Annotated in this window: 37 protein-coding genes (1 of these 37 only partly in view); 17 read left to right on the forward strand and 20 right to left on the reverse strand. The window is 68.0% G+C overall.

The annotated features are described in order from the left end of the window. Positions 1-184: the 5' end (the start) of a LysR substrate-binding domain-containing protein gene (locus JL37_RS25030; RefSeq protein WP_043547688.1), read on the reverse strand. 794 nt of this gene lie to the left of the window's left edge; only the first 184 of its 978 coding nucleotides appear in the window; it begins with the start codon at positions 182-184; the stop codon falls past the left edge of the window. Positions 185-327: 143 nt separating this feature from the next. On the opposite strand from JL37_RS25030, the gene JL37_RS25035 reads away from it, so the two are divergent. From JL37_RS25035 to JL37_RS25050, 4 genes are read left to right on the forward strand one after another with little or no spacing between them, the layout of a single operon-like run. Further along, positions 328-1,017, forward strand: a complete 690-nt coding sequence (locus JL37_RS25035; RefSeq protein WP_043547689.1) for a glutathione S-transferase family protein — start codon at positions 328-330, stop codon at positions 1,015-1,017. Between the two features lie 43 nt (positions 1,018-1,060). After that, on the forward strand, positions 1,061-2,332 hold the full coding sequence (locus tag JL37_RS25040) for a CaiB/BaiF CoA-transferase family protein (protein WP_052097588.1): 1,272 nt from the start codon (positions 1,061-1,063) through the stop codon (positions 2,330-2,332). A 21-nt stretch (positions 2,333-2,353) separates the two neighbouring features. Further along, positions 2,354-3,319, forward strand: a complete 966-nt coding sequence (locus JL37_RS25045) for a tripartite tricarboxylate transporter substrate-binding protein (RefSeq protein ID WP_043547690.1) — start codon at positions 2,354-2,356, stop codon at positions 3,317-3,319. A gap of 24 nt (positions 3,320-3,343) precedes the next feature. After that, positions 3,344-3,961 (forward strand): 2-hydroxychromene-2-carboxylate isomerase, encoded by a 618-nt coding sequence (locus JL37_RS25050; protein WP_043547691.1) that lies wholly within the window; start codon positions 3,344-3,346, stop codon positions 3,959-3,961. Between the two features lie 73 nt (positions 3,962-4,034). Here JL37_RS25050 and JL37_RS25055 read toward each other — a convergent pair whose 3' ends face one another. The 5 genes from JL37_RS25055 to JL37_RS25075 all read right to left on the reverse strand — a co-directional run bounded on the left by JL37_RS25055 (position 4,035) and on the right by JL37_RS25075 (position 9,983). Beyond that, positions 4,035-5,018, reverse strand: a complete 984-nt coding sequence (locus tag JL37_RS25055; protein WP_052097589.1) for a tripartite tricarboxylate transporter substrate binding protein — start codon at positions 5,016-5,018, stop codon at positions 4,035-4,037. A 50-nt stretch (positions 5,019-5,068) separates the two neighbouring features. Next, positions 5,069-6,157, reverse strand: a complete 1,089-nt coding sequence (locus JL37_RS25060; RefSeq protein WP_043547692.1) for an isocitrate/isopropylmalate dehydrogenase family protein — start codon at positions 6,155-6,157, stop codon at positions 5,069-5,071. A 75-nt stretch (positions 6,158-6,232) separates the two neighbouring features. Beyond that, the gene (locus tag JL37_RS25065; RefSeq protein ID WP_043547693.1) at positions 6,233-7,681 is read right to left on the reverse strand and encodes an NAD-dependent succinate-semialdehyde dehydrogenase; all 1,449 of its coding nucleotides are present in this window, start codon (positions 7,679-7,681) and stop codon (positions 6,233-6,235) included. 30 nt (positions 7,682-7,711) lie between these two features. After that, entirely contained in the window at positions 7,712-8,938 is a 1,227-nt protein-coding gene (locus JL37_RS25070; protein WP_043547694.1) for an iron-containing alcohol dehydrogenase, read from the reverse strand. 31 nt (positions 8,939-8,969) lie between these two features. Then, positions 8,970-9,983, reverse strand: coding sequence for an Ldh family oxidoreductase (locus tag JL37_RS25075; protein WP_052097590.1), 1,014 nt, complete (start codon positions 9,981-9,983; stop codon positions 8,970-8,972). 111 nt (positions 9,984-10,094) lie between these two features. Here JL37_RS25075 and JL37_RS25080 point away from each other — a divergent pair, with 111 nt between their 5' ends. The 4 genes from JL37_RS25080 (at position 10,095) to JL37_RS25095 (ending at position 14,285) form a co-directional block, all read left to right on the forward strand. Next, on the forward strand, positions 10,095-10,814 hold the full coding sequence (locus JL37_RS25080; protein ID WP_043547696.1) for a GntR family transcriptional regulator: 720 nt from the start codon (positions 10,095-10,097) through the stop codon (positions 10,812-10,814). A gap of 58 nt (positions 10,815-10,872) precedes the next feature. Next, on the forward strand, positions 10,873-11,793 hold the full coding sequence (locus tag JL37_RS25085) for a LysR substrate-binding domain-containing protein (RefSeq protein ID WP_043547697.1): 921 nt from the start codon (positions 10,873-10,875) through the stop codon (positions 11,791-11,793). Positions 11,794-11,920: 127 nt separating this feature from the next. Continuing rightward, positions 11,921-12,910 (forward strand): tripartite tricarboxylate transporter substrate binding protein, encoded by a 990-nt coding sequence (locus JL37_RS25090; RefSeq protein ID WP_043547698.1) that lies wholly within the window; start codon positions 11,921-11,923, stop codon positions 12,908-12,910. Between the two features lie 97 nt (positions 12,911-13,007). Next, complete coding sequence (locus tag JL37_RS25095) at positions 13,008-14,285, forward strand: M28 family peptidase (protein ID WP_043547699.1); 1,278 nt, start codon at positions 13,008-13,010, stop codon at positions 14,283-14,285. Positions 14,286-14,297: 12 nt separating this feature from the next. On the opposite strand, the gene JL37_RS29830 is transcribed toward JL37_RS25095, so the two are convergent. The 6 genes from JL37_RS29830 to JL37_RS25125 all read right to left on the reverse strand — a co-directional run bounded on the left by JL37_RS29830 (position 14,298) and on the right by JL37_RS25125 (position 21,455). Further along, the gene (locus JL37_RS29830) at positions 14,298-15,197 is read right to left on the reverse strand and encodes an energy transducer TonB (protein ID WP_052097591.1); all 900 of its coding nucleotides are present in this window, start codon (positions 15,195-15,197) and stop codon (positions 14,298-14,300) included. A gap of 83 nt (positions 15,198-15,280) precedes the next feature. Next, a complete protein-coding gene (locus JL37_RS25105; RefSeq protein WP_043547700.1) occupies positions 15,281-16,630 on the reverse strand; it encodes a four-carbon acid sugar kinase family protein in 1,350 nt (449 codons plus the stop codon). After that, the gene (locus JL37_RS25110; RefSeq protein WP_043547701.1) at positions 16,627-17,904 is read right to left on the reverse strand and encodes a ribulose-bisphosphate carboxylase large subunit family protein; all 1,278 of its coding nucleotides are present in this window, start codon (positions 17,902-17,904) and stop codon (positions 16,627-16,629) included. Before JL37_RS25110 ends, JL37_RS25105 begins: the two co-directional genes overlap by 4 nt. A gap of 34 nt (positions 17,905-17,938) precedes the next feature. Next, on the reverse strand, positions 17,939-18,478 hold the full coding sequence (locus JL37_RS25115; protein ID WP_043547702.1) for a VOC family protein: 540 nt from the start codon (positions 18,476-18,478) through the stop codon (positions 17,939-17,941). Between the two features lie 67 nt (positions 18,479-18,545). Then, positions 18,546-20,426, reverse strand: coding sequence for a TRAP transporter large permease subunit (locus JL37_RS25120; protein ID WP_043547703.1), 1,881 nt, complete (start codon positions 20,424-20,426; stop codon positions 18,546-18,548). 9 nt (positions 20,427-20,435) lie between these two features. Further along, positions 20,436-21,455, reverse strand: coding sequence for a TRAP transporter substrate-binding protein (locus JL37_RS25125; RefSeq protein ID WP_043547704.1), 1,020 nt, complete (start codon positions 21,453-21,455; stop codon positions 20,436-20,438). A gap of 112 nt (positions 21,456-21,567) precedes the next feature. Between JL37_RS25125 and JL37_RS25130 the strand changes: the two genes are divergently transcribed. After that, a complete protein-coding gene (locus tag JL37_RS25130) occupies positions 21,568-22,629 on the forward strand; it encodes a LacI family DNA-binding transcriptional regulator (protein WP_043547705.1) in 1,062 nt (353 codons plus the stop codon). Positions 22,630-22,836: 207 nt separating this feature from the next. Here JL37_RS25130 and JL37_RS25135 read toward each other — a convergent pair whose 3' ends face one another. Beyond that, complete coding sequence (locus JL37_RS25135) at positions 22,837-23,688, reverse strand: class I SAM-dependent methyltransferase (protein ID WP_081955202.1); 852 nt, start codon at positions 23,686-23,688, stop codon at positions 22,837-22,839. A gap of 122 nt (positions 23,689-23,810) precedes the next feature. Here JL37_RS25135 and JL37_RS25140 point away from each other — a divergent pair, with 122 nt between their 5' ends. Continuing rightward, positions 23,811-25,886 (forward strand): tetratricopeptide repeat protein, encoded by a 2,076-nt coding sequence (locus JL37_RS25140; RefSeq protein ID WP_043547706.1) that lies wholly within the window; start codon positions 23,811-23,813, stop codon positions 25,884-25,886. A gap of 16 nt (positions 25,887-25,902) precedes the next feature. On the opposite strand, the gene JL37_RS25145 is transcribed toward JL37_RS25140, so the two are convergent. The 7 genes from JL37_RS25145 to JL37_RS25175 form a co-directional block, all read right to left on the reverse strand. After that, positions 25,903-27,165 (reverse strand): nitrate regulatory protein, encoded by a 1,263-nt coding sequence (locus JL37_RS25145; RefSeq protein ID WP_043547707.1) that lies wholly within the window; start codon positions 27,163-27,165, stop codon positions 25,903-25,905. Between the two features lie 21 nt (positions 27,166-27,186). Further along, positions 27,187-27,954: a uroporphyrinogen-III C-methyltransferase gene (gene cobA / locus JL37_RS25150; RefSeq protein ID WP_043547708.1), complete on the reverse strand. Its 768-nt coding sequence runs from the start codon at positions 27,952-27,954 to the stop codon at positions 27,187-27,189. 17 nt (positions 27,955-27,971) lie between these two features. Then, positions 27,972-29,723 (reverse strand): bifunctional protein-serine/threonine kinase/phosphatase, encoded by a 1,752-nt coding sequence (locus tag JL37_RS25155; protein ID WP_043547709.1) that lies wholly within the window; start codon positions 29,721-29,723, stop codon positions 27,972-27,974. Positions 29,724-29,735: 12 nt separating this feature from the next. Then, complete coding sequence (locus JL37_RS25160) at positions 29,736-30,548, reverse strand: formate/nitrite transporter family protein (protein ID WP_043547710.1); 813 nt, start codon at positions 30,546-30,548, stop codon at positions 29,736-29,738. Positions 30,549-30,615: 67 nt separating this feature from the next. Further along, positions 30,616-30,966: a nitrite reductase small subunit NirD gene (nirD, locus tag JL37_RS25165; RefSeq protein WP_043547711.1), complete on the reverse strand. Its 351-nt coding sequence runs from the start codon at positions 30,964-30,966 to the stop codon at positions 30,616-30,618. After that, positions 30,966-33,515, reverse strand: a complete 2,550-nt coding sequence (nirB, locus tag JL37_RS25170) for a nitrite reductase large subunit NirB (protein ID WP_043547712.1) — start codon at positions 33,513-33,515, stop codon at positions 30,966-30,968. The genes nirD and nirB overlap by 1 nt, the downstream gene beginning before the upstream one ends. A gap of 332 nt (positions 33,516-33,847) precedes the next feature. Next, positions 33,848-34,735, reverse strand: a complete 888-nt coding sequence (locus tag JL37_RS25175; protein WP_043547713.1) for a LysR family transcriptional regulator — start codon at positions 34,733-34,735, stop codon at positions 33,848-33,850. Between the two features lie 317 nt (positions 34,736-35,052). On the opposite strand from JL37_RS25175, the gene JL37_RS25180 reads away from it, so the two are divergent. The 7 genes from JL37_RS25180 (at position 35,053) to JL37_RS25210 (ending at position 42,433) form a co-directional block, all read left to right on the forward strand. Then, positions 35,053-36,033 carry a tripartite tricarboxylate transporter substrate binding protein gene (locus tag JL37_RS25180; protein WP_231570429.1) on the forward strand — a complete coding sequence of 327 codons (981 nt, stop codon included), beginning with the start codon at positions 35,053-35,055 and terminating at the stop codon, positions 36,031-36,033. Between the two features lie 13 nt (positions 36,034-36,046). Continuing rightward, positions 36,047-37,627, forward strand: a complete 1,581-nt coding sequence (locus tag JL37_RS25185) for a class I adenylate-forming enzyme family protein (protein WP_043547715.1) — start codon at positions 36,047-36,049, stop codon at positions 37,625-37,627. A gap of 10 nt (positions 37,628-37,637) precedes the next feature. After that, entirely contained in the window at positions 37,638-38,378 is a 741-nt protein-coding gene (locus JL37_RS25190) for an IclR family transcriptional regulator (protein WP_043547716.1), read from the forward strand. 11 nt (positions 38,379-38,389) lie between these two features. Then, positions 38,390-39,154, forward strand: coding sequence for an enoyl-CoA hydratase/isomerase family protein (locus JL37_RS25195; protein WP_043548199.1), 765 nt, complete (start codon positions 38,390-38,392; stop codon positions 39,152-39,154). Positions 39,155-39,213: 59 nt separating this feature from the next. After that, positions 39,214-39,546: a carboxymuconolactone decarboxylase family protein gene (locus JL37_RS25200; protein WP_043547717.1), complete on the forward strand. Its 333-nt coding sequence runs from the start codon at positions 39,214-39,216 to the stop codon at positions 39,544-39,546. A gap of 37 nt (positions 39,547-39,583) precedes the next feature. Then, entirely contained in the window at positions 39,584-40,564 is a 981-nt protein-coding gene (locus JL37_RS25205) for a tripartite tricarboxylate transporter substrate binding protein (RefSeq protein WP_043547718.1), read from the forward strand. Between the two features lie 219 nt (positions 40,565-40,783). Further along, a complete protein-coding gene (locus tag JL37_RS25210; RefSeq protein WP_043547719.1) occupies positions 40,784-42,433 on the forward strand; it encodes a GMC family oxidoreductase in 1,650 nt (549 codons plus the stop codon). Positions 42,434-42,864: the final 431 nt, after the last annotated feature.

Genomic DNA, 42,864 nt, shown 5'->3' on the forward strand with positions numbered 1-42,864 from the left:
CGCCCGCCCGGGTGGGGCTGACGCCGCGCACGCTGCGGGAAAGCAGGCGCACGCCAAGTTCCGATTCCAGGTTCGTGATCTGGGAGCTGAGGGCGGGCTGCGCGATGTAGAGGTCTTTCGCCGCCTTCGACATGCTGCCCAGTTCCACGATCCTCAAGAAATAGCGTAGCTGTCTGAGTTCCATAGGTCTCTTGCCGATGCGGAAGGCGTAGCCCGGGCGGGCCATAGATTCGTCATATACCGGGATCGCGATGTCCTATTTTCGCCGCCGATTCAATGTCCATACCATGGATCCCAGTCGTTGAGTTTACGTGACGGGGGCCGTTGATGATCCAACTTTTCTTTTGGTCTACACCCAATGCCTACAAGGTGTCGATCCTCCTGGAGGAACTGGCCATGCCCTATGAGGTGGTGCCGGTCCACATCGGCAAGGGCGAGCAGTTCAAGCCGGGCTTCCTGGAGATCAGCCCCAACAACAAGGTTCCCGCGATCGTGGACGAGGACGGGCCGGGCCAGGAGCCCATCCGTATATTCGAGTCGGGCGCGATCATGATCTACCTGGCCGAGAAGGCCGGGAGCGATCTGTTTCCGGCCGAGCCGCGGCGCAGATCCGCCGTCCTGCAATGGCTGATGTTCCAGATGGGCGGGGTGGGGCCGATGCTGGGCCAGGCCCATCACTTCCGCAAGTACTCGCCCGAGCCCATTCCGTACGCCATAGACAGGTACACGCGCGAGGCCCATCGCCTGTACGGCGTCATCGACCGGCGCCTCTCGCAGTGCGAGTACCTGGCCGGAGACCGGTATTCGCTGGCGGACATCGCCACATATCCCTGGCTGCGGCCCTACAAGTGGCAGGGCCAGGATCTGAATGAGTGGCCGAACATCAGCCGGTGGTATTCGGCAGTCAGGGCCCGCGCCGCCGTGCAGCGCGGCCTTGCCGTCCTGGCCGACAAGGTGGACCGCAGCGGAAAGCCTCCAGAAGGCGAGCGCTGGAACAACCTTTTCGGCCAGTCGTAAAAAAACGGCGGCGACGCCCATGCATAGCGCGAGGAATACGGATATGAGTACCGCACTGCCCATGCTCAAGGGATACCGGGTCCTGGATCTGACCCAGATCGTCGCCGGGCCCACATGCACGCGCATCATGGCGGAGCTGGGCGCCGAGGTGGTCAAGGTCGAGCTTGCTCCCTTTGGCGACCGGACGCGCATCGGGGGATTGAAGTCGCGGGATCCCGGCCACAAGGGCTCCAGCCGAAGCACCTACTATTTCCAGCACAACCACTCGAAGAAGAGCATCGCGCTCGACATCAAGCATCCCCGGGGGCTGGCGCTCATCAGGCGCATGATCTCGACGTTCGACGTGCTCGTCGAGAACTTCAGCCCCGGTGTCATGGCGCGCGCCGGGCTGTCATACGAAAAGTTGCGGGAGCTGAACCCGCGCCTGGTGATGTGCTCGATTTCGCTGGCCGGGCAGGACGGTCCGCTCAGCCAGAAGCCCGGCTATGACTATATCGCCCAGGCTTACGCGGGCATAACCGACCTGATCGGCGCGCCGGACGGCGATCCCTCGCTGATCACCATGGCGATAGGCGATACCGCCACGGGGATGACCGCCGCCATGGCGGTCGGCTTCGCGCTGCTGCATCGCGAACGGACCGGCGAGGGGCAGCACGTCGAGGCAACGCTGCTGGACACCTATTTCCAGATGCATGAGGTTGCGGTGCCCCGGGTCGCGCTGCGCAAGGGCTACGTTCCGGCGCGCACGGGTTCGCAGCACCCCGACGGGGGGCCGACCGGCATATTCCGTTGCGGCGACGGAACGTATCTGTCCCTGGCCATCCTGCCCCATCAATGGAACGCCTTCGCGGGCGCGCTGGAGATGCCGGAACTGCTGGAGGATCCGCGATTCGCCACGGCTTCATTGCGCAGGGACAACAACGAGGACATCAAAGCCATTCTCGAGGCATGGCTGGCCCGGATGGGAACTCGCGAGCAGGCGATGGCGGTGCTCGATGCCAAGCGGATCCCCTGCGCGCCCGTGCTGACGCTGAATGAGGCCATGGCGCATCCGCATCTTCGCGGGCGCGGCACCGTGCGCAAGGTGCGGGACGAGGTGATCGGGGAATTCGAGATTCCCGGCTTTCCCGCGAAGTTCTCCGCGTGGAGGCCGCAAGAAGAACTCCGGGCCTCGGCGCTCGGAGAGGACAACGAGGAAATCCTGATGGAGCTTCTCGGCTTGTCGCCCGCGGAGATCCAGGGCCTGTACGAGGATGGCGTCCTGGCCAAGGATCCGTTGCTGAAGAGGATGGGCGCCGAAGTCCGAGTCCCTTGAACAAGACGAAGGAGACAAACGATGATCAAGAAGATTTTCGCCGCGGGGCTGATGGCCTTGCCGGGGCTTGCCGCTGCGCAGGGCTTTCCCAGCCGCCCGGTCACGCTGGTCGTTCCATTTTCGGCGGGCGGGCCCACGGACGTCGTCGCCAGGCAGCTCGCGGCGGCCATGGGCAGGAACCTCGGGCAGACGGTGATCGTGGACAACCGGCCCAGCTCGGGAGGCATCGTGGGGGCGGAGGCGGTGCTGCGTTCGGCGCCGGACGGCTATACGCTCCTGATCCACAACATCGGGATGTCGACGCTCAAATCGCTGTCGCCCGAGATCAAGTTCGATCCCCAGCGCGATTTTTCATACATCGGCGAGGTGGTCGACGTGCCGATGACCCTGGTCGGCCGGAAGGACCTTCCTCCGGACAGCTTCGCCGGGTTGGCGGAGTACCTGCGCGCGAACCAGAAGAAGATCAACCTCAGCAACGCCGGGATCGGCACGGCCTCCCATCTGTGCGGCCTGTTGCTGATGAGCCGCCTGAACCTGGCGCTGACGACCATTCCATACAAGGGCGCGGCGCCTGCGATGACGGATCTGCAAGGCGGGCAGGTCGATCTGCTTTGCGATCAGATCACCACGACGCTGCAGCCGATACTCGGCAGCAAGGTGCGGGCGTACGGCAGCACCACGTCCAGCCGGCTGCGGGCGCTTCCGGCGCTGCCCACCCTGGCCGAACAGGGGCTGAGCAATTTCGAGGTCACGGTCTGGCATGGCGTGTACGCCCCGAAGGGCGTGCCCGGGCCCGTCGTAGAGAGGCTGGATCGAGCGCTACAAGCCGCGCTTGCCGACCCGGCGTTCGTCGAGAGCATGAAAAACATGGGCGCCACGCCCGTCAGCGCCGAGCGGGCGACGCCCGAGGGCCTGCGGACGAAGCTGGACGAGCAGGTTTCGATCTGGACGCCACTGATTCAACAGTCGCAGGCCTTGCTGCGCTAGATCTAGCTATTACGGAGAACCGTCGTGAAGAAGAACCAGATAGAAATGTATTGGGACGTCGGCAGCACCAATACCTATTTCGCCTTGAAGCTCATCAAGCCCTTGCTGGAGCGGTACGACGCCGAGCTGAGGCTGCATCCGTTCAACCTGGGGTACGTATTCCGCAACAACAACTATGAACTGATGAAGGAGTCCAAGGCGAAGTTGCGCAACCGCAAGCGGGACCTGATGCGCTGGGCCGAGAAGTACGGCCTGCCCTTCAGCATCCCGAGGCAGTTCCCCATCAAATCAAGCCGCGCCCTGCGCGGATCGCTCGTGGCGAGGCGCCATGGCGTGGAACTTGCATTCGTGCAGAAGGTCATGGACCGCTATTGGGAGCAGGGGGACGCCACCGTCGAGGAGTACGCCGGCCTGCGCCCGATCGCGCAGGAACTCGGCATCGACCCGGACGCCTTCGAGACCTTGGCCGCGTCGGACGAAATCGCGGCCGAACTGGCGCAGGAAACCGACCGGGGGCTGGAGCGAGACGTGTTCGGCGTGCCGATGATCATCGTGGGCGACGAACTGTTCTGGGGGAAGGACCGCATGGAGTTCGTGGAAGACGAGCTCAAGCGCCGGATCGCGGAGACAAGCGCCGCCTAGCGCGCGCTTTTTGCCGGGGGGCTGGGCCGTCCGTCACCTCGTGGCGCCGGACGGCCCAGCCCGTGCGCACAACCTAGTTGCCGCTCAGCAGGTTCGCGCTCTTGACCAGCGAAGACACGCGTTCCGAATCGCGCTTGAGCAGCTCGGAGAAGGCGACGGGGCCGCGTTCCTGCTCGGTGGGGGATTGCGCCGCCAGTTGTTCGAGGCGGGTCTTGAACTCGGGCGTATCGATCGCCTTGGACAGGGCGGCGGACAGCTTGTCGACCACGGCTTGCGGCGTGCCGGCGGGCGCCACCAGGCCGTTCCAGATCGCCAGGTCGAACTCGGGCAGGCCGCCTTCGGCGAAGGTGGGGATGTCCGGGCTCTGCGCAAGGCGGGCCGGGCCGGTGACGGCGATCGCCTTGACGCGCTTGTCCTGGTGCAGGGGCAGCATGGTCACCGTCTGGTCGATCACCCCGTCGATCATGCCGCTCATCAGGTCGGTCAGCGCCGGGCCCGTGCCGCGATAGGGAATCAGTTCCCCGCGCGCATTGGCGAAGTGCAGGAACATGGCCTCGGCCAGGTGCGCGGTGCTGCCGGGGCCGCTTGAACCCAGGTTCAGCTTGACGGCCTTTTCATCGCGGATGCGCTTGAGCATGGCGGGCAGGTCCTGGATGCCGCTCTTGTTGCTGACCGACAGCACCATGGGCACGGTCGCGACGATGCCGATGGGCGCCAGCTCCTTCTGCGGATCGTAGTTGGCCTTGGGATGCAGGTGCGGCAGGATCGCCAGCGACATGTTGTTGAACGCCAGGGTGTAGCCGTCCGGAGCGCTCTTCTGCAGCCTCTGCATGCCGATGAGGCCGCCCGCGCCGCCCGAGTTCTCCACGACCACCGTCTGGCCCAGCTGCTTGCCCAGCGATGTGGCGACCAGCCGGCCCAGCGTATCGCTGGTGCCGCCGGGGGCGAAGGGCACGATGACGGTAATGGAACGGTTGGGGTAGTCCTGCGCGGCGGCCGGGGCGGCAAGCGATACGGCGGCCAGGGCGGCGCACAGGATGGGGGCGATTCGTAGCATGGGGTGTCTCCTCGTGATGTGGTTCTTTTGTGGATGGATGCGTCCCGCGCTCAGCGGGACAGTGCGCGGCGGACGGCTTGCGTCATGTCCGTGCAGCTTGCGGCGCCGCCCAGGTCGCGCGGCACGTATTCGCCCTTGGCGAGCACCTGTTCGACCGCGAGTTCGATGCGTTGCGCGGCGTCGGTCAGCGCGGCGTCGGCGTGCTTGTCGCCCAGCCAGCGCAGCATGAGCGCGCCGGACAGGATGGTGGCCAGCGGGCTGGCGGCGTTCTGCCCGGCGATGTCGGGCGCCGAGCCGTGCGCGCCCTGGAACAGGCCGTGCGTGTCGCCCAGTTCGGCGGACGGCGACAGGCCCATGCCGCCGATCGTGGCGGCGCCCAGATCGGAAATGATGTCGCCGAACATGTTCTCGGCCACGATCACGTCATAGAAGTCCGGCCGCTTCAGCATGTGCACCGTGATGGCGTCGGCGTAGGCGTAATCGATTTCGACGTCGGCGTAGTTCGCCGCGACGTCGTCGCAGACGCTGCGGAAGAAGGCGTAGGTGCGCAGAATGTTGGCCTTGTCGCAGACGGTGACGCGGCGCTTGCCATCGCGCGGGGCGCCGTTGCGCCGGCGGGCGAGGTCGAAGGAAAAGCGGGCGACGCGTTCGATGCCCTTGCGGGTGACGACGATGGTGTCGGTGGCGACCTCGTCGCGCAGCACGATGCCGCCGCCGCGGCTGGCGTAGAGGCCCTCCGTGTTTTCGCGCACGATGACGTAATCGATCTGCCCCGGCTTGAAGTGCTTGAGCGGCGAATCCACGCCCTGATATAGCCGGATCGGACGCACGTTGGCGTACAGGTCCAGCCGGAACCGCAGGCGCAGGTGCAGGTCGTTGCCGACCTCCGTGCCGTCGGGGTAGGTCACGCCGGGCATGCCCGCCGCGCCGTGCAGGATGGCGTCGGCCGCCTTGCAGGCGGCGTAGGTGTCGTCGGGCAGCACGTGGCCCGACTTGACGTAGTGGTCAGCGCCGCCGTCGTGGCTGCTGAACGCCAGCAGATCGGCGCCGCAGGCTTCCTTCAGCACGGCGATCGCCGATTGGCAGACTTCCGGCCCGATGCCGTCGCCGTCTATGGTCGCGATTTCATACTTAGCCATGTCTGGCTGTCTCCTTGTGTGGGTCTTGAAACAGGGTGGGCCGGCCGCGCCTGGAGGCGCGGCCGCGCGGCTGCATTACCAGTTGGTCGAGATGTACTTGGCTTCCATGAATTCCAGCAGGCCGTGATGCGCGCCTTCGCGGCCCAGCCCGCTTTGCTTGACGCCGCCAAACGGGGCGGCCGGGTCCGACACCAGGCCGCGGTTCAGGGCGATCATGCCGCTCTCGATGCGTTCCGAAACCCGCATGCCGCGCGCGAGGTCGCGGGTGTAGACGTACGCGACCAGGCCATATTCGGTGGCGTTGGCCAGTGCGACGGCTTCGTCTTCGGTGTCGAAGGCGACGATGGGCGCCACGGGGCCGAAGATCTCCTCGCCCAGCAGGTCGGCGTCGGCGGGCACGTCCACCAGCACCGTGGGCGCATAGAAGTAGCCGGGGCGGTCCAGCCGCTTGCCGCCGGTTCTGACGCGCGCGCCCTTGGCGACGGCGTCGTCCACCAGCGCCGCCACCTTGTCCACCGAGCCGGCATTGACCAAGGGGCCGCATTGCGTGTCCGCGCCGACGCCGTCGCCGGTTTTCAGCGCCGCCATGCGGGCGGCGAACCTGGCGCTGAACGCCTCCACCACGCCGCGCTGCACGTAGAAGCGATTGGCGGCCGTGCAGGCCTCGCCGCCGTTGCGCATCTTGGCGATCATCGCGCCTTCCACCGCGGCGTCGATGTCCGCGTCGTCGAAAACCAGGAAGGGCGCGTTGCCGCCCAGCTCCATCGAGCAGCTGATGACCGAGTCGGCCGCCTTGCGCAGCAGCACGCGGCCCACTTCCGTGGAGCCGGTAAAGGAAAGCTTGCGCACGCGCGGGTCGTCCAGCACGGCATTGGCGAACTTGCCGGCCGACGAAGTGGTCAGCACGTTGACCACGCCCGCGGGCACCCCGGCTTCTTCGAGCAGGCGCATGACGGCATACGCGGTCAAGGGCGTTTCCGTGGCGGGCTTGAGGATGCAGGTGCAGCCGGCGGCCAGGGCGGGCGCGATCTTGCGGGTGGCCATGGCGGCCGGGAAATTCCACGGGGTGACCAGCAGCGCGACGCCGATGGGCTGGTACTGCACGATGATGCGGCTTGCGCCGCTGGGCGACACGCTGATGTCGCCATTGATGCGCACGGCCTCCTCGGAGAACCAGCGGAAGAACTCGGCCGCGTAGGCGACTTCGCCGCGGGCGTCCGCCAGCGCCTTGCCGTTCTCCATCGAGATCAGACGGGCCAGGCTCTCGGCGTCGCGCGTCATCAGTTCAAAGCACTTGCGCAGGATTTCCCCGCGCTGGCGGGCGGGGGTGGCCGCCCAGCCTGCGGCGGCGCGCGAGGCGGCGTCCACGGCGGCGGCCGCGTCCTCCAGCGTGGCATCGGCCACGCTGGCGATGACCTGTTCGGTGGACGGGTCGAATACGTCGATGCGGCGGCCCGAGGACGAGGGGCGCCAGGCGCCGTCGATGTAAAGGTCAGTGGATAGCTTGCTGGCCTCGATGGTCATGTGTTTGCTCCGGGTAGGGAAAGAGAGGGGTTATCGGGATGCGCGGAATGAGCCCTGGCCGGCATGGGCGGCGGCCACGATGGATGCGATGCCTGCTTCATCGAGCGGGCGGGGGTTGTTCGTGACCAGCCGGGCGGCCAGCATGGACTGGCCGGCGATCCAGCCGAGCTGGTCGGCGCGCACGCCCAGCCCTTCCAGCGTCGCGGGAATGCCGATGGCCGAGAACAGTTCGTACACGTGGCGCGGCGCGTTGGCGGCGAGGCGGGCCGGATCCGTTTCCGTGTCGCCCATCGCCTGCGAGATGGCGGCGTAGTCCGCCGCGCAGGCCGGGGCGTTGAAGTCCATGACGTAGGGCATCAGCGTCGCCACGCCCGCGCCGTGGGCGGTGTGGGTGAGGGCGCCGATGGGATACTGGATCGCATGGGCCGCGGCGGTGCCGGCCACGCCGAAGGCCAGGCCCGCGGCCAGCGCCGCGGCCATGACCTGGCCCCGGGCGTGCAGGTCCGAGCCGTCTTCCACCGCCCGGGGAAGATAGGAGGCCAGCGCGCGGATGGCGATCAGAGCCTGCTGGTCGCTGAAGGCGTTCTTGCCGACGAACACGCGCGTCTGCGCGATGTCGGCGTCGGGGCTGCGCCTGACGGCGGTCAGCGCCTCGATGGCGTGGGTCAGGGCGTCGGCGCCGGCGATGGCGGTCAGGCCCTTGGGGCAGGTCAGCGTCAGCTCCGGATCGCAGATGGCCGTGTGGGGAATCAGCTGCGGGCTGGATATGCCGACCTTCAGGTCGCGGGCGCCGTCGGCCAGCACGGCCACGGGCGTGACCTCGGAGCCGGTGCCCGAGGTGGTGGGCATGGCGATCACGGGGATCGTGGGGCCGGGCACCTTGTATTCGCCGTAGTAGTCGGAGGCTTCGCCGCCATGCGCCAGGAGCAGGCTGACGACTTTGGCCATGTCCAGGCAGCTGCCGCCGCCCAGCCCGACGATCGCGTCCGGCTGGAAGCCGCGGTGCGCGGCCACGCATTCGTAGACGCCTTCGACGGGCAGGTCCGGCTGGGTGCGGTCGAACACCTGGACGCGCACGCCGGCGCTCTCCAGCGCGGCGAGCAGATCGGACATTTCCTGCGTGGCGGCAAAGCGCTCGTCGGTGCAGATCAGCGCCCGGCTGCCCAGGGCGGCCGCGACGCGGCCGAGCGCGTGGCGCTGGCCGTTGCCGAACAACACGGCGCGCGGCGCGCGCATGATTCCAAACAAATCAGTCATTGCGGATCCTTCAGAGGGAGTCGTATGGAGTTCAGACGGCGCATTGCGCCAGGTCGAGAATGCGGTGCCAGACTTCGTCGGCCAGCTCGATGCCTGCGTCCAGGCGATGGCGGCGTTCGGCGCGCGCCCGGTCTCCGGGTATGGCCACGGGGCGCCCGGAGAGCAGGGCGGGGCAGGCCCGGATCTCGTCCAGGTAGCCGGAAATGCGGGAGGCCACCGCGCCCGGTCCCGCCTCGACCACGATGAAGACGTCGCCCTTGTTGCAGACCTCGCCGGAATCCAGCGTGCCCTTGACCGCCGTGCCCAGCGCGGATGCGGTGAGGCTGGCGACCAGCAATTCGAAGGCCAGGCCCAGCGCATAGCCCTTGGCCTCGCCGAAAGGCGCCAATGCGCCGGCCTTGGCGGCGACGGCGTCCGTCGTGGGATTGCCGGCGCCGTCCAGCGCCCAGCCGGGCTCCAGCGCGCGGCCATGGTTGGCGTAGTCGTGGATCTTGCCCATGGCGACCTGGCTGGTGGCCATGTCCAGCACGAAGGGCTCGGCTTCGGTGGGCACGCCGATCGCGATGGGGTTGGTGCCGATCAATGCGCGGCGGCCGCCCCAGGGGTGGACCAGGGCCTCGCTGGTGGACAGCGCCAACAGGATTTGGCCTTCGCGCGCTACCTGTTCCGCATACAGCGCCAGCATGCCGATGTGGTTGTTGTTGCTGACCGCCGCGACCGCGATGCCGGTTTCGCTGGCGCGGCCGCGGATCTGTTCCAGCGCCGCCAGCGCGATGACGGGGCCGAGTCCGCGTTCCCCATCCATGTCCAGGAAGGCGGGTGAGCGCCATTCGGCCTTGCCGCGGGTCTTCGGATCGGCGACGCCGTTGTGGATGCGCTCGATGATGCGCGGCAGGCGCAGCAGCCCATGCGAAGCGCGGCCGCGCAATTCGGCTTCAAGCAGCAGGTTGGTCTGGGTCGCGGCATGGCCGGTCGGGGTGCCGGCCTGTTCCAGCGCACGGACGCAGACTTCCCATGCCTCCCCCATTTTTATCGTTGTCGTCATAGTCTCAGTCAGTTGTTAAATCCGATCGGATCTGAAATACGATCTGATTTATGCTAACCTTGTAACAAATTGGACGTCAACCGATTGTTGGCAAACCTAGGGGAAACAACCATGACGACTCTCTCCCTCGGCTCCGGTGCCGCGACCCCGGCCGCATCTGGCGGAGCGCGCCTGGGCGAACGCGCGCGTTCGCTGGGCGATGAAGTCTATGAAGCGCTGCTGTCGCAGCTCATTTCCTTGAAGATCGCGCCGGGCATGCGCATCGCGGTGGACGCGCTGGTCCGTGAACTGGGCGTTTCGCAAACGCCGATACGCGCGGCGCTGATCCGCCTGGAAACGGAAGGGCTGGTCGTGAAGACGCACCACGTGGGCTACAGCGCAGCGCCCATGCCTACGCGCCGGCGCTTCGAGCAGATGTATGAATTGCGGTTGCAGCTGGAACCGTTCGGCGCAAGTCTTGCCGCGCAGCGCATGACGGACGCCTCGCGCCAGGAGCTGGCCGCGCTGTCCGCCGCGATGAGCGCCCCGAGCGCGGACGACGCGCGCGTGGCCTACGGCAAGTTCGCCGTGCTGGACGCGCAGTTCCACTCCTGGATCGCGGAGCAGAGCGGCAACGAGCTGCTGGCCGAAGCGTTGGCCCGGCTGTACGCGCACACCCATCTGTTCCGGCTGCGCTTCCATTCGCGCGTCACGGAAGAGGCCGTGACCGAACATGCGCGCATCGTGCAGGCGCTGGATTTGCGCGATGCCGAGGGCGCGGCGGCCGCCATGCGCGACCATATCCTGCGCTCGCGCGAGCGCATGGCGCCGTTCTTCGAAATGCTGGATTGACCATGCAAGCAGCGGCCAAGGGTTCGATCGTGGCCAGCGCCGGGCGGGCGGGGGCGGCATGAAAGGTTCGCGCAATTCACTGGTCACCCTGCGGATCTTCCTGTCCGCGGCGCGCAGCCTCAATTTCAGCCGCAGCGCGGAAGAGCTGCACCTGACGCAGAGCGCGGTCAGCAAGCATATCGGCGCCCTGGAAGACCGCCTGGGCGCGGCGCTGTTCAAGCGCCTGCCCAATGGGCTGCGGCTGACGCATGCCGGCGCGCTGTACCTGGAGCGGATCAGCGCGGCCCTGCGCCTGATCGACGAGGCCGACGCGCTGGTGGCGCATCCCATGTCGCGGGTGGCGCTGAACGTCGCGGTGTCTCCGTCGTTCGCGCAGTTCTGCCTCATACCCGGGCTGGCGGAGTTCTTTGCCCTGCACCCCGAGGTGCGGGTCAACGTAAGGCCGCGCCTGCTGCATGGGCGCGACCAGGCCGAGCGTTTCGACGCCGAGATCCAGCTGCATACCGGGCACGTGGCCGGCATGTCGGCCCAATATCTGTGCGGCCGCGAAATGACTCTGGTGGCCGCGCCGAGCCTGCTCGCGCGCCATCCGGTGCGCACGGTCGAGGATCTGGACGGCGTGCCGCTCCTCAAGCGCGCGCAGCGCGGCTACAGCTGGGACGAATGGCGCGCCGACATCGCGCCGCTATGGGCAGGCGCGCCGGCCACGGCGCCGGAATATGAAGGTTTTTCGGTGTTGCTGCCCGCCGTCCTCCACGGGTTGGGCGCGGCCATCGTGCCCGTGTGCATGGTCCTCGCGCACCTGGAGGCGGGGCAGCTGGTGCGTCCCTTGGGCGAATCGGTCGATGGCCGCTACGGCTATTACCTCATGCAGCCACGCCCGAACGTGGGCGGCGCCTATGCCGACGCCTTCTGCGATTGGGTGGCGAAGCGGGCCGCGGCGTTCAACGAGCAGGTGAGGTCGTACCTGGCCCGGTGAGCGGGCCGGGCGGAGGAGCGGCGGTATTCCGCCATGGAATGCCCCATGCGCATATGTCCTTTGCGCGGGCCGGCCGGGAGCCGCCAGAATGGCCGGACCCTAGTGACCTTCCGGTTCGACCGACACCATGAACATCTCCAAGTTCTTGCCGTTTGCCCGCATCCTGCCCGCATTGTCCGTTGCCGCGCTTGTCGCCGGCGCGCCGGCCCAGGCCGCCTATCCCGATAAGCCGGTCCGCCTGATCGTTCCGTACGCCACGGGCGGCAGTTCGGACGTGATCGCGCGCGGTATCGGCGATCAGTTGAGCGCGGCGCTGGGCCAGCCCGTGGTGGTTGAAAACCGGGCGGGTGCGGGGTCGATGATCGGAACCGCCTACGTGGCGGGCGAGGCCGCCGACGGCTACACGCTGCTGCTCGCCGACGTGCCGTTCACCATCGTGCCGGCGCTGTATGGCGACCGCATCAAATACGACGCCCGCAAGGACTTCGCGCCGATCTCGCTGCTGGGCGTGTCGCCCATGTACCTGTTCGTCAATCCGCGCTTCGAGGGCAAGACCGTGCCGGCGCTGATCGCCGCCGCCAAGGACAAGCCCGGCTCCATTTCCATCGGTTCCGGCGGCAACGGCTCGCTGACGCATTTGATGGCCGAGCTGTTCATGCTGAACACGGGCATCCGGCTGGTGCACATTCCCTACAAGGGCGCCTCGGCGTCCGTCAACGACCTGGCGGGCGGCCAGATCCAGGTGAGCTTCACCACCATGCCCACGGCCGCCGCGCTGTACCAGGGCGGCAAGATCGCGCCGATCGCCGTGTCCTCGCCGGCGCGCGAGGCCGCCACGCCCAACGTCCCGACTTTCGAGGAACTGGGCCTGCCCAAGCTGACGGTGCAGAGCTGGTGGGGGCTGATGGCGCCCGCCGGCACGCCCAAGCCGGTGCTGGACAAGCTGGAAAGCGCCATGAAGACGGTCATGCAATCGGCGCCCGTCAAGCAGCGGCTGAGCAGCGTGGGGGTGGAGGCGCCGGCCGATCCCAGCGCCCAGGCGCTGACCCGCTTGCTGAACGCCGACTTCGAGCGCTGGCAGGACGTGGTCAAGCGCGCCGGCATCAAATTCGAGTGACGCGGTCCGGTCCGGCCGCCAATCCCCACGCCAATTCCCATTAACGCGGCCGCCGCCGTCCTGGTGGACGCCGGCGCCGGAACACGAGACATCCAAGATGGAACCCTGGCTTCGAGCCGCCGCCAACGATGCGGCGCTGATGAGTGATTTCAAGACGGTCTGCGGCTTTGGCGGACGCATGTCCGGCAGCGGGCAGGACGATGCCGCCATGGCGTGGGCCATGGCGCGCGCCGGGGAGGTAGCCGCAGCCGCCCGGACGCTGACCGTGCCCTACGATGCCTGGCGTTGCGGGGCCGCCAACCTGGAATTGCTGGGGGCGGCGCGCCAGCCCTTGGCTTGCCGGCCTTTGCTGCGCTCGGCGTCCACGCCGGAGGGCGGGCTGGAATTGGACGTCGTCGACGCGGGGCGTGGGCGTCCCGAGGATTTCGCCCGGCTCGGCGATCGGGCGCGCGGCCGCGCCGTGCTGGTGCGCCACGAGTACCCGTTCACCGGCGACCACGTGCACCGGCGCCGCAAGTACGACATGGCGGTTGAGGCGGGCGCCGCGGCGTTCCTGATCGCCAACAATGTGCCCGGCCAAGGCGTGCTGTCCGGCTCGTCGGGCAGGCCGCGCGGCGGCGCGGGCATTCCCGCGGCCTACATCGACCATGAAGGGGGCGCGGCGCTGGCGTCCGCCTGCGAGGCGGGGGCGGCGCGCGTGCGCATCGCGGTCAGCGGCGAGGAGGTCGAAGACGCGCGCGCAAGCGTCGGCATCGCGGAGATTCCGGGCGGCCGCGATGGCGTGATCGTCATCAGCGCCCACATGGACGGGCACGATCTGGGCGTCAGCGCGCTGGACAACGGCACGGGCGTGGCGGCCGCGCTGGCCGCGTTCCGAGCGCTGGCGGCGCGGGTCGGGCCGGACACGCCCAGCCTGCGGCTTTGCTTTTTCTGCGCCGAGGAATGGGCGCTGACCGGTTCGGCGCGCTACTTGGCGGAACTCGCGCCCGCCGAGCGGGCGCGCATCAAGTTCGACATCAATCTCGATACGGTGGCCGGCGATGCAAGCCTGACGGCGCTGATCAGCGATTTCCCGGCGCTGGCGGCGGTCGTGAAGGATGCCGGCGACGCCAGCGGCGTGGCGGTGGGGACCTGGCTGCCCTTGATGCCGAATTCCGACCATGCCAACTTTGCGCGCCATGGCATTCCGGCATTGCGCCTGCTGGCCGGATTCGGCAAGCCGGAGTCGCGCGTCAACAACATTCTGTCGGCGGGCGACGTCCCCGCCATCATCGAGGAAGCCGAGTTGCGCCAGGCCGTGGCGGTCACTTGCGCGTTGGCGGACGCCGCCTTGCGGATGAGCGACGCGCAGCTCGCGTCCTTGGCGTCCAGATAGACAGCGGGCGCGCTACTGCCTGCCCAGGCTGATGCCGTCGCGGATGCGCCGGAAGGCGGGCAGGGCGGCCGCCATGCCGTCGCGCGTGGTGGTGCAGTTCATGGAGACCCGCAGCGTGAGGGTATCGACGAGCGCGGTGTATTGCAGCAGCCGCTCGCGATCCGGCCCGCCGGCGGGCGGGGCGACGAAGTCCACGCCCCGGGCCCCGTGCAGCTCGAATGCCTGGCGTTCTTCGAGCCCTACGCCGTGCTCGGCCTGCGCGGCCTTGGCGGCGACCAGCCGGGCCTCCGCCGTAAGGGGCGTGCCCGCGCCGGGACGGGTCTTCAGCGTCTTGCGCGGCGCAGCGAAGCCGATGCCGCACAGCGCGTCGGCGGCCCCCGCCGAGGGTGGAGCGCCGGTGGCGCTGGCAATCTGGACGAGCACGTCGAACTCCGGCGTGCGGCCGGTGCGCAGGATCTGGTAGGGGGCGGGCACCGTTACACCGAAGCCGCGCGCCGGGTCGGCATACTGGCGCCTGGTGCTTGAGGAAGGCTGCGGCGCCTGGCCCTCGGTCTGGAAACGCACCGGCAGCATCACGATTTCCTTTTCGGCCGCCATGTCGGGAGCGAAGGCGGGCAGCGGGCTCGCCCGGCGGACCATGCCGGAGGCGGCGTTGTCCACGGCGACATAGCCAGAGGAACTTGCCAACTCCACCTTATCGATCTTGCCGTCGCGCAGGACGGTCAGGCGCAGGCGCAGGTTGAGCGGACCTTCCAGGTCGCGGGCTTCCTTGGGCATGGAGAGGTGGCGCTGCAACTGGCGCACCACGGCGTTGCTCCATTCTGCGCGGGATGCAGGGACGGCGGCCGCAGCGGCGGCGGACGCGCACAGCACGATCGCGGCCATCGCCGATGCGCGGAGCGGCCAATTCATGTCGGGAGTTCTCCTGGGTGACCGGGGCCCGGCGGGCGGCCGGACGCGTGGCCGCAGCATAACCCGGCCGCGCATCCGGCGCGTCAGGCCTGGCCCAACGCCAGGTCGTCGAACAGCAGGTCGCCGCCCATCTGGCCGCCCTTGAGCATCAGTTCCATGCCATCCATGCGCGGGTCATCGCTGCGCGCGATGCTGACGGTGACGCCCGGCGCGAGCACGCAGCGAAACGCCAAGCCCCACAGGCCCAGCGCCAGCGTAGCCTGGCTGGAGGTGTCGCCGCCTGCGATGCCGATGCGGCCGAGCCGCTGGCCGGCCTGCGCGCAGCCTTGCACGATGGCGGCGGCCAGCCGGGCGGTGGCGCGGGCGGTGGCCGCGGTATGTTCCGCGGCGGGCGCGTGGCCGGGGCTGTCGGTATGCACCAGCACGTTCTTGCCCTGCGCCAGCGCGGCGATGGCCTGCCGGGCCTGTGCGGCGGCGTAGCCCTCATCAGCGAGAAGCTGCTCCACGCGCAGCGGCTGGCGCATGTAGTGGCGGCAGGCGGCGATCTGCCTGGCCGTGACGGGCGACAGGCTGCCCGCCATGACCAGCACCGGCCCGGCGGCGGCCGGCAACGGGGCGGGCGCGAGGCTTGCGCGGGCGCCCGGCATGGCGCGGGCCAGCGCCTGCTGCACGCTGCTGGGGCCGACGGCCAGCAGCGGCAGGCAGGAGGCGGCTCGCCAGATCAGGCGGCCGATGACGGGCAGTTGCTCGTCGTCGACCAGGTCCAGCAACAAGGGGCCGTCGGTCGTTTCGATGATCTGGTCGATCCAATGCTCCAGCGCGGGCGCGTCCGCCGCCTGCCGCAGGCGGGGGTAGGCCGTGTGCGGCACGGAGCGCACGTCGAGCAGGCCTTGCGCCGCAAGATGCCGCCGCAGGTCCGCTTCGTGCATGGGCGTGACAGGGTGCGCGCTCATGACCGGATGGCGGTCGATGCGATGGATCTCGGGGGCGGAGCCCGCGCGGGCGAACAGCTGGGCGAAGCTGCAATAGCGTCCGATGCTGGGTTGGCCGCCCACGATGGGCACCAGCGGGTTGGGCATGTGGCGGCGCAGCTCCTGGACGGCGGCGCCGATGTTGCCGACGTGGGGCGCGCTGTCGAAGGTGGAACAGCATTTGTAGTGCAGCACGCGCGCGCCCGTGCCGGCCATGAAGCGGCCCACGCCGCGCAGCTCCACCTGCATATCCGCGGGAGCCATGCCCCGGGCCGCGCCCGCGATGCCGATGGCGTCCAGCGGGCCGGCCCGCCGCAACTGCTCCGCCGTGGGCACGCCCAGGAACAGCAGGCTGCGCAGGCCGGCGCGGGAAACCTCCGCGAGCGTGTCGGTGGCTCCGGTGAAATCGTCGCCGTACCAGGACACTCGCGGCGGAACGGGGCCGCGCTCGCCGCCGCTCATGCGCGGTTTCCGAAGAAGTCGATCGCGCGCCGCAGCTCGGGCGCCTGGCGCGCATGGTCTTCCAGGCTTTGCCCCTCGCGCATCGCCTGCCAGGCCTGGCGGATGCTCAGCACGCCGGCCGCCGGGCCGTCCGGATGGGCGAGGATGCCGCCGCCCGACATGAACAGCAGGTCGTCGCTGCGCACGGCGGACCAGGTGGCGGGCACGGTGCCCGCCCATTGGCCGGACGAGAAAGCGGGCATGACGGGGTCGTCGATGCCATACGTAAGCGACGCCAGGCAATCGCGCGCGGAGTCCACGACTTCGCGATCGTCCTGCGAGAACTTGCCTTGCAGGCCGTGGACGTGCATATGGTCCACGCCGGCCAGGCGCCACAGCGTCTGGTAGGCCTGGAAGCCCATGCCCAGCAGGGCGTGGCGCGACAGCGCGCCGTAGCCGTTGCGGTGGCCGTGCAGGACCAGGGGCGTGCTGCGGCGCAGGGTCTGGATGGCGGAATAGCCGCAGTGGTTCAGGCTGGCCATGACGCAGGTGCCTCCCTCGCTTTCGATGAGGTCGGCGTGGCGGCGCATGGCGTCGGTCTCGTCGGTGATATTGAACGCCACCATCACCTGGCGGCCGGTGCGTTCGCGGTGGGCGCGCACCACGGCCATGACGGCCGCCACGCGCTGCGCCAGGGGCGCATGGGCCGGGTTGGCGCAGACCTCGTCGTCCTTGATGAAATCGACGCCGGCGGCGCATAGCTGGGCCACCAGGTGCGCGGTCTGCTCGGGCGACAGGCCCACGTTCGGCTTGATGATGGTGCCCACCAGCGGCCCGCTCGCCACGCCCGTCAGTTCGCGCGTGCCCGCGATGCCGGCCCGCGGCAGGTCGAACTGCGCTCGGTAGTTCGCCGGCAGCTCCATGCTTTCCAGGCGCAGGCCGGTCACTTCGCCCAGGTCGTACAGGTTGCCGCCGACCGTGGCCGCCAGCGTCGGCAGGTTGGCGCCGACATTGGCGACCGGAAAGGCGATGCGCACGCGGGCGCGCCGGTACCGGGACGGCATCCCGCCCGGCTGGCGCGCCAGCCAGGCGTTGGGCAGGCTGGGGGCGTCGGCGGAATCCAGCTCCTCGATGGATTCGACCCGCGCGCGGGCGCGGGCGCGAAGTTCATCGGTTTCGCCCTGCACGCGGGTGAACGTGCCGCAGGACTGCTCGCCGGCCATGACCTCCGCGACCCGGGCGGGATCCATGGGCGTTTCGATCAGGTAGGTGGCGGTAAACGATTGGGAATTCATGGTGGCGGTATGCGGCGATGGCGGACGGGGCGCGTCAGAGGCGGCTCAGGTCGGGGAAGGGGCGGACGGGGTCCTTGCCGTCCCAGTCGCGGGCGCTGTCCCGGATCAGGTCGAACATGCGGCCCTTGGGGCCGGCCACTTCGGACAATTCGATCACGGTGCCGGGGTGGTATTCGGTGTCGAAGTAGATGAAGCGGCCTTTTTCGCCCACTTCGCCGCTCATCTTGGGCTTGAAGCCCTGCGCCAGCAGGCGCTCCAGGTCGGCGTCGTAGTTCTCCGTCCAGTAGGCCACGTGTTGCAGGCCGGTGCGGCCGGCTTGCAGGAAATCGCGGTACATGGAGGGCACGTCGTTGCGGGTCTGGATCAGCTCGACCTGCACGAAGCCGGAGTTGGCCAGTGCCACCGAATTGTGCGGTTCATGGCTGGCGCCGTCGTACCGGTAGTTCACGATGGGCACGCGCGGGTTGTAGTACCAGGGGCCCACGCCCAGCGTGGCGCTCCAGTAGTCCATGGCGGCTTCGATATCGTGCACCACATAACCGAGTTGGCGGATTTCGCCCAGGAAACGACTCATGATGGATCTTTGCGGAAGAAGGGTTGGAGAGTGTGGGGAAGGCGCGGCCCGGATCGGGCCGCGGGCCTCACAGGAAACCGATGGAGAACCAGGGGAAGGCGGCCACGATGACCAGGCCCACCAGCAGGGCGGCGATATAGCCCCAGATCGGGCCGATACCCTCGTTCGGATCGACGCGGCTGATGGCGCATGCGCCGTAGTAGCCCACGCCGAAGGGCGGCGCGAACAGGCCGATGCCCATCGCGAAGATCACGACCATCGCGTAGTGGACTTCATGCACGCCCGCCTGCGCCGCGATCGGGAACAGCAGCGGGCCGAACAGCACGATGGCGGGGATGCCTTCCAGCACGCTGCCCAGGATGATGAAGGCCACGATGGACACGGCCAGGAATCCGTAGGCGCCGCCGGGCATGCCGGCCATCAGGCGGGCCAGGTCGCCCGAGAAACCCGATTGCGTCAGCGCCCAGGCCATGGCCGTGGCGCAGCCCACGATCAGCATGATGGCGCCGGAGAGCGAAGCCGTCTCGATCAGCATGGGCTTGAGGCGCGCCCAATCGAAGCGCCGGTAGATCAGCAGTCCGATGATCGCGGAATAAACGATGCCGATGGTGGAGACCTCGGTGGCGGTCGCCACGCCTTCGACCACCGCGGCGCGGATCACGAAGGGCAGCGCCACCGCGGGCAGCGCGATCACGAAATAGCGGCCGATTTCCCTGGGCGTGAAACGCTGGGCCAGGCTCAGGTCTTCCTTGCGGTAGCGCCACCACACCACCGAGCACAGCGCCAGGCCCAGCACCACGGCGGGCAGCAGGCCGCCGGTGAACAGCGCCGCGATGGACACGCCCGTCACCGAGCCGATGGTGATGAGGACGATCGAGGGCGGAATGGTCTCGGTCTGCGCGCCGGTGGCCGACAGCAGCGCGACCAGGTCTCCGGGCTTGGCGCCGCGCTTCTGCATTTCGGGGAACAGCACCGGCGCGATGGCCGCCATGTCGGCGATCTTGGAGCCCGATATGCCCGACACCAGGTACATGGCGCCGATCAGCACATAGGACAGCCCGCCACGCACATGGCCCAGCAGGCTGGCGAGGAACTGGATCATGGCGCGAGCCATGCCGGTCATTTCGATCAGCGATCCCAGGAAGATGAACAGCGGCACGGCCAGCAGCATCAGATGGGACATGCCTTCGTCCAGCCGGCCCACCATAACCAACATGGGGGTGTTGGTGGTCAGGACCAGGTAGGAGAAGGTCGCCAGCGCGAACGAGAAGGCGATCGGCACGCCCGCGAAGACGGTGGCGGCGACGATGCCGACGAAGAAGATCAGCAGGTTCAGCTTGCCCAGCGGGGAGAACAGCGGCTGGGCCAGCCAGAACAGCGCCACCACGGCCGCCGCGCCTGCCAGCGCCGCCAGCATCTGGGCCAGGGTCTGCGTGCGCACCAGCCGCAGCAGGGCCACCACGGCCATCAGCCCCATGCCGACCGGGATGGCGGCGGCGCGCCAGGCGTTGCTCAGTTCCAGAGCGGGCGTGATGATGAAGTGTTCCTCATGCGCATACTCGATGGCGGGCGCGAGGATCAGCGCCAGGAAGGCCAGCGATGCGGCCAGGGCGACGGTCTCCAGCTGCGCGCGCCGCGCGGGGCCGACATTGTTGACCAGCGCGGTCATGCGCATGTGCTCGCCGCGCCGCAGCGCGACGACCGCGCCCAGCATGGACAGCCACAGGAACAGGATGGATGCGAGCTCGTCGGACCAGACCAGCGGGCTGTGGAACGCGTAGCGCGCCACTACGCCCGCGAACAGCACGGCGATCTCGACCAGCACGATGGCCGCCGCCACGTGTTCGACCACGCAGCCCAGCAGTCCGTCTAGCGCGCCGGCGGCCCGGCGCAGGGGGTGGGCCGGCAGCAGGGGCGGCGCGGCGTGGGGAGCGGACAGGGAGGACATGGCGCGACCTCAGGCCAGCTTGCCGACGGCCTGCTCCAGTAGGGCCCAGGCCTCGTTGCCGAAGCGGCCCTGCCATTCCTTGTAGAAACCGGCGCTGCGCAACTGCTGGCGGAAACTGTCGGCGGACGGCTGGTTGAACAGCAGGCCCTTGCCTTCCAGGTCCGACTGCACAGAGGCGTTGAGCTTCTTGATGTCCTCGCGCTGCGCCAGGCCGGCTTCGTTGATGCCGCGGGCCACGACCGTCTTCAGGTCTTCCGGCAGGCCTTCCCACATGCGGCCGTTGGCGATGAACCAGTAGCCGTCCCAGATATGGTTGGTGAGCGAGCAGTACTTCTGCACTTCGTACAGCTTGGCGACCTGGATGATGGGCAGCGGGTTCTCCTGGGCGTCCACCACCTTGGTCTGCAGCGACGAATAGACTTCGCTGAATTGCAGGCTGGCCGGGGCGGCGCCCAGGCCCTTGAACATGGAGATCGGCAGCGAGCTCACCGGCACGCGGATCTTCAGGCCCTCCATGTCGGCCGCCGTGTTGACGGGCGCCTTGCTGCTGGTGGTCTGGCGGAAGCCGTTGTCCCACATTTTTTCGAAGGCGTACAGGCGGCGCTGCGCGATGGCGGCGCGCACGTGCGCGCCCAGCGCGCCGTCCATGGCGCTCCAGACCTGGTTGTAGTCCTTGAAGGCGAAGCCGACGGCGTTGATCGCGGCGACCGGCACCAGGGTCGCGATGACCAGCGCCGAAGGCGTAAAGAAGTCGATGCCGCCCGAGCGCACCTGGGCCAGCATGTCGGTGTCTCCGCCCAGCTGGTTGTTCGGGAAGATCTTGATGTCCACGCGGCCGTTGCTTTCCTTGAGGATGCGTTCGGCCGCTTCCTGGGCGCGGATGTTCAGCGGGTGGGTGACGGGCAGGTTGTTGCCGTACTTGAGCGTGTAGTCGGCCGCGCGGGCGATCAGCGGGAAGCCGCTGGTCAGGGCTAGGGCGGGAACCGCGGCAAGGCGGCGCAGGGCACTGCGGCGTGTCAGCAGCTTCATGGTTGTCTCCATAAACATGGTTATGATGTTTTTTGATGTGCCACAAAAGCGCCAATCCCATGCGGCAGACTGGACAATAGTGAATTGGCGCTATCATCGTCAAACTTCTTTCATGATGGTTTTTGATGTGAATCGAATTCCTCCCGAACGCAAGCTTGCGCGGCTGGCGGACGTGGCCGCCCTGGCCGGCGTCTCCACCGCCACGGCCGACCGCGTGCTGAACCGCCGCCCCGGCGTGCGAGCCAGCACCGCGCAAAAGGTTTTCAAGGCCGCGCTCGAACTGGACTACCTGCCCGAGCAGGACATACGCTCGGCCGCCGCGCCCGAACCGATGCGGCTGGTGTTCCTGCTGCCGCGCGGCAGCAACCGTTATCTGCGCATGCTGGGCGACACGGTCAGCTACGCGCACGAGCATTTCGCGCCGCTGAACGCCAAGTGCCAGGTTGAGTACGTGGAAAGCTTCAACCCCGATGCGCTGGCGCTGGCGCTGGCCAAGCACGGCAAGCGGGCGGACGGCATTGCCTTCATGGCGCTGGAGCATCCGGCGGTGCGCGAAGCCGTCGACGCGCTTGCGCAGCAGGGCGTGCCGACGGTGACGCTGATTTCCGACATCGCCAACAGCGCGCGCGCGGCCTACGTGGGCCTGGACAACCGCGCCGCCGGCCGCACCGCGGGGTATCTCATCGCGCGCTTCATCGGCTCGCGGGCGGCGCACGTGGCGTTGATCGCCGGGTCGCGCCACTACCGGGCGCACGAGGAGCGCGAAGGGGGCTTCCTGCAGCTGTACGCGGAACAGTTCCAGGCCATGCAAGTGGTGGACTTGCGGGAGGGCTACGACGATGAGCAAAGAAACTACGAGCAGACGCGCCAGTTGCTGGAGCAATATCCCCAGCTGGCCGGCATCTACAACATCGGCGGCGCGTCGGACGGCGTGGCGCGCGCGCTGAAGGAGGCCGGCCTGCAGCACCGCGTCGTCTTCATCGGCCATGGCCTCACGCCCGACACCCGTTCGCTGCTGATAGACGGCACCATGGATGCCGTCATCACGCAAAGTCCGATGGAAGCGCTGATGAGCTGCGTGCGCATCTTCTGCAATCTGCGCGACAAGCGCAGCGCCATGAACGGCGTGGAACTGGCGCGCAGCCAGGTGGTCTTCCGGGAGAACCTGCCCTGAGCCTGGCAGGGCGCCGCCGGATTAGGGAGCCCGCACCGGTGCAGGGGCACGGGCGTATGATTTCGCGTATGGGTTCTATCAGTTGCGTACCATCGGCCGCCCGGGCCGAGCACCGGGCGGCCGCGAGGGCGTCGCGCCATGGATTACTTCCTGCCTGCCGTCCGCCTGGATGGCCCGGTCTCTCGAAGCGCTTGGATCACGGCCCGGTCACCGGCGGGTGACCACGATTTCGAGATACTCGCCGGGCACCACCATCGCGGCATCGCCAGAGCGATTGAATCGCTCGATCTGCGCCATCAGATCGCCGGTCAGCGCCGTCTGCGCCGCCGGCTCCAGCGCGCCGAAAGCCTTGAGCAGCGGCCCGTAGTAGGTCTTGAACACCTGCAGCCAGTGCTCGGGAGAGCGATAGCGGAACACGAAATCGCGCGCTTCGGTCTTGATCGAGGACGCATGCGCCCCGAACATTTCTTCGAGGCGCGCCCGCGTGCCCCAAAGCGCGGGCGACTTGATCCCGGCGGGCGGCGGCAGGTGCTTGCCGATGGTTTTGAATACCTGGCCGATGAAACCGTCCGGCGTCCAGTTGGCCAGGCCGATCTTGCCGCCCGGCCGGCACACGCGGACCAGCTCGGCGGCCGCCTTGTCCTGGTTGGGCGTGAACATGACCCCGAAGGTCGAGACGACGGCGTCGAATCCTCCATCCGGAAACGGCAGCGCTTCGGCGTCGGCTTCCTGAAACTCGATCTTCAGCCGCTCCGCGGCGGCGCGTTCGCGGGCGCGCCCGAGCAGCGCGGGCACGTAGTCGGTCGAGACGACGTCGCACCAGCGGCGCGCGGCGGCCAGCGAGGCATTGCCATTGCCGGCGGCGACGTCGAGCACCTTCTGCCCGGCTCGGACATCCAGGGATTCGCACAGCTGTTCGCCCACGATCTGCAGCGTCGTGCCGACGACGGCGTAGTCTCCGGAAGACCAGGTGGCCTGTTGGCGGGCCTTCAACGCGGCCAGGTCGGGCTGCTGCGCGGATTCACGCGCCGGGCTGCTGGCGAGGGTGGATATGGACATGGTTTGTCTCCATTGCATCGATGTGCATGCGACGGCGCTTGCCGCCGCCAGGGGGGATCGCAACCGGCGCCGCGCGGGGATGCGCGTGCCGTGCTCCCCGGAATCCACGATAGGGGCCGGCCATGGAGGCGAGCGTGGTAGCGCGCGTGGAATCGGCCGGGGAATCGGATGGAAGGGGCCTCCCCGGGCCGGACCGCTCCGTCCCCGAGGCGCTCGTCGAGCTGCGCATGCTGGGGCCGCTGACGATCCGCAGGGCAGGCAGCGTCGTCGCGCTGCCGCCTTCCCGCAAGCTGCGGGCGCTCATCGCCTACCTGGCGCTCGCGCCGCAGGCGGTCATGCGCGCCCATCTCTGCGAATTGCTGTGGGACGTTCCGAACGATCCCCGCGGCGAGCTGCGCTGGTGTCTGAGCAAGGCCAGATCCCTGCTCGACGAGCCCGGCCGGCGCAGGATCGAGACCGCGCAGGACACGGTGCGGCTGGCCCTCGGCGATTGCCACGTGGATGTCATCGAGATCGGGCGGGCGATGCAGCACGGAATCGACACGCTGGATGCGCAGCGGCTGCGCGCACTCTCCACCCTGTTCACGGGCGATTTCCTGGAAGGGCTGGAGATAGACCGCAACCCGTTTTTCAACAACTGGCTGACGGCGCAGCGGCGGCGCCTGAGGGCCTGCCAGGTCGCGGTGCTGGAACACTTGGCGGCGCGGCTTGCGGCCGGCTCCGCGGAAAGCTTCGCCTGCCTGGACCAGTGGCTGCAGCTGGCCCCGTTCGACCGGCGTGCGCATGAGCTGATGCTGGACTCGTTGGCGCATCGCGGCCAGTGGCGCGAAGGCCAGGAGCACCTGGCCGCCGCGGTGCGGGCCTTCGAGGCCGAAGGGCTGGACTGGCGGCCGCTGCGCGAGGCGTGGCGGGACGCGAAGGCCCGCCGGGCGACCGGCCCGGCCGGCGCGGAGACGTCGGCCAAGGAAGCGGCGCCACGGCCCGGCCCCCCCGACGGCGCGTTGGAGCGGTCCGGCCGCGCGTCGATCGCGGTGATGCCGTTCGTCGACGAGGCCGCGCAGCGCGGCGTGCGCGGCGGCCTGGCGGACGGCCTGGCCTACGACATCATCACGCGTCTGGCGAAGCTGCGCAGCCTGTTCGTCATCGCGCAGGGGACCGTGTTCGCGCTCGACCAGCGCAGCGTGGGCCCGGAAGAGGCCGGCCGGACGCTGAACGTGGACTACGTGGTCAGCGGCACGCTGCTCCGGCAGGACAAGCGCCTCGCCGTGTCCGTCGAACTGGTCGAATCTCGCACCGCGCGCATCGTGTGGGCGGACGTCTTCGACCACAAGCTGGACGACGCCTTTCTCGCGCTGGACGAAATCGGCAATCGGATCGTCGCCTCAATCGAGAGCGAGGTCGAAGCCGCCGAGTGCAAGCTCGCCATCCTGCGGCCGCCGAATTCCCTGGATGCCTGGCAGGCCCATCACCGCGGCCTGTGGCACATGTACCGGTTCAACCGCGAGGACAACGAGCGGGCGCGGCATTTTTTCGAGATGGCGGTGAGGCTGGATCCGACGTTTTCGCGGGCCTATGCCGGCCTGTCCTTTACCCACTGGCAGAACGCTTTCCAGCGCTGGGGCGAACGGGAGCCGGCCATCGAGCGGGCGCATGAAGCCGCCGGGCAGGGCCTGGCCGCGGATGATCGCGATCCGGCCGCGCACTGGGCCATGGGCCGGGCGCTGTGGCTGCGCGGCCGCCTGGACCAGTCCTTGACCGAATTGCAGCGCGCCGTGGACCTGAGCCCGAACTTCGCGCTGGCGCATTACACGCTCGGATTCGTCAACTGCCAGTCGGGCGACGCCGAGGCGGCGATCGGCTCGTCCGACCATTCGCGCCGGCTGAGCCCCTTCGACCCGCTGCTGTTCGGGATGCTGGCCGTCCGCGCGATCGCGCTGGTCCGCCTCGGCCGGCTCGAAGAAGCCGCCGACTGGGCCGTCCAGGCGGCGGCGCGCGTCAACGCCCACGTGCATATCCTGGCGATCGCCGCCTGCTGTCTTGCCATGATCGGCAGGGTCGAAGAGGCGTCCGTGCTGCTGGCCTCGATCCGCAAGACGGCGCCGTCCTACCGCATCGAGGATTTCCTTGCGGCGTTCCATCTCAGCCCGGAGGCCGAGGCCCTGTTCCGGGACGGCGCCCGGCGCATCGGATTGGGTTGAAGCGCCGGGCGGGCGCTCAGCCCTCGCCCAACTGCTCGACGATCCGCCGCGCCGCTTCCGCCAGCGACAGTCCGCCGTCCATGGCGGCGCGTTGCAGCCGCTCGTGCGCGGCCGGCTCGGTGAGACCGTAGCGGCTGATCAGCAGCAGCTTGGCGCGGTCGACGCGCTTGCTTTCGTCCAGCGCGCTGCGCACGCTGCTCAGTGCGTCGTCGGCGCGCTGCATGCGCAGGGCCTGCTCGCGCATCATGTCCAGTATCGAACGTTCCAGTTCCTTGCCCACGCCGTCCTGAGGGGGCGCGTCCAGGATCCGGCTCTGCACGCTGAATACCAGGCTGGGCGCGCGCCCGCTGGCGTGGTCGGCGTAGCGGCTGAGCAGCAGGCGGCGGTCGTCCAGTTCCTGGCGGGTTTCCTCGATGCGCCGGGCGCATTGCTGCGCCAGGTCCCGGGCCAGCCGGGTTTCCACATCGCGCATGGCGTCGATGCGCGCGGTGCAGAGGTCAAACCACAAGCCGGCCAGGCTGCCGTCGACGCGCTGCGCGTCCGAGGTGCGCTGCGCCATGTCGCGCATGCGCTGGACCTGGGGTTCGTGCTGGCGCGCTTGCTCCCAGTATTGCAGGGGCGCGTCCTGCGCGTATTGCGCGAAGCTGTCGAAGCTGCGCGCCTGGTTGGCGGCCAGGCCCAGCATGCGGGCTTTCTGTTCGTCGCTGAACCAGCCCGCGGTGAAGCCTGTGACGCCGCAGGCGCGTTCCTGGCCGCTCAGCTCCTTGCCCTGTATGAAGTTCAGCAGCGCCACCAGGTTGCGTGTGACGCCGGCGTCGAGCGCGGAGTCCGCGGCTTCGACGACCACGGCAAGCAGGCTGGCGATCACGAGCGTGAACCGCGAGTCGGCTTCGTGCGCCGGCAGGCGCCGCTCGCGCACCTGGTGGCGAAGGCGCGGCAGTTCGTCCAGCCGGAACAAGGCATAGGCGATGCCATTGAGCAGGCGGGCCCGGCCCGCGCCCGCCGCGGCGCCGGTCTCCAGTCCGTCCAGGAAAGCGCGCGCGTCCGTCTCGACGGCGCCGGCTTCGGCGCTCAGGCCGGCCAGCGTGGGCAGCAGGCGCTCGCTGTCGCCGCTCAGCGTCAGGTTGGAATAGCCGCGTTCCTTTTGCAGCGCATGCACCAGCGCGCTGATCCTCAGCACCAGTTCACAGGTGCCGGCCAGGGCTTCCAGGTCTCGGAGCTCGCTGCGGCGCGCGGCCAGCAGGAAGCGCAGCGGCGGCGGCATGTGGCGTTCGGCCATGGCGTGCCCTCGCGTGGGAAGTCAGGCTTGCCGGCGCAGCGGCGGGGCTGACTCGGCGGGAGCGTCGGCGATGCCGAGCACGCGGCACGCGGCGACCTGGCCGATCACAAGAATGGCGGGGCTGCGCAGCTGGAAGGCGTCCGCGTCGCGCGCCATGGCGGCCAGCGTGGACGGGCAGAGGCGCTGGCCGGGCAGGGAGGCGCGCTCTATCATCGCCACGGGAGTGTCGGCGGCCATGCCGGCCGCCAGCAGCTGCCTGCTCATGTCGTTCACCTTTGCCACTCCCATGTAGACCACCAGCGTCGTGCCGCTGCGCGCCAGCCCGGACCAGTCCGGCGTGGTGCCGTCCTGGGAATGGGCGGTGATCAGTGTAACGCCCTGGGCCAGGCCGCGCTGCGTCAGCGGGATGCCGCTCGCGCTTGCCGCGGCCAGCCCCGCGGTGATCCCGTTGATGATTTCGCAGGCCACGCCGCGGTCGCTGAGCCACTGCGCTTCTTCGCCGCCCCGTCCGAAGATGCAGGGATCGCCTCCCTTCAGCCGCGCAACTCGCAGGCCCTGCCGGGCGTAGCGCAGCATCAGGCGCTGGATGAAGTCCTGCGGGGTGGAGCGGCAGCCGCCGCGCTTGCCTACGCGCACGATGCGCGCGCCAGGGCAGTATTCGAGGATCCGCGTGTCGACCAGATCGTCGACCAGGACGACGTCGGCCCGGCCCAGGGCCTTGACCGCTTTGAGCGTCAGCAGCTCCGGATCTCCGGGGCCCGCGCCGATCAGCGAGACGGCAGGATTCATGGTGTGCGTCCTTGCGTTCATGAGTGGAGGGATACGAGGGCGAGGGTGAGCGCGATCGCGAGCACCAGGCTCAGGCCTTTCCAGAAGGCCAGCGGATTGCGCTCCAGCAGAGGCAGGCGTTCGCCGCGCCGGACTTCGTCGCCGGGATGGCGCAGCGCGTGCGTGAATTCAGAAAGCTCGGCGGTGCGCGCGCGCGGGTCGGGATGCAGAGCGCGGCTGAGCACGCCATCGATCCAGGCGGGGATTTCGCGGTCGCGGTCCAGCACCGATACATAGCAGAGGCGCAGCTGCGCGGCCCGGCTGCGGGCCCGGGCCACGCCCGGCCCGTAGGGCAGCCGGCCCGACAGCATCTGGTAGAGCATCGCGGCCAGGGAATAAAGATCGGACCGCGGCGTGCCGGCCTCGCCCAGGAAGTACTCGGGGGCGGCATACTGGGCCGTGCCCAGCACGTCCGGCGCGTAACCCGCCTGCGCCAGTTCCTCGATGCCGGCGACCTTGGCGGAGCCCAGGTCGATGATCTTCGCCGTGCCGTCCGGCGTAATGAGGACATTGTCAGGCCGCAGGTCCTGGTGCACGAGTTCGAGCCGGTGCAGGGCTTGCAGCCCGCGGGCGATCTGTTCGATGATCGCGATGGCGGGCTCCAGGGCGGGCCTGGGATTGGCGGCCATCCACTGCGTCAGGGTGCGGCCTTCGATGTACTCGCTGGCGGTGTACAGATAACGGCGCGGCCTCTTGCCAAGCCAGGCGCGCACCACGTGGCGGCTGTCGATGCGGCGGGCGATCCATTCTTCGGTCAGCAGCCGTTCCAGGTAGGCGGGATCGTGGCGCAGGTCCAGCGAGGGGATCTTGATGACGGCATGTGCGCCGCTGGCCTGATCGCGCGCCAGGTAGACGTGGCTGCGGCTGCTGGCGCGCAGTTCGTCCAGGATGCGGAAGCCTTCGAATTCCTGGCCCGGCGCCAGCAGCGGCGGACAGGGCAGGTCGCGGCTGTAGTCGCCCAGCTCGCTGCCCTGGCGGGCGGGCAGGGCGTCGATGCGGACAATCTGCACGGTGAGGTTGTCCTCGCTGCCGCGTTCGTAGGCCAGCGCCGCCAGCTTGCGGGCGGCCTCGTCGAGGCAGCCGGCGTGCGTCGCGACGGCGCCGGCCATGTCTTCCGCGCCTACGTGTTCGTAGACGCCGTCCGTGGCCAGCAGGAAGACGTCGCCCACTTCCAGCGGCTGTGAGTGGTAATCGATCTCCAGCTGAGGCGCCAGCCCCAGCGCCCGGCTCAAGCAGCTTTTGCCGTGCGCGATCCAGACACGGTGGTCTTCGGTCAGCTGTTCCAGCGCGCCGTTGCGCAGGCGGTAGAGGCGAGCGTCGCCCACGTGCAGGATGTGGGCCGTGGTCGACTTCAGGACCATGACCGTCATCGTGCAGACGTACCCGCGGTCACGGTCGGGATCATGCCGGTGGCGGGTCTGGGCGTGCAGCCAGGCGTTGGCCGCGCCCAGCACCTTTTGCGCCGATTTCTTCACCGACCAGGTTTCCGGCGTGCAGTAGTAGTCCTCCAGGAAGCTGGCGACCGCGGTTTCGCTGGCGTTGCGGCTGACCTTGCTGCTGCTGATGCCGTCCGCCAGCGCGACCGCGATGCCCTTGGCGCCCAGCAGCGGCTCGCCAGGCAGGCACAGGCCGTGGAAGTCCTGGTTGACGGGCTTCCTGCCGGGCTCGCTGTGCTGGCCCGCCGCGATTTTCAGCGAGGCGGCGCGCTCGCGGGGCGCGTGGCTGTCCATGGCGGGCGGATCTCAGTTGAAGCTGCGCTTGGGCGCGGTCTTCATGTGCGTCGTGTAGAGCGTCAGGCCGGTGAGCGACAGCCCGCCGATCAGGTTGCCCAGCACCACCGGGATCTCGTTCCAGACCATGTAGTCCATGATCGAGAAATTTCCGCCCAGGATCAGGGCCGAGGGGAACAGGAACATGTTCACGACGGAGTGCTCGAAGCCCATCGCGAAGAACAGCATGATGGGCATCCACATGGCGATGACCTTGCCGCTGACGGTGGTGGAGATCATGGCGCCGACCACGCCCAGCGACACCATCCAGTTGCACAGCACGCCGCGCACGAAAATCGTCAGCATGCCGCCCGCCCCGTATTCCTTGTAGCCCAGCGTGCGGTTCTCGCCGATGTGCGAAATGACTTCGCCGACCTTGCTGGGCGGGGTCGAGAAGCCGTAGGTGAAGACGATGGCCATCAGGAAGGCCACGGTCAGCGCGCCCAGGAAATTGCCGGCGAAGATTACGCCCCAGTGGCGGACCACGGCCTTTAGCGTGACGCCCGGGCGGCGGTCCATGAGCGCCAGCGGGGTCAGGACGAACACGCCCGTCAGCAGGTCGAAGCCCATCAGGTAGAGGATGCAGAAACCCACGGGGAACAGCGCGGCGCCCAGGATGGGCGAGCCCGTCTGCACGGACACGGTCACGGCGAAGACCGCCGAAAGCGCCAGGATGGCGCCGGCCATGTAGGCGCGGATGAGCGCGTCGCGGGTGGCCATGTAGATCTTGGATTCGCCGGCATCCACCATCTTGGTGACGAATTCGGCAGGGACGATATAGGACATGATGGCTTCCTGTTTCTATGGGGATCGGGTACTGCGGGCAATGCCAGGGTTGAAGGGAGCTCAGGCCTCAGCGGATTTCCACCGCGTCGGCGTTCAGCCGCGCGCGCCATGCGCGCAGCCGCTGGTCGGGGTACTGCACGCAGCTTCCGTCGGCCAGGCGGAAGTGCTGCTTGTAAAGCGGCGAGGCGACCACGAGCTCGCCGGCCAGGTGGCCGACGATGCCGCGGCCGATGACGTTGGCGCCGGAACGCGGGTCGCGGTTCTCGATGGCGTACACCTCGCCGTCCGCGCCCCGCGGCACATAGAACAGCGCGATCTGCACGCCCTCGACCAGCGCGACCACGCCGGAGTTGGGCACCAGGTCCTGGCGGCGGCAGACGGGCCTCCAGGACTGCGGCTCATGGGGATGGACGTCCATCAGGCGATCTCCTCTGCGATGGGAATGACGCGCGCGGGGGCGGGGCGGGGCTGGCCGCGTTCCTGCACGAACTGGATATCGGGGTCCGGGCGGGCATCGTTTACGAAGGTGCGGAAGCGCTTGAGCTTTTCCGGATCGTTGAGGGCGTTGGCCCATTCGCATTCGTAGCGGTCCACCACCAGCTGCATCTGGGCTTCCAGCTCGGCGCACAGGCCCAGGCTGTCCTCCAGCACCACCTGCTTCAGGTAGTCCAGCCCGCCTTCCAGCGACTCGCGCCATACCGATGTGCGCTGCAGCTTGTCCGCCGTGCGGATGTAGAACATCAGCAGGCGGTCGATGACGCGGATCAGCGTGGCGTCGTCCAGGTCGGTGGCGAAGAGTTCGGCGTGGCGCGGGCGCATGCCGCCATTGCCGCAGACGTAGAGGTTCCAGCCGTTCTCGGTGGCGATCACGCCGATGTCCTTGCTCTGCGCCTCGGCGCATTCGCGCGTGCAGCCCGAGACGGCGAACTTCAGCTTGTGCGGCGAGCGCAGGCCCTTGTAGCGGTGCTCGATGTCCAGCGCCATGCGCACGCTGTCCTGCACACCGTAGCGGCACCAGGTGCTGCCCACGCAGGACTTCACCGTGCGCGTGGACTTGCCGTAGGCGTGGCCGGTCTCGAATCCCGCCGCGATCAGTTCGCTCCAGATGTCGGGAAGCTCATGCAGCTGGGCGCCGAACAGATCGATGCGCTGGCCGCCGGTGATTTTCGTGTACAACCCGTATTTCTTCGCGACGGCGCCGATGGCGATCAGCCCGTCTGGCGTGATCTCGCCGGCCGGGATGCGCGGCACCACCGAATAGGTGCCGTTTTTCTGCATATTGGCCATGAAGGTGTCGTTGGTGTCCTGCAGCGGCACCAGGCTGGGGTCCTGGATCGGACGGTTCCAGCAGGACGCGAGGATGGAGCCGACGGCAGGCTTGCAGATATCGCAGCCCAGCTCGCCCCGCCCGTGGCTGGCCAGCAACTGCTCGAAGGTTTCGATGCCGCCCACGCGCACGATGGCGTAGAGCTCCTGGCGCGTGTATGCGAAGTGTTCGCACAGGCTCTTGTCCACGGCGACGCCGCGCGCGGCCAGTTCATGCTCCACCACCTGCTTGAGCAGGCTGGCGCAGCCGCCACAGCCGGAGGCCGCCTTGGTGCAGCCCTTGACCGCGCCCAGGTCCGCGCAGCCTGCGTCGATGGCGTCGCAGATGGCGCCCTTGCTGACGTTGTGGCACGAGCACACCGTGGCCGAGGCGGGCAGCGCGTCCACGCCCAGCAGTGGGGCGGCCTGTCCCAGGGGCAGGATCAGGCTGGCCGGGTCGGCGGGCGGCGCGATGCCGTTCTGCACGTATTGCAGCAGCGTGTCGTAATAGCTGTTGTCGCCCACGAGCACGGCGCCCAGCACGCGCTTGCCGTCGGACGACACCACCAGGCGGCGGTAGCCGGCCCCGGCTTCGTCGATGTAGCGGTAGCTGCGCGCGCCGGGCGTCGCGCCATGGGCGTCGCCGATCGAACCTACGTCGACGCCCAGCAGCTTGAGCTTGGTGGACATGTCGGCGCCGGCGAAGGGCTGCGGAGATTCCCCGCAAAGCGCGGCCGCCGCGGTGCGCGCCATCTGGTAGCCGGGCGCCACCAGGCCGAACACGCTGCCGTTCCAGGCCGCGCATTCGCCGATGGCGTAGATGTTTTCGTCGCTGCTGCGGCAGAAGTCGTCGATGACCACGCCGCCGCGTTCGGCCACCGTCAATCCGGCCTTGCGCGCCAGCCAGGTTTGCGGCCGGATGCCGGCCGAGAACACGATCAAATCGGTTTCCAGCGGCGCGCCCTCGGCGAAGCGCATGCGGTAGCGGTATTGCGTGCCGGGCCGGATGTCCTGCGTGGCGCGCGACAGGTGCACGCCCACGCCGAGCGATTCGATGCGCGCGCGCAGCGCGGCTCCGCCTTGTTCGTCCAGTTGCACCGGCATCAGGCGCGGCGCGAACTCCACTACGTGCGCTTCCAGGTCCAGCGACTTCAACGCGTTGGCCGCTTCCAGGCCCAGCAGGCCGCCGCCGACGACCACCCCGCGCCGCGCGCCGTGAGCGGCGGCGCGGATCAGGTCCAGGTCATCAAGTGTGCGGTACACCAGGCGGGACGCGCCTTCGGCGCCCGCGATCGGCGGCACGAAGGGATAGGAGCCCGTGGCCAGGACCAGCTTGTCGTAGGCCTGGCGGCCCTGGGCTGTCACGATTTCGCGGTGGCGGCGGTCTATTTCCAGGACGGCGGAACCCAGGTGCAGGAACACGCCCTCGCGCTCGTAGAACTCTGAGTCGCCCAGCGCCATCGAGCCGGCGTCCCGGCCGTTCAGGTATTCGGACAGGTGCACCCGGTCATAGGCGCGGCGGCTTTCCTCGCCATACACGTGTATGCGATAGCGTTCCAGCGCGCCGAGCGCGATCAACTGCTCGACGCAATGGTGGCCCACCATGCCGTTGCCGACGACAACGAGGGTTTGCAGGGAATCGGATGTGGCCGATACGTTCATGGGATATCCCCGGGCTTGGATATTCAGGTTTCAGAAGACGAAAGGCGCCCTGGACCTTGCGGTCGGGGCGCCTTTGCCGGTATCGCTCAAATTGTCTTGCCGGCCTCGCGGCCCGCATGCCAGACATCAAGCAAAGTCCATGCCAGGAATTCTGCCGAGGGCCGGAATAGGAGGGGGCGCCCCGGCAAGTCGGTGAGCAAGGGAGGAAATGCGGGCGCGCGTGGACGCCCCGGCACCGGTGGCCGGGCGGGCTGTTGCGTCAAGCCGGTGCATAGTCCTGTGCGCGCTGCACCCATTTGGCGCAGCGCAGCAAACCAGCGTGGCGCGGCCTGCTAGCCGAACGCCGCGCGCACGGCGGAGAAGGCGGCCGCCACGAGCGGGTCGTCGCGCCGCGCGGCCTGGGTGATGAACGAAAGCTCCGCCTGGATGGACAGGCCTTTCACCAGCAGCAGGCCGTTGGCCTGCGATTCGCGCAGGGCGATGGAATCGCGCGCCAGCGAAAGGCCGACGCCGGAGCGCACCAGGTCCAGCATCGACGACTCCTGGTCCACCTCGGCCACCGCATTGGGCGCGATGCCCAGGGCGTCGAACCGGGCGGACAGCAGGCGGTGATGCACTGAATCCGGCGGCGTCCAGATCCACGGCAGCGCGGCGATCTCGGCCCAGCCGTGCCCGGCCACCTGGGCGCCCCAGCCCTTGGGGGCCACGACACAGTACGTGAACGTGGCCAGCGGCAGCGCCTCCAGACCGGCCGGGCCGTCGGCGGTGCCGGGCGGCCCCAGGAAGAATCCCACGTCCAGTTCGCCCGAACGCACTTGCCGCCCCACCCAGCCCGACATGCCGTGGCGCAGCGTGGGACGGATCTTGGGATAGTGCTCCACCATGTATTGCAGGGTGGCGCCCAGCCGCAGGAACTCCGGATCGAGGATGCTGCCGATGCGCAGCTCGCCCTGGACTGTGTCGCGCAGGGCGCCAATGGCGCGCTGGAAATCGTCCAGCGCATCCAGGATCCGCTGGGCCGCCGGCAGCAGGGCCCGGCCGTCGGCATTGGGCGCCAGCCCCTGCGCGGTGCGCGAGAACAGCGCCAGGTCCAGCGATTCCTGGAAGTTCTTCAGTTGCAGGCTGAGCGCGGGCTGGGTCAGATGAAGATGCTCGGCCGCGCGCGTGAGATTGCCTTCCCGGGCCACGGCGGCGAAGGTGCGGATGTGCTTCAGGTCCATGGGCGGGTCCGGAATTCCTCGTTCAATGAAAAAGACAGGAATTGCTGATGCTATAGCGCGCCTTGCGCCGCGTCGATCATCCGCGGTGGATCGCGCCACGCGGCCATGGACGGCGGGGCCGCCGCCGCTGCGGGCTCCGGTCCGCAGTTTCCCGAGCCTGGGGAATTTCGCGTGGCATGCGCGAATGTGCTTGCCGGCGTGCGTTCAATCCCGTAGCATGAGATTCAATCTCGAAAATTGAGATTAATAAAAAGCGGTGGGCCGCCGGCGCAAAGCAGCTACGTGACTGGATGGTTTGCAATCCGCGCCAGGAGACAATGATGTATCGAAGCGTCTTTACGTTCGTTGTGTCGTCAGTGATGGCCGGAGCCGGGGCGGTCTGCGCCGCCGCCGATCCCGCGGCAAGCTATCCCGACAAGCCGATAAAAATCGTCATTCCCTATTCGGCCGGCGGGGGCACCGACCAATTCATGCGCATCGTTTCCGAGCGGGCCTCCAAAGCGCTCGGGCAGGCGATCACCATTCTCAACAAGCCGGGCGGCAGCACGGTGATCGGCGTCAACGCCGTTATAGGCGCCGCGCCGGATGGCTACACACTGCTCGTATCGACCAACACCAGCTACACCCTGATCCCGTACGTCATGTCTCCGCAGCCCTATGCGCCGGAGAAGTCGCTGGATTACGTGGCCACGCTGGGGCAGACGGCCATGGTGCTGACCGCCAACAAGGCCATGCCGTCCGATCTCAAGACGGTGCTGGACGAGGCGCGGAAGCATCCTGGCCGCTATACCTACGCTACCTACGGCATGGGGTCGTCCACCCATCTGGCGGGCGAAGTGTTCATGAACGATACCGGGGTGGAGTTTCGCCACATTCCATACAAAGGGGTGGAGGCGGTCACCGCGCTCGCTGGCAATCAGGTGGATCTGATGATCGACGGCGTCAATGCCGCGGGCACCATGCTGGACGCCGGCAAGACCCGGGCGCTGGTCATCCTGCAGCGGCAGCGTTCGCAGTTTCTGCCCGATACGCCGACTCTCGCCGAGGCCGGATATCCGCAGGCCGCGGAGAACATCATTTCCTACGTCATGGCGGCGCCCAAGGGCACGCCGGCGCCCATCATCGACAAGCTGCAGCGGAGTTTCGCCGAGGCCCTGCGCGATCCGGGCGTGCTTGAGCAAATCAAGGCCATGCGCACGGAGGCGGCGTTCAAGGGGCCGGACGAAACCCGCGAGTTCGTGGCCGGGCAGTCGGCCATGTTCAAGGACATCGTCGAGAAAAAGCACATCAAGTTCTGAGTGGATGGACACAATGACTTATCACGAAGATGAAGTGCGGGCGCCGGGCGCGACCTGGTGGGACGTCATCGCGGGGCATGCGCGCCGCCATCCGGACCGCGTCGCCCTGGCGCATGCCGATGCGTCCATTACCTACGGGGAGCTGATTGGTCGGGTCGAGCGCTGCGCGGCCGGCATGAGCGCGCGGGGCATCGCCGCGGGCGATTGCGTGGCCATGCTGGCTCCGCCCACGCCCGAGGCCATGGTGACGTTTCTGGCCTCGGCCCGATTGGGCGCCCTATGGGTGGGCCTGAACCCGCGCTACCAGCCGCGCGAAGTGGCGTACGTCATCGGCCATGCTCGTCCCAAGCTGGTGATCTCGGTCGCTTCTTTCGAGGAGCGGCGCTATGAAGACGACTTGCGCGAAGCGCTGGAAGGCCTGGAGCCGGGCGCCTTGCGCCCGGCCCTGGTGTTCTATCCGGGCGAGTCTCCGGGCGATGACAGCCTGCAACGCGCCCTGGCCGGCGCCGCGGGAATCCCGCCTGGCTGCCCCGAACCTTACGGGGATCCGGCCCGGCCCAGCATGCTGGTCTATACCTCGGGCACCACCGGCAAGCCCAAGGGAGTCTTGCTCAGCCAGACGGCGCTGATCTATCGCTCGACCGTGCAGGCGCGCACTTTCGCCACCGCCAGCCATCCGGTAGTCATCAACTTCGCGCCCATCAATCACATCGGCGGCATGCATTTCCGCGGCCTGTCGCAGATACTCGCGGGCGGCACCATCGTCTACCAGGAACGCTATCGTCCGGCCGAAGTCATGGGCCTGATTGAAAAGCATCGTGTCAATATGCTGATGCTGGGTTCCACCATGTTGCAGATGCTGATCCGCGAACCTTCGTTCGACATGGCCATCATGCGGGGCATGGAGTGGTTCATTTTTTCGGGCGCGGCCATTCCCATGCCGATCCTGCGGCGCGTCAGCGAGCACTGTCCGCGGATAGGTTCGACCTACGGCCTGACGGAATCCTGCGGATCGGTCAGCTACATCGTGGCCAGCGATACCCTGGAGGCGGCCGCCTATACCATCGGCCGGGCCATTCCCGAGGGCCAGCTGCGCGTGCTGGACGAGCAGGGCGAAACGCCCGCGCCGGGCGGACAGGGCGAATTGCAGGTGCGCCGGCGCTACTGTATGAACGGCTATCTGCGTGACGAGGCCGCTACCGCGGCGGCCTTCACGGCCGACGGCTGGCTCAAGACAGGCGACGTGGCGGCGTGCGATGAGGCCGGCAACTTCCGTCTGGTCGGCCGCATCAAGGAAATGTACAAATCGGGCGGCTACAACGTGTACCCGCGCGAAATCGAAGTCGTGCTCGAACAGCATCCCCATGTGCTGATGTCCGCCGTTATCGCGGTCGATGACGAGCTCTATCAGCAAGTGGGCCATGCCCATTTGATCCTCAAGCCGGAGGGCGCCGTATCCGAGCCGGAACTGGCCCAATGGTGCCGTGAGCGCATGGCCAACTACAAAGTGCCCAAGCGCTTCTTCATCCGCAGCGCGCTGCCCATGCTTTCCATAGGCAAGGTCGACAAAATCGCCTTGCGACAACAGCCCTGACAGTATCCCCATGTCGAATCCCCTGAACCGATACCATCGCATCCTGCAAGCCATATCCGGCCAACCTGCCGGCATGTCGCTGGCCGACCTGGCCGCCGCAACCGGCTTGCCGCGCAGCACCACCCACCGGCTGGCGACCTCGCTGCGCGAGATCGAGTACCTGGAGGTCGATGACGCCACCGGCAATTTCATGTTGGGCGCGGGCCTGATCGGGTTGATGCGCGCAAGCCTGACACAGGACAGCAAGCTGGCCCAATTCAAGCCGGCGCTGAATTTCGTGGTTGGGCGCCTGGAGGAAACCGCGTTCTGCGCGCGGCTGCTGAACGACGAGGTCGACCTGGTCCAGGCCATCACGCCTACCCGCAAGGACCAGCTCTATATCTATCCGGGGGTGGGCAGCCGTCCCCTGGACAAGTGCTCGTCGAGCAAGGCCATCCTGGCCTATCTGGAGCCGGCGCGCATCGAGGCGCTGCTGGAGCCGCTGGCGCGCGCCACGCCCGGCCTGCGGATCGCCGATCTGGTCGATGAGCTCACCCAGGTGCACCAGCAGGGCTTTGCCGTATGCGACGGCGAGATCGACGAAGGGGTGCTGAGCGTGGCCTGCCCGGTCATGACGGGGAAGGCCCGCGGCCTGTACAGCATCGGCGTGGTCGGTCCGGCGGCCCGCCTCAAATCGCACGATATACGGGAGATCGTTTCGGTATTGCATTCGGCCGCGGATCTGGCGGCCGCCGAATTATTGAACACCTAGGACGGATGGAAATGAAGGAAATCATTTCGGTAGAGAAGGCAGGCCCGGTAGCGACCGTCACGATGGATCGAGGCGCCAAGCGCAATGCCCTGACGCAGGACATGGTGCTGCGCCTGACGGACATCGCGCTGGAATTCCAGCAGGATCCGTCGATCGCCTGCGTGGTGCTCAGCGGCAACGACGCCGAGTTTTCCGCTGGCATCGACCTCGGAGACCCGGCGCGCTGGAAGCTGGACGACAAAAATCCGGTGGAACGGCGCGCCCTGGCTTTGCGCGGAACCCGGCTGTGCAAGGCTTGGGAAGATATGCCGCAGATCACCATTGCGGCGGTCGAAGGCGTGAACGTGGGCGGCGGCATCGCGCTCACGCTGGCCTGCGATTGGCGCGTGATGGGCGAATCTGCCTATTTGTTCGTGCCTGAAGTGCAGATCGGTATTCCCCTGGGCTGGCAGACCATTCCGCGGCTGGTGAACCTGACCGGGCCCGCGCGCGCGAAGCAGATCGTCCTGCTGGGAGAAAAAATGTCTGCCGGCAAGGCGCTCGAATGGGGGCTCGCGGATTTCGTCGTGCCCGATGGAGCCGCCCGCGCACACGCGCAGGCACTGGCCGAGCGTATCAGCAAGATGCCCGACCTTGCCGTGCGCATGTCCAAGCAGAGCATCAATGCCTATGCCAACGCCTTGAACCACCTGGGCAGCCACATGGATGTGGACCAGGCGATGTTGTGCGGGCAATCCGCCGATGCGGCCGCCGCGCGCGATCGCTACGGCCGATAGCTTTTCACAGGCGTCGCGGGGCGGCGCCTTTTTTCCACTGCCTATTCAAAGGAAGATTCATGCTGGATTGGAACCAATACCGCTCGGAATTGATGGCCCGCATCGGCGATGTCGCCGCGGCCAGCCCCGACACTGTCAAGGGCTATCAGCAGTTGTCCGCAGCAGGCCAGAAGACGAATCAGCTCGACGCCAAGACGCGCGAACTGATCGCGCTGGCGGTGGCCGTCACTACGCGTTGCGACGGCTGCATCGCCGTGCATTCCAAGCGGGCGCTGGAGGAGGGCGCCACCAAGGGCGAGATCGCCGAGGCCCTCGGCGTGGCGGTGTCTCTGAATGCGGGCGCCGCGCTGGTGTATTCGGCGCGCGTCATGGACGCGATCGACGGCAAGTAGCCGGACGCCCATTTCAATACAACAAGGGGAGAAGGGGATGTCCAGACTTGCACGCTTGCTGCTGGCCGCCGGCTGCGCGTTGACCGCCGTCGCGCCCGCCTGCGCCGATAACTGGCCGGCCGGGCCCGTCACGTTCATCGTGCCGTTTCCCGCCGGCGGCTCCATGGATACGTTCTCGCGGCCCATCGCTCGGCAGCTGGGCAGTGTGCTCGGCGTTCCCGTCGTGGTTTCCAACCGCTCGGGCGCAGGCGGGGGCGTGGGCATCGCCGCGATCGCCCGCGCCGCGCCCGACGGCTACACCATCGGCATGTCCAGCGTCGGCAACATGACGATCAATCCGCACATCTATCCCGATCTTCCCTATGATCCGAACAAGGATTTCACGCCCATAGGGTTGGCGGGCCGCTTCGTCAATGTATTGGTGGTCAACAGTAAGCTGCCCGCCAAGAATGTGCAGGAGCTATTGGCGCTAGATCGCGCCAAGCCTGGCACCATTACCTTCGCGTCGGCGGGCAATGGGTCGACCAATCAGCTTTCCGGCGAGGTGCTCAAGCAGCTGACCGGCACGAAATTCATGCACGTGCCTTATCGGGGCAGCGGTCCCGCGCTGGCCGACGTGGTGGCGGGCAACGTGGATTTCATGTTCGACACCCTCAACACGTCCATGCCGCTGATCGAGTCGGGCGCCTTGCGCGCGCTGGCCGTGACCAGCGCCGAGCGCAGCCCGTACCTGCCGGACGTGCCCACCATGAATGAAGCCGGCGTGCCCGGCTACGCAAAATCGGGAGAGGATCTCTGGTGGGCGGTCATCGCGCCGAAGGGCTTGCCTCCGGCCGTCCGGGACAAGCTCAGCACCGCACTCGCCAAGGCGCTGGCGTCGCCGGAACTGCAGGCCCAGGTCCGCGCACAGCGGGTCGAGACCCTGACCAGCACGTCCGATGGGTTGCAGAACATATTGCGGGACGACTACGAGCGCTGGGGCCGTATCGTCAAAGAGGCCGGGATCAAGCTGGATTAGCCCGCCCATGCTTCATCCGCGCCAGCGCGGCCGGCCAGTGGCGGAAAGCGCGCACAGCATTATTAAAGTTGCTTATAAACTGTTTTTCAACAATTCATTGGACAGTTTCGAGCGGCTGCGCCAGAGTCACGGCAGATGCCCGGCGCGCGCCCATCCGCCGCAGCCGGGTCGGCTCACCCGCCTGCGGCGCATAGCCCGGCAAGCAGATAAGAAGAGCTTATGGAGACATACGACTACATCATCGTGGGCGCGGGGTCGGCCGGCTGCGTGCTGGCCAACCGGCTGAGCCAGGATCCTGCCGTGCAGGTACTGTTGCTGGAGGCCGGCGGCCGCGACAACTATCACTGGATCCATATCCCGGTGGGCTACCTTCACTGCATCGGCAACCCGCGCACGGACTGGATGTACCGTACCGTCGAAGAGCCCGGGCTGGGCGGGCGTTCGCTGATCTACCCGCGCGGCCGCGTGCTGGGGGGCTGCTCATCGATCAACGGCATGATCTACATGCGCGGCCAGCGCGAGGACTACGAGAACTGGGCTGCGCTGTCGGGCGACCCGGCCTGGGGCTGGGATCAGGTGCTGCCGGTCTTCAAGCGCAGCGAGGACCATCACCGCGGCGCCGACGAATTCCACGGCGCGGGCGGCGAATGGCGCGTGGAGCCGCAGCGCCTGCGTTGGGACATCCTGGAGGCCTTCGCCGCCGCGGCGGAACAGGAAGGCATTCCCCGCGTGCAGGATTTCAACCGCGGCGACAATTTCGGCAGCGGCTATTTTGAAGTGAACCAGCGCAGCGGCTGGCGCTGGAACACGTCCAAGGCCTTTCTGCGTCCCGTGCGCAAGCGCCCCAATCTGCGGGTGGAAACCGGCGTGATGGCCGAGCGGCTGCTCTTCGAAGGCAAGCGCTGCGTGGGCGTGGAACTGCGCCGCGGCGGCATGGCATCCACGGTGCGCGCGCGGCGTGAAGTGGTGCTGGCCGCGGGCGCGGTGAACACGCCGCAGCTGCTGGAACTATCCGGCGTGGGCGAGCCGGCGCGGCTGCGCGAAAGCGGCATCGAACTGCGCCATGCCTTGCCCGGCGTGGGCGAGAACCTGCAGGATCATCTGCAGCTGCGGGTCATCCTCAAGGTGAACGGCGTCAAGACGCTCAACCGCATCGCCTCCACGTGGTGGGGCAAGGCCGGCATAGGGCTGGAATACCTGGTGAGCCGCAGCGGCCCGATGAGCATGGCGCCCTCGCAGCTGGGCGCCTTCGCCAAGTCGGATCCGGGCCAGGCGCGGGCCAACGTGGAATTCCATGTCCAGCCCCTGTCGCTGGGCGCTTTCGGCGAACCGCTGCATGGCTTCGACGCCTTCACCGCCAGCGTGTGCAACCTGCGTCCCACTTCGCGCGGCAGCGTGCATGCGCAAGGGCCGCTGGCCGCGGGCCAGGGGCCGGTCATCGCGCCCAACTATCTCAGCACCGAGGAAGACCTGCGCGTGGCGGCGGACTCCATCCGGTTGGTCCGCCGCATCGCCGCAGCGCCCGCGTTGCAGCGCTACCAGCCGCAAGAGTGGCTGCCAGGGCCGGCCTTCCAGACCGAGGCCGAGCTGAGGGAGGCGGCCGGCAAGATCGGCACCACGATCTTCCACCCGGTGGGCACCTGCGCCATGGGCCGCGACGCGGACGGCGGCGCGGTGGTGGACGCGCGCCTGCGCGTGCACGGGTTGGAGGGCCTGCGCATCGCCGACGCTTCGGTGATGCCGCTGATCACGTCGGGCAACACCAATTCGCCGACGATCATGATCGCGGAGCGCGCCGCGGACATGATCAGAAAGGACGCGATGCGGGACGCTGCCGTAGCTGCGGATGTAGAGGTAGCCAGGGTCTGACATCTGGATACCGCGGATGTGTCTGACACCCGGAGACGGCGATGTGGCCAGTGTCTGACACCCTTACGAGATGGTATTCAGGCTTGAGAGCGTGCTTCCGGGTGTCTGACACCCGGAGACGGCGTTGCGGCCAGTGTCTGACACCCTTACGGGATGGTATCCAGGCTTGAGGCCGTGCTTCCGGGTGTCTGACACCCGGAGACGGCGTTGCAGCCTGACGGGCGGCGCCTGGGGTGTCAGACACTGAGGTGGGGCCGGTGTCAGACACTGCGATGTGGCCAGTGTCTGACACCCTTACGGGATGGTATTCAGGCTTGAGAGCATGCTTCCGGGTGTCTGACACCCGGAGACGGCGTTGCAGCCTGACGGGCGGCGCATGGGGTGTCAGACACTGAGGTGGGGCCGGTGTCAGACACTGCGATGTGGCCAGT

The sequence above is a fragment of the Achromobacter sp. RTa genome (assembly GCF_000757485.1).
Taxonomy (GTDB): Bacteria; Pseudomonadota; Gammaproteobacteria; order Burkholderiales; family Burkholderiaceae_B; genus Achromobacter.

Bases quoted from the DNA above. Each gene is read 5' to 3' on its own strand.
- JL37_RS25105 (WP_043547700.1), bottom strand. From the start codon at position 16,630: ATGAGCGGCGGCGAGCGCGGCCCCGTTCCGCCGCGAGTGTCCTGGTAC.
- JL37_RS25080 (WP_043547696.1), top strand. From the start codon at position 10,095: ATGACGACTCTCTCCCTCGGCTCCGGTGCCGCGACCCCGGCCGCATCT.
- JL37_RS25175 (WP_043547713.1), bottom strand. From the start codon at position 34,735: ATGGACCTGAAGCACATCCGCACCTTCGCCGCCGTGGCCCGGGAAGGC.
- JL37_RS25140 (WP_043547706.1), top strand. From the start codon at position 23,811: ATGGAGGCGAGCGTGGTAGCGCGCGTGGAATCGGCCGGGGAATCGGAT.
- JL37_RS25155 (WP_043547709.1), bottom strand. From the start codon at position 29,723: ATGGACAGCCACGCGCCCCGCGAGCGCGCCGCCTCGCTGAAAATCGCG.
- JL37_RS25125 (WP_043547704.1), bottom strand. From the start codon at position 21,455: ATGAAGCTGCTGACACGCCGCAGTGCCCTGCGCCGCCTTGCCGCGGTT.
- JL37_RS25045 (WP_043547690.1), top strand. From the start codon at position 2,354: ATGATCAAGAAGATTTTCGCCGCGGGGCTGATGGCCTTGCCGGGGCTT.
- JL37_RS25055 (WP_052097589.1), bottom strand. From the start codon at position 5,018: ATGCTACGAATCGCCCCCATCCTGTGCGCCGCCCTGGCCGCCGTATCG.
- JL37_RS25130 (WP_043547705.1), top strand. From the start codon at position 21,568: ATGATGGTTTTTGATGTGAATCGAATTCCTCCCGAACGCAAGCTTGCG.
- JL37_RS25040 (WP_052097588.1), top strand. From the start codon at position 1,061: ATGAGTACCGCACTGCCCATGCTCAAGGGATACCGGGTCCTGGATCTG.
- JL37_RS25060 (WP_043547692.1), bottom strand. From the start codon at position 6,157: ATGGCTAAGTATGAAATCGCGACCATAGACGGCGACGGCATCGGGCCG.
- JL37_RS25180 (WP_231570429.1), top strand. From the start codon at position 35,053: ATGATGTATCGAAGCGTCTTTACGTTCGTTGTGTCGTCAGTGATGGCC.
- JL37_RS25095 (WP_043547699.1), top strand. From the start codon at position 13,008: ATGGAACCCTGGCTTCGAGCCGCCGCCAACGATGCGGCGCTGATGAGT.
- JL37_RS25145 (WP_043547707.1), bottom strand. From the start codon at position 27,165: ATGGCCGAACGCCACATGCCGCCGCCGCTGCGCTTCCTGCTGGCCGCG.
- nirD (WP_043547711.1), bottom strand. From the start codon at position 30,966: ATGGACGTCCATCCCCATGAGCCGCAGTCCTGGAGGCCCGTCTGCCGC.
- JL37_RS25065 (WP_043547693.1), bottom strand. From the start codon at position 7,681: ATGACCATCGAGGCCAGCAAGCTATCCACTGACCTTTACATCGACGGC.
- cobA (WP_043547708.1), bottom strand. From the start codon at position 27,954: ATGAATCCTGCCGTCTCGCTGATCGGCGCGGGCCCCGGAGATCCGGAG.
- JL37_RS25210 (WP_043547719.1), top strand. From the start codon at position 40,784: ATGGAGACATACGACTACATCATCGTGGGCGCGGGGTCGGCCGGCTGC.
- JL37_RS25035 (WP_043547689.1), top strand. From the start codon at position 328: ATGATCCAACTTTTCTTTTGGTCTACACCCAATGCCTACAAGGTGTCG.
- JL37_RS25090 (WP_043547698.1), top strand. From the start codon at position 11,921: ATGAACATCTCCAAGTTCTTGCCGTTTGCCCGCATCCTGCCCGCATTG.
- JL37_RS25190 (WP_043547716.1), top strand. From the start codon at position 37,638: ATGTCGAATCCCCTGAACCGATACCATCGCATCCTGCAAGCCATATCC.
- JL37_RS25205 (WP_043547718.1), top strand. From the start codon at position 39,584: ATGTCCAGACTTGCACGCTTGCTGCTGGCCGCCGGCTGCGCGTTGACC.
- JL37_RS25070 (WP_043547694.1), bottom strand. From the start codon at position 8,938: ATGACTGATTTGTTTGGAATCATGCGCGCGCCGCGCGCCGTGTTGTTC.
- JL37_RS25200 (WP_043547717.1), top strand. From the start codon at position 39,214: ATGCTGGATTGGAACCAATACCGCTCGGAATTGATGGCCCGCATCGGC.
- JL37_RS25120 (WP_043547703.1), bottom strand. From the start codon at position 20,426: ATGTCCTCCCTGTCCGCTCCCCACGCCGCGCCGCCCCTGCTGCCGGCC.
- JL37_RS25110 (WP_043547701.1), bottom strand. From the start codon at position 17,904: ATGAATTCCCAATCGTTTACCGCCACCTACCTGATCGAAACGCCCATG.
- JL37_RS29830 (WP_052097591.1), bottom strand. From the start codon at position 15,197: ATGAATTGGCCGCTCCGCGCATCGGCGATGGCCGCGATCGTGCTGTGC.
- nirB (WP_043547712.1), bottom strand. From the start codon at position 33,515: ATGAACGTATCGGCCACATCCGATTCCCTGCAAACCCTCGTTGTCGTC.
- JL37_RS25195 (WP_043548199.1), top strand. From the start codon at position 38,390: ATGAAGGAAATCATTTCGGTAGAGAAGGCAGGCCCGGTAGCGACCGTC.
- JL37_RS25160 (WP_043547710.1), bottom strand. From the start codon at position 30,548: ATGTCCTATATCGTCCCTGCCGAATTCGTCACCAAGATGGTGGATGCC.
- JL37_RS25115 (WP_043547702.1), bottom strand. From the start codon at position 18,478: ATGAGTCGTTTCCTGGGCGAAATCCGCCAACTCGGTTATGTGGTGCAC.
- JL37_RS25135 (WP_081955202.1), bottom strand. From the start codon at position 23,688: ATGTCCATATCCACCCTCGCCAGCAGCCCGGCGCGTGAATCCGCGCAG.
- JL37_RS25185 (WP_043547715.1), top strand. From the start codon at position 36,047: ATGACTTATCACGAAGATGAAGTGCGGGCGCCGGGCGCGACCTGGTGG.
- JL37_RS25075 (WP_052097590.1), bottom strand. From the start codon at position 9,983: ATGACGACAACGATAAAAATGGGGGAGGCATGGGAAGTCTGCGTCCGT.
- JL37_RS25085 (WP_043547697.1), top strand. From the start codon at position 10,873: ATGAAAGGTTCGCGCAATTCACTGGTCACCCTGCGGATCTTCCTGTCC.